Below are 57,671 nucleotides of genomic sequence, written 5' to 3'. Positions count from 1 at the left end.
GGATGCTGTCCAGGCCGCGCTGGAGCCGGGAACTCACCTTCTTCGTGATCCGGACGGCCGTGCCGTCGAACTGTGCGTCACGGCGTGAAGCACCATCGACCTGCGGGCCGGAGACCCTGGCGCTGCCGTTGCGCCGGAGCCGGCCGTCCAGGAACACAGCAGGTTCGCCCCGGGCATCCACGCCCTGGTCAGGTTGGCCTGCGCCTCACCACGGTCACCGACCCGGGCCGATGCCGGGGTCAGACGAAGCGGCGGACGAAGTCCAGGGAGGTCTGGGCGACCTCCCGCCAGCCGTTGTCGATGGTGATCGCGTGTCCGCGGCCGGGAATCTCCACGAACTCGGTGACCCCCTTGTTGTCCTTCTGCTGGCGGTAGACGGCCGACGAGATCGCCTTCGGCACCGTGTGGTCGCGCTCGCCGCTGATGATCAGCAGGGGGCCGCGGTCGGGGTTGTCGGTGTCGACCTTCGCCTCCGTCCACGGGTTGATGTTGGCGGCCGCCGCCTGGAACAGCGGCGCGCCCGGGGCGGGGACGGCGTAGGTCTCGTACAGCTCCTTCGCCTCCTCCTCGCTGACGGCGTTCGCGAAGGCGTAGTGGAACTGCTCGAAGGTGAGTGGCACCGCGCGGTGCCGGTTGGCGGGATTGCCGAGCACCGGTGCGGCAGCGCGCAGCGCCGAGATCGGCAGCGGCAGCACTCCCCGGAACGGGGCGGGAGAGATCGCCACGGAGGCGGCGGCGAGGCCGCGCCCGGCGATGATGTTCGTGAGGAGCCCGCCGAAGGAGTGCCCGATCACGGCCGGCTTCTTCGTCAGTGCACTGATCGCCGCCGCGAAGTGATCGGCGACCTGGCCGATGGTCTTGTTGGCGAACACCTCCGGATGCGCCTTGGCCTCCTCGACCGTCTCCGGGTCGTCCGGCCAGCCGGGGAGCACCGGCGCGTAGCCCTCCTCGAGGAACAGGGCGGCCCAGCGGTCCCAGCTGCTCGGGAGCAGCCACAGCCCGTGGATGAACACCACGGGCGTGCGGCCCGAGGAGTTCGCCCGCTCGATCTGCGCGACCGTGGACTCGGGGAGGACGGGCTCGGACTGGGGCTCGGACTGGGCCTGGGACATGCTTCTCCTTCGTCGGTGGTGCGGCGGTCCACCCGGCCGCGTCGCCCGGCTGCGGCGGGGCGCGGTCGGTCGGTCCGGCGGTCGTTGAGAAGCAAGCATGGCCTGGCCGCGGGTGGACGGTCACGGGGTCGGGTCCTGCTGGCGTTCACGATGTCCGGGTTCCCCCGGTCGGTCCGTCGATTCGGTCAGGTTCACCCCGCCGAGCTCCTTGGTGAAGCCGAAGGGTCGTTTGCGTTTCATCAAAGATTCACGGCCTGCTGACCGGGGCGCGGTCAGCAGGTCAGGAACCCCTCTTTCGATGGGCCGGCCCGTCGGAGCACCTCCGGCGGGACCCGGGCGGAAGCACAGCGGGGCCCCCGGGTCATGACGGACGGGAAAGGACTGCGGCACAGGTGAGACGAAAGCAGACGAGGGTTCGGTCCTGGGGGAGACGGGTCGCCGCGGTGATCGCGGCCGTCGCCTGCGCCTCCGCCGTGAGTGGCGTCCTGGTCGTCGGCGGGGCATCGCCGGCGACCGCGGTCGACGCCGTGGACGATCCGGTCGTGCTCTCCGAGGACTTCTCCGGCGGCACCATCCCGGCTGGCTGGAACGTGGTCAACGGGAACTGGCGGGTTCAGGACGGCCGGCTGCTCGGTACGGGGGGCAGCATCGTCCGGATCACGTTCGGTGAGCATCTGGAGAACTACCGGTTCGACGCGACGGTGCGCTTCGAGGCGGTGGACAACACCAGCCGCTGGCAGGCGCTCGCGCTCGACATCCCCGCCAACGGCTCCGTGCCGTGGCAGCAGGCGGCGATGCGCAGCGCCACGACCGCGGCCAACGGGCTGGAGTTCGCCCAGCGCACCGCGGCAAACGGGTGGTACGTGCCGAGCACGCACGCCGCGCCCACCGCCGCGGGCACCGGCACCGACGTCCGCGTCTCGGTCGTCGTGCAGGGCACCCACGGCGAGTGGTGGTACAACGGCGTCAAGGTCTTCGAGAGCGACGGCCTGCTGCGCAGCGCGAACGGCGTGCAGGGCTTCGTCGTCGACGGGGCGACCGTCTCCTACGACAACGTCCGGCTCACCGAGATCGACCCGCTGCCGCCGGCCCCCTGCATCCCGAGCGGCGCCACCGGGCCGGGGCAGACCGGGGCCGTCGTCGCGCACCGGGGTGACTCGGCCGCGTACCCGGAGAACACGATGCCGGCGCTGCAGTCCGCGTTCGCGAAGGGTGCGGACCACCTCGAGACCGACATCGACTGGTCGGCGGACGGCGTGCCCTTCCTCATGCACGACGACACCGTCGACCGGACCACCGACGGCACCGGGAGCAACCACAGCCTGACGATCGCCCAGATCAGGCAGCTCGACGCCGGGTCGTGGAAGGGTGCCCAGTTCGCCGGTACCCCCGTGCCGACGCTGGAGGAGCTGCTGGCCTGGATGCAGGACAGCGGCGCGAAGCTGCTCCTGGAGTACAAGGGCACCTGGTCGGAGGAGTACACGCGGACCACCCGCGACCTCATCGAGCGGTACGGGGTGCGCGACCAGGTCATCGCGCAGAGCTTCAGCACGACCACCGTCGACCGGCTGCACGAGGTGTACCCCGAGCTGCCGACGATGATCCTCGGCGGCTTCCCCGCCGACCCGGTGGCCTTCACCCGGGCCCACCACGCGATCGGCCTCAACCCCGACGCCTGGCCGAGCGCGGCGGCGCTGCACGCGATGCGGGCCGCCGGGCTGAGGACGTTCGTCTGGACGGAGAACTCCGCCACCGCCTGGGCGGGCCTGACCGCGCTCGGCGTCGACGGGATCATCACCGACCTGCCCGGAGAACTCGTGGCCTGGCAGGACACCTACAGCGCCACGAACAACCCCGAGATCGACTGGTGCGACGAGGCGCGGGCCGCGCCCGCCCGGGGTGTTCTCAGCTCCGACGAGGGCTGGGACACCGGCCTGAGTGACGGCGTCTTCAACGTCACGATGGACCTGTGGTGGGGCGAGAACGCCACGTCCTTCGAGCTGTACCGGGACGGCCGGCGCATCGCCACGGTCCCGCTGACCTGGGCCACCCCGGGCGCACAGACGGCGGTGGTGCCGGTCGGCGGCCTGGCCAACGGCATCTACACCTTCACCGGCGTGCTGCGGAACTCCGCCGGGCGCGCCGACACCGCCCCGCTCACCGTCACCGTGCGCGACGCCGCCCCGGCGAAGCCCGTGCTCTCCCAGGACAACTGGGACCGCGACGGCTCCTACCGCGTCACGGCCAACCTGTGGTGGGGCGTCAACGCCACCGGCTACCGGTTCTCCGAGAACGGCACCCAGGTCGCCGAGGGCACCCTGACCGCGGCGAGCCCCGCCGCCCAGAGCACCACGCTGGACGTCACCGGCAAAGCCGCCGGCACGTACCGGTACACGGTCGACTTCACCAACGCGGTGGGCACCACCTCGAGCGACGAGATCACGGTCGAGGTCCGATAGGGGACTGCCAGCCCTGCGCGCTCTCCGTTCCCGCCTGGGGCTCGAACCATGGTTCGAGCCCCAGGCAGCCCACGCGCCGAGGTTCGCCGTCGTGCCCTCGCGGACGGTCCCGTTTCGATGCTTTCCAGGGCCGGGTAGAGCGTGCCGACCGTTCGGGCCGGGAGCGCGCGCAGGGCCGGAGGGGTCACACCGGTCAGCGACCGGACATGGTTGATCATGTGTGCCTGGGCGGTGTAGCCAGTGCTGTGCGCGATAGCGGCCCAGTCCGGGCGGGCGGCCGTCGCCGCGGCAAGGACTCGCTCCAGCCGGAGGGCGCGCCGATACCGCACTGGGCTTACTCCCACCTCTTCCACCCGTTGTCGGGCAACCTGACATACGGCACGGACCCCGCCGGCAGCCGGAGCCTCCGTACGTGGTCCACGTACGGTCTGAGCGGGCGGGGCGGCGAGACGAACGCGAACCGGCCCGGGTTGGCCGATTTCTCCAATATCTCCACGGGCGTCAGCCTTCACGATGATCAGGTGAACCACGATGATCAGGTGAGCAGAGCAACGGAACACCACAGTGGACAGACCGGCGCCGCACCGGCCGCAGCCGCCGAACGGATCTTCTCTGCGTTGGGCGCGGGAGACCACGGGCCCCTCCTCGACGCGCTCGCTCCCGATGTCGCCTGGACCGGTCACCGGTGCCCACGCGTGGTCCCGTACCTACACGGGTCGCCCGGAGGTCGTGCAGGACCTGTTGCTGAAGATCCTCTCCAGGATCGCGCAGCCGTTCCGGCCCGTGGTACGAGGCATGGTCGTGGTGGGCGACGTCGTGATTGTCGAGCTCGACGCCCAGGCGACCTCGGTGGACAGCCGGCCCTATCCGCAGAACTACTGCTGGATTCTCACGATGCCCGGCGGCTCGATTGTCCCGGTCCGGGAGTATCTGGATTCGGCGCTCGCGCTGCGTGTGCTCGGCGGTCCGTGACCGGCTGTTGCTGGCGCGGGTGAGCCCGAGGTTGATCAGCAGGCGGAGGCTGGGGTGGCGGCGCGGTGGTGGAACCAGGTGTCGTTGCGGGCCACGCCGCGGCAGGGGACCCGGCGGTTGCCGTGGGTTACCAGCCAGACGATTCCGCGCAGCAAGATTTTCAGCGGTCTCCTGGCCGAGTCACCCAGGGGGTCTATCGATTTAGGTAAGGCGAAGCTAAAGTTTCCCTGGTCTGGATCGGGCGCACACGTATCGAGCGTGTAGGCCGGCGTCCGGCTGTGTGTGGGCGTATCGATCGTTATGTGACGAAGGGCACACCGTCGTTCGGATGGCGTTCGACCTTAATTTAAGGTAAGCCTTACTTTATGTTCAGATCTCGCTGTCTGTGGAGAATGGTCCTTGTGCCAGTCGCGGCCGTTCTGGTGGCCGGCGGCGCCACGGCCTGTGGTTCCGATTCCGACTCGGGCAGCACCGGCCCGCTGGCCGCCACGGGCGACTCCTCGACCCTGTCGGCCCCGGTCACGGTCGAGCACACATACGGCACCACCACGATCGAGTCGATCCCGAAACGGATCGTCACCCTCGATCTGCAGTGGACCGACGTGCTGCTCGCCATGGGCGTCGAGCCGGTCGGGTACACGGTCGACCCGAGCATGCCGGCGACCGGCGTCCCCTGGGAGGAGGTGTCCGCGAGCGCCGAGAAGATCGAGGCGACCGACGGGCTGCCCATCGAGAAAATTCTTGCGCTGGAGCCCGATCTCATCGTCGCGGCCTACGCGGTCAACAGCGAGGAGACCTACCGGCTGCTGTCGGCCAGCGTGCCGGTCATCGCCGGCCCGCCCGGCGGCCAGGTGCCGGCCTGGCAGGACCTCACCCGTACCGCCGGAAAGTTCCTCAACCAGACAGAGAAGGCGAAGGAGGTCATTGCCGAGGCCGAGGCACCGGTGACCGCGCTGGCAGCCGAGCTTCCCGAGCTGAGGGGCAAGACGTTCGCCCTGGCGCAGTACATCGTCGGCGACTCGCTATACATCGTCGGCGACCCGAACGACGGTTCCAGCAAGTTCTTCCAGGCGTTCGGCATGGAGCTCTACCCACCCGTGATCGAGGAGAGCCAGAGGGCCGGGCAGGTGCGGGTCAAGGTGAGCGTCGAGCGTGCGGATCTGCTGCGCGCGGACCTGCTGGGCTTCCTCGTCAACGGCGGCGACGAGAGCGCGCTGGCCGACATCCCGGGCTTCGACCAGCTCCCGGGAGCTGTGGCGACCCTCGACTACGCGACGATCGTCGGCCTCAACACCCCGTCGCCGCTGTCGATCCAGTACTCGCTGGACAAGTTCAGGCCGTACCTCACCGAGGCCGCGGGCAAGGCCTGATCCATGATCCCGACCGTCTCGCCGCCGGCGACGGTGTCGCCGGCCGAGAGCGGCCAGCCACCCGGTCCGTCGGTTGCGGCCCACGCGACGAACGTGGTGCCGGCGGCCTCACGGCGCCGGGGGCTTGCCCTCGGGCTGGTCGGGCTCGTCGTTGTTCTGCTGGCCGTGTCGCTGCTCGCGATCGGGGTCGGCGCGCGACCGGTCGGGCTCGGCGATGTCCTCGAGGCGCTGCGTCACCATCAGCCGGGCAACAGCGACCACCAGGTGGTGATCAATCGGATCCCCCGACTGCTCGTCGGGCTGCTGGTCGGCGTGGCGCTCGGGCTGGCCGGCACGATCATGCAGGCGGTCACCCGCAACCCGTTGGCCGACCCGGGGCTGCTCGGCGTCAACGCCGGAGCGGCGTTCGCGATCGTGTGCGCGATCAGCTTCGCTGGAATCACCACGGCGTTCGGCTACATCTGGTTCGGCTTCGCCGGCGCGCTCGCCGTCGCGGTGCTCGTCTACGCCATCGGCTCGGCCGGTGGCGGCGGCGCGACACCGATCAAGATTGCGCTCGCCGGCGCGGCGGTGCAGGCCGCGATGCAGTCGGTGACGACCGCCGTGCTGCTGACCGACGCCGAGACGTTCGACCAGTACCGGTTCTGGACCGTCGGTTCGCTCGCCGGCCGGCGCGCGGAGCTGGTCGCCCAGCTGGCTCCGTTCATCGCCGCCGCGGCGCTGCCGGCCCTCTTCGTCGGGCGGCTGCTCAACACCCTCGTGCTCGATGACGATGTCGCCCGCGGGCTTGGGCAGCGGGTGGGCCTGACACAGGCGGGAGTCAGCGGCCTGGCTGTCATGCTGTGCGCCGCCGCGACCTCGCTCGCCGGGCCGATCGGGTTCATCGGCCTGCTCGCGCCGCACCTGGCCCGGCCCATCACCGGCCCGGACCACCGCTGGATCCTGCCGTATGCCGCGTTGATCGGCGCGACCCTGGTGCTTGCCTCCGACGTGGTCGGACGGGTGGTCGCGCGGCCCGGGGAGGTCCAGGTCGGCGTGGCGCTGGCGTTCCTCGGCGCGCCGTTCCTCATCGCGATCGTCCGCCGGCAGCGGATGGCCCAGACATGACCTCGGCGCTCTCACGGACGTCCCCGCCGGTCTCGTCCGCCACCGACGCCGCGCCCGTCGTGGCGCGGTCGCCGGCGGAACTGGCCGCCGAGCGGGTGACCGCCGAGCGGGTGGCCGCGGCGCGGGTGGCGGTGGCGCGGGCGCGGCGCCTGCGTGACGCGCGCCAGGCCGCCGTCCTGTTCACGCTGGCCGGGCTGTGCTTCGTCGTGCTGTGTGTCTCGGTGTCACTCGGTGAGGTCAACATCCCGATCACCGACGTCGTCCGGATCCTGTTCGGCGTCGACGAAGGCACCAACGGCTTCATCGTGACCAACCTCCGGCTGCCGCGGGTGCTCACCGGCCTGCTGGCCGGGGCCGCGTTCGGGATGGCGGGCGCCATCTACCAGGCCCTGCTGCGCAACCCGCTCGCCAGTCCCGACCTGATCGGGATCAGCAGCGGGGCGAGCGCGGCCGCCGTCATCGCGATCGTCGGGTTCGGGCTCGGCGGCTATCCGCTGTCGGCCGTGGCCTTCGCCGGCGCGCTGGCGACCGCTGTCGCGATGTACCTGCTGGCCTGGCGACAGGGGGTCGCCGGCTACCGCCTGGTGCTGGTGGGCATCGCGTTGGGAGCGATGCTCTCCAGCGTCGTCTCGTACGTCATGACGCTCTCCGACGTCTACCAGGCCCGCGATGCCCTGGCCTGGCTCACGGGAAGCCTCAACGCCAGGTCGTGGGACACGGTCCGCCCGCTCGGCCTGGCGCTGGCTGTGCTGGCCCCGCTCGCGCTGCTCGCGACCCGGTGGCTGGCCGTGCTGCGGGCCGGGGACGACGTGGCGCGGGCGCTCGGCGTCCAGGTCGAGCGCTCCCGCCTCGCCCTGCTGGTGATCGGGGTCGCGCTGGTCGCGGTGGCCACGGCGGCCGTCGGGCCGGTCGCGTTCGTGGCGTTCACCGCCGGGCCGATCGCCCGCCGCCTCGTCGTCGACGGCGAGGCGGCGGTGCTCCCGGCGGCGTTCGTGGGCGCCCTGATGATGACGCTGTCGGATCTGATCGGCCAGCACGCGGTCCCCTCGGTGGACTTCCCCGTGGGCGTCGTGACCGCGGTCGTCGGCGCGCCGTACCTGCTGTGGCTGCTCGCCGCCTCGAACCGCGCCGGCCCCGGCGGCTGATCGGGCCGCTGGACGGTGGCAGAAACGCCGACGACAGAAACGCCGACGACAGGAAGCAGGGAGTGACGATGACGACCGGGGAGATCGCGGCCACGGTGGCGGAGCCCCGACTGCGCGGCCAGGCGGTGACGCTCAAGTACGGCAACCGCGAGATCGTCAAGGACCTGACGGTCGACATCCCGACCGGGCGGATCACCGTGATCGTCGGCGCGAACGCCTGCGGGAAGTCGACGCTGCTGCGCGGCCTGGCCCGGCTGCTCGCCCCGGCGTCGGGGACGGTGTGCCTGGACGGCAAGGACATCCATTCGCTGCCGACAAGGGCCGTCGCCGTGAAGCTCGGCATCCTGCCCCAGTCGCCGACGGCGCCGGACGGCCTCCGGGTCGTCGACCTCGTCGCGCGTGGCCGTTACCCGCACCAGGGCTGGCTGCGCCAGCTCGGCCCGGGCGACGACGAGGCCGTGGCGCGGGCGCTTACGGTGACGGACACGGTGGAGCTGGCCTCCCGGCCCGTCGATGAGCTGTCCGGCGGGCAGCGCCAACGGGTCTGGATCGCGATGACCCTCGCGCAGGGGACCGACCTGCTGCTGCTCGACGAGCCGACGACCTTCCTCGACGTCAGCCACCAGGTCGACGTGCTCGACCTGCTCACCGACCTGAACCGGCGCGAGGGCAAGACGATCGTCATCGTCCTGCACGACCTCAACCTGGCCTGCCGCTACGCCGACCACCTGATCGCCATGAAGTCCGGCTCGATCGTCGCCGCCGGCGACGCCTCGACCGTCGTGACCGAGGACCTGGTGACGACGGTCTTCGGGATGCCGTCCCGCGTCGTCCCCGACCCCGTGTCCGGCACCCCGATGGTCGTCCCCATCGGCCGCTACCACGCGGGCGCCGACGCCGAGCCTGCCGACGCCGAGCCCGCGTAACACGGACGTGGCCGGCGGCGCGCAGGACGTGCGGACGTGCGGACGCGCCCGTTCGTCCAGTCGTCCCGGATGCGGTCCGGTGCCGTCAGGTGATGTTTGCCGAGAACGCCCGATACCCCTCGATATCCGGCTTCATCGCCGCCGCGACGAGTTCCCAGAGGATCTCGTCAGTGCCGCCGCCGACGCGGGCGAGCTTCATGTCACGCCACCAGCGGCCGAGCGGCGTCTCGTCGGTGAGGAACGCCGAGCCGCCGAAGATGTGCATGCATTCACCGACGACCTCCTCGCCGAGGCGGGCCGCCGACACCTTCATCGCCGCCGCCGCGCGGAGATCCAGCTGCCCGCCGACGGCGATCCCGGTCAGCGCGTATCGGAGCATGTCCACCCGCGCCTGCAGGTCGGCGACCCGCAGCCGCAACGCCTGGTGGTCGAACAGTGTCTTGCCGAACTGGGTGCGCTCCTGCATCCTGGCCAGCGTGATGCCCAGCAACTGATGACAGGATGCGGCGACCTGCCCGGCGATGGAGAGACGCTCGTGGGCCAGCCCCCAGCTCACCGCGGCCAGGCCGGTCCCGGCCCGGGCGATCAGATGATCGGCCGGCACGCGGGTGTCGATCTCCACGGCCGAGGTCTCGAGCGGCCCGGCGCTCACCGTGGCGTACGCCGGCATGATGGTGACCTGGCCGGTGGGTACCAGTACGAGGGCGACGCTGCCGTGCCGGCTCGACGGATCATGGTTCACGCTGCGGGCCACGACCAGGATGTAGTCGGCGAGTGGTGACAGCGAAACGAACTTCTTCCGGCCCTTCACCCGCAACCCGTCATCCTCGGTGCAGACCTCCGTCCTGGCGATCTGCAGATCGGAACCACCGGAGGACTCGGATGCGGCAAGGCAGAGCACGGCTTCACCGTGGATCGCCCGTTCCGCCACCGACTTCAGCAGGTCGGATCGGCCGAAGCGGCGCAGGATCGAGATCGCCGAGTCGTGCAGGCTGACACCGACGCCGATCCCCGCCGATCCCAGCCGGCCGAGTGCGAAGGCCAGCTCGTTGAGCTTGGCAATATCAGGAGTGGCGCGATCACCCCACTTCTCGGCGAAGACTCCCGCGCTCCCCATTCGCCGCAGCAACGGGCGTGGGAACCGCCGGGTCGCCTCCGCCTCAGCGACCCATGCTCCCACCTGGTCGTCGAACACGGATTTCAGCAGGCCCCGGTAGCCTTCTATTGACATGTCAGCGGTCATTCCAGTGTCCCGACTCGAGGAGTTTCCCGGTCTCCAGTCGGCGCAGCTTGCCGGACGTGGTCAGCGGCAGTGCACCGGGTTTCACGAACACCACGTCGGCTGGAACGATGTTGCACTCCGAGGCCACCGTGGAGATCACCTCGCGGCGGGCGGACTCGGGGTCGCGGCCGCGGAACTCGGCGACTATCACCAGCCCGGATCGGGCTGACGCCCCGTCACGGGCCACTGCCGCGACCCGGCCACTGCGGACTCCGTCGACGGTCGCCGCGCACTGCTCGATCTCCACCGGAAACAGGTTGCGACCGGCGACGATGACGATCTCCTTGGCCCGGCCGCAGATCACCGGACGGCCGTCGACAAGGTAGCCGAGGTCGCCGGTGGCAAACCATTCGCCGTCTCCGAGCGGCGCGTGCCCCAGATAGCCCGTCATCATCGACGTACCGCGGATCTCGATGTGTCCCACCGCCCGGCCGTCGATCCGGGGAACGCCGACACCGTCTGCCTCGACGATGCGGACCTGCATTCCGTCCAGTGGTCTGCCGAGAATCGCGTACCGACGGCGGACGGACTGACCAGTGTCCTCGGGTGAGGTGACGGTCACCTCGTCATAGCGTGCGCCCTCACCGGCCGCGGGCATGCTGACCGCGCAGGTCGACTCGGCCATGCCGTAGGCCGGCGCGGCCGCGCGTCGGTCCATACCGAACCTGGCCGCCACGTCGAGGAAGGCATCGAACGCGTCCGCGTCAATCGGTTCGCCACCGCTGATCGCAAACCGCAGGTGCGACAGATCGGCGTCCGTTATCCGGCTCCCGTACCTGCCCACGATGTTGTAGGCGAAGTTGGGCGCCACGGTGATGGTGGCCCGGGATTCGGTGAGCCACTGCAACCACCTGAACGGTGCTCCCACGAAGGCGGAGTTGGGTGCTACCCACAGGGGAACACCGGTGGCCATGCCGACGAGCACGACGATGAGTCCCATGTCGTGGTAAAGCGGCAGCCAGGACATTTCGACGTCACGGTTGAGGCGGATGTCGAGGCGTCTGACCAGCTCCGTGATGTTGCTGTGGACGGCCGCGACCGACAGGACCGCCGTCTTGGGCTCGCCGGTCGAGCCGGCAGTGCCCTGCAGGATGGCCGGTGTGTCGGGGCCGACCCGGCGCCCGACGAAACCGGTGATGTCGGCGTTTCGCCCGTACTGCGCGACCTGCGCGATCCGCAGCGGCCCGTCGACCTTCGCCAGCAGCTCGAGCTGCTCGTCGGATCCGAGAACGGTGCCCACACCGATGCCGCGAAACCGCGCGTAGGTGTTTTCGGCCCAGCGCTGTTCGTCGGCACCTCGGATCGGACCGGGGAGAATGGACACCGCGGTGCCGGCCAGCCAGGCGCCCTGAATGGCCGCGATCAGATCCACGGTCGGTTCGCCGATCAGGCCGACGGCGCTCGGTTCTCGGTTGTCGCTCTCGGTGAGGATCTGTGCGGCGATCTGTTTGGCACGGGTGTGGACTTCCTGCCACGGTCGGGTGTCCCATGCGCCGGACGCCGTTTTGAGTACCGACAACGTCCCGTTTCCGGAGTGCATCGCCCGGCTGATCACGGTGGCCAGAACACTCGGTCCGGCGGTCTCGTCGAGCTTCCCGTGCTCCTGCGCCACGCTCAGCTGTGCCATGTCAAGCGCGCTTCGCGAGGACGGCGTCCTCCAGGTCGGCGACTGTTTCGCAGCTCATCATCTCCTCTTCGGACAACGCCACGCCGAACGTGTCCTCGATCGCCACCATCCCCACGGCGAAGGCGACTGAGTCGAGGCCGACCTCGTTGACCAGGTGCGAGTTCCGGGTGATGCGTGTGGTGTCAACCTGCAGGTCGACCCGCAGGATCTGCTCCATCTCCGGAATCATCTGATCGGACATTCCCGACCTCCTCGTCGTTCATCGCGGATTTGTCCTCGAGCACAAGATGCTGGTAGGCCCTGCCGGCTCATTGCGATGACGGAAGCGATACCCGTTCGGCGTTTGTTCGCTACAGCGCACCGCCACGGAGTTGATCATTTATTCGTGGGTGTGGCGTGCCCGCATCGCGGCTTCCGCCGTGTCGAATGATTGCCGGGGCGGCTTTCCCCGACGTCTGGCTGGTGTAGGTCCATCGGCCTGCCGCTGTCGGCAGGTGCGCGGTAGAGCCACTCTCGCGTCTCGAAGGTTAGGTTATCCTAACTTCCCTGGAAGGGCTAGTTCAAATTTTTTGATGACGAGGAACTTCGCGTTTTTCGATCGTGATCGGAGCGATGGTTCGCATGGCCTGCGCCGATGCATGCCGAGTGATTTCGGTCACGGTCGGAAGGGCGTATTACGGCGCCGTGGCGCCACGGCCGAGGAGCGGGCGTCGTCTCACCCCGCTGCGGCAGTAAGGCGCCATCCCCGTGCACGGTCTCGCTGTCGGCAGAACTGCGCGTAGCGACCTTCGCGCCCGATGAGCTCGTTGTGGGTGCCGCGGTCGACAATCTGACCGTCCTCGACGACCAGGATCTGGTCGGCGTGCGCGACGGTGGACAGTTTGTGCGCGACGACCACCACGGTCTTGCCCTCGGTCAGTTCTCGAAGCCCACGGACCACGACCGCCTCGTTGTGGGGGTCCAGCGAACTGGTGGCCTCGTCGAGCAGCACGATCGGGGCGTTCTTGAGCAGTGCCCGGGCGATCGAGATCCGTTGCCGTTCGCCACCCGACACGTTCGCCCCGCGCTCGCCGACCACGGTTGACCAGCCGTCGGGCAGCCGCTCGACGATCTCATCCACCGCCGCGATCCGCGCGGCCTCGCGGACCTCGGCGTCGGTGGCATCAGGCCGGCCGATCCGGATGTTCTCCTCGATCGTCTGGTTGAAGAGGTAGACGTCCTGGAACACCGGCGAGATCTGCGCCATGAGGGTCTCCAGCGACATGTCGCGCACATCCTGACCGCCGATCCGGATGACGCCGGTGTCGACGTCGTAGAACCGGGCGACCAGGCGGAGCATCGTCGTCTTGCCCGAGCCACTGGGCCCCACGATGGCGGTCGTCGTGCCGGCTGGAACGACGAGGGACTGGTTGCGGATCACCCGGGTACCCGCCTGGTAGCAGAACCCGACGTTGTCGAAGGTGATCGAGTTGTCCGCGGGCCGCACGTCGCTCTCCGGGTCGTGGAGTTCCTCGGCTTCCAGCAGACCGTGCACGCGATCCACCGCGGCGGCGGACGTCCGGACGGCGGTCCCGACCTGGCCGAGCTGGGTCAGCGGATCGATGAAACGCGCAGTCACCACGATGAGCGCGATCGCCGACGCCGCGGAGATCTCACCCGACGTGGCCCTGGAAACCACCAGGTAGACCAGAGCGAGGAAGACCAGCTGCACGACCAGGGTGAAGGCGGCGAGCCCCGGAATGGCCGCCGCGGTCAGCGCCTTCGCGGCGCGTTGCTGCTTGACCAGGGCGGTGTCCAGAGCGCGGGTGCCGTTGCCGACCCCACCGAACGCGCGAAGTGCCGGCTGGGCCACGGCGAACTCCAGCACGCGTGCGTTGGCCTCGGCCGCTGACTGATGCATCCGGTCGTCCACGCTGCGATAGGAGCGCCCGGCGAGAATGTTGACCAGGGCCATCACCGGCAGCCCGAGGAACATGGCCACACTGAGGCGCCAGTCGACGAACAGCAGGCCAACCGCGATGCCCAGGGGGACCGCGATGCCGGCAATCAGGATGGCCAGCAGCCGGGCGAAGACGCCGAGGACCTCGCGGACCTCGCCCACCACGACCCGCGCGACGGAGGCCGAGTCGCGACCGGCGAACCAGCCCAGCGGAAGCGTGCTCAGGTGATCGCCGAGGCGGATGGAGACACCGCGCAGCATGCCGACACCGATGCGCAGGCCCAGCATGGACTGCAGGTAGGAACCAACCGCGGCGACGGCGACCGTACCCGCCATCACTGCCAGCCAGATCGACGCGGCGGCCCAGTCGCGGCCCAGGAACGCCTCGAGCAGCGGGACCAGCACCACGTACGCCGCGGCCTGCGCGATGCTGTAGACGCCGATCGCGCCCAGATGCGCTGGCAGTGGTTGGCGGGCGTCGGCAGGAACCAGAGCAATGGCCTTTCTGATCATCTCAGACCAGCTCCTCGCGCGTGCCTGGCTCAGCGAGCATCGCCATCGCCTCTTCGTTTGTCTGCCACAACCGCTGGTACAGCCCGCCGGACTGCCGCAGTGTCGGGTGGTCACCGCGTTCGACGATGCGCCCGTCGGACAGGACCAGGATCTGGTCGACCTCGGTGATGGTGTGCAGCCGGTGGGCGATCACCAGCACCGTGCGGTCGGCGATCAGTGAGGCGAGGGCGTCCTGGACGGCCGCCTCGGCCTCCGGGTCGGCGTAGGCGGTGGCCTCGTCCAGCACGAGCACCCGGCTGTCGGCGAGCAGCGTGCGGGCGACGGACAGGCGTTGTGCCTCGCCACCGGAGAGGATCGCGTCGACCCCGATCTCCGAGTCGTACCCGCGGGGGAGGGCCGTGATGCGGTCATGGATCTGTGCGGTGCGGGCCGCGTCCTCGAGCTCGGCCGGCGTGGCCGAAGGCCGTGCCAGCCGAAGGTTGTCGGCCACCGTGCCGCGGATGAGGTGCACCTCCTGGAGGACGAACCCGACAGTGCGGTAAAGCTCCTCCAGGGACCACGCACGGATGTCGCGCCCGTCGATCAGGATCGCGCCGTCGGTCACGTCGTAGAACCGGGCGAGCAGGCGCGCCATGGTGGACTTGCCCGACCCGCTCGGACCGACCAGGGCGGTCACGGTACCCGGGGCGAGCTCGACGTCCACATTGCGCAGAACCGGCTGGCCCTCGTGATATCCGAAGCCGACGTCGCGGAACTGGACATGTCCGCGACCGGGCGCTGCCGCTTCGCGCCCATCCTCATCACGTTTCGCCGGCGTGGCGAGTTCGGGCAGGCTCTGCAGCGCGCGTAGTCGGCCTGCCGCGGAGGACCCTTCACGCAGCGCCTGGGCGCCATACGCCAACCCGATCAGGCTTGCGCCGAGCCCGATGCCGACGAGCAGGAACGGAACCAGATCCGTCGGCTCGACCCAGCCGATGGCGCCCATCCCGACCGCTGCGGCCGTGACCACGAGTGCCACGAACACGGGCGCCAGCAGGATTTCCGCCATGGACTGGGTGCGGGTCATCGGCAGCTTCCAGGCGTTCAGCGCATCGGCATACTGGCCGACGGCATCCTGGAAGCCCTTGTGCGCCTTGCGGGTCTGGCCGAACGCACGGACCACCGAGATGCCGTCGACGAACTCGACCGTGGTGCTCTCCACGACTTGTTCACCGCGGCTGAACAGGCCCAGCCGCGCATTATGGGCCGGACTCGTCAGGGTACTGAGCGTGAACAGGTAGCCGATCACCGGGACCAGGAGGACCAGAGTCAGTCGCCAGTCGACGACGAACAGGTAGACGATAGTGACCAGGGGAGTCACCGTCGCGTTCACATACTCCAGGCGTGAATGGGCGACGAGATAGTGGAGCGCCTCGACGTCGTCGGACAGCAGCCGCTTGACCTGCACGGAACTGCGTTCGGTGAACCACCCCAGGGGCACCCGGGAAAGCTTGGCGGCCAGCTGCCGGCGCAGCGACAGCTGGAAGCCCGCATCGATCTGGTGAGCCCAGACCAGCCCGGTCACCTGCAACAGCCCGCGGAGCGCCAGGACGAGAAAGGCCGCGACGACCAGGCCGGTCACCGTGCCGGTGTCCACCGGCACCCGCAGGAGCCGCCGACACACCTCGACGATCAGGAGGAAAGACACCACCCCGCAGACCGCTGCCACGGCGACCAGCAGCCCGGCGAGGGAGATCGAACGGTTGACCGGCGCCAGCAGCTGCCTGGCCGCCGTTTTGTCCCGTCGAGCCTGCTGTTTGAGGGCCACCCGGTCCGGTGGCGGGGCCGCGGACGGCGGCGACAGCGCCCATCCGCCGGAGGGCGCCTCCAGCTGGGGTGGTGCCTCCAGTCGGGCCGGCGCCTCCAGCTGGGGCGACGCTCCCACCTGGGCAGAGGCAGCGCTCGGCCGAGCCTCTGCTGTGACCTCGGCGCTTCGGGAATTCTGCGCCATCACCAGCTTCCACCCTCCCGTCTGTCGGCCAGTGTCCTGGCCGTGTCAGATATCGCCTCGCCGTGGATCCCCGCGGGGCGGGGCGGTCGCGTCACGTCAGCTGGGCGACTGTGCTGTCGGGAGACGTCGACGATCCGAGGTTAGGTTAACCTAATCGCTATGAGCAGAGGCTTCAATGGTCTGGTCCTCAAGGCATTCGGTGGTAGCGACTACCGGCTCACGGTGACGGCCAGCCGGCAGATAACCGACTCCTACCTCCGGCTGAGCTTCACCGGTGGCGCGCTGCTCGCTGATCACCCGATCCATCCCACGCAGTGGATCCGCCTGTGGGTTCCAGACGGCGCGGGGGCCCTGCAGCAGCGCGGTTATACGCTGGTCCGTCCGGACGCCGACAACGGCACCTTCGACATCGAGTTCGCGATCCACGGGGGACCCGCGTCCCGATGGGCGCAGCAGGCCCAGCCCGGAACCGAGATCGAGGCGACCGTGATGGGCTCGAAGTTCAGACTCCCCGATCCGCTCCCGGCGGAGTTCGTCATCTTCGGTGACACCGCGTCGCTGCCCGCGATCAACTCCCTGCTCGGCGCGATCGGCGACACACCGACGCGAGTCTGGCTGGAGTGGCAACGCGCGTCCGACAAGGACATTCCGGTGCATGCGAGCGACACGGCAACGGTCACCTGGCTCGAACGGATCAACGACGGTCAGCTCCTGCGCGAGGCGGCCGAACAGATCGCCTGTCCGCCCGGGGCTTTCGCCTGGATCGGCTGCGATGGCCTGACCACACGATCGATCACGCAGACGATCCGAGGCCAGCACGGCCTGCCGAAGCAGTCAATCAAGGCGCAGGCGTACTGGAAGTAGCACCGGCGGCGTTGGACCGGAACCAGGTTCACCCCACGCAACGGGAGGGGGCCTGCGCGTCTGGCGCGCACCGGCCCCCGCCGTCCACCCGCTACCCGAGTCGGTCGCGCAGCTGCTTCTTGTCGATCTTGCCGATCGCGGTCAGTGGCAGCGCCTCGACGACGGCCAGCCGGTCCGGCAGCTTGAACCGGGCCACCCCGCGTTCGGCGAGGTAGGCCCGCAGCGTGACCAGCGCCAGCTCCGCTCCCGGCTCGAGCACGACGACGGCGCAGATGCTCTCACCGAGGGTCTCGTCCGCGAGCCCGACCAGCGCGGCCTGGTTGATCATCGGGTGGCTGACCAGCTGGTCCTCGAGCTCACTGGTAGCGATGGATTCGCCGGCCCGGTTGATCACGTCTTTCACCCGGCCCTCGACGACCAGGTGCCCGCTGGGCAGCCGGCGCACCAGGTCACCGCTGCGGTAGTAGCCGTCGGGCGAGAACGCGGTCGCGTTGTGCGCGGCCGCCCGGTAGTAGCCCCGGATCGTGTACGGCCCTCGGGTCAGTAACTCGCCGACCTCGCCGACCTCGCCGACCTCGCCGACCTCGCCGTCCGCGACGTCGGCCCCGTCGGCGTCGACGATCCGCACCTCGTCGGCGGGCGACATCGGCCGGCCCTGGGTTGTGACGACCAGCTCGTCCGGATCGTCGAGCCGGGTGTAGTTGAGCAGGCCCTCCGCCATGCCGAAGACCTGCTGCAGCCCGCAGCCGAGCATGGGCGTGATCCGGCGGGCCGGCTCCTCGTCGAGCCTGGCGCCGCCCACCTGTAGCAGGCGCAGGCTCGAGATGTCCGCCTTCTCCCACCCGGCCGCCTCGACCCACAGGCGCGCCAGCGACGGCACGAGCGCCGTCACCGTCACCCGGTGACGCTCGATCAGCCCGAACGCGACCTCGGGGCTGGGTACCGGCGCCATGACGACAGCGCCGCCGACCCCGAGCGTCCCGAGGATCCCGGGGCAGGCCAGCGGGAAGTTGTGCGCCGCCGGCAGGGACGCGAGGTAGACGTCGGCGGCCGTCAGGCCGCAGACCTCGGCGCTCGCGCGCGCGTTGTAGGCGTAGTCCTGGTGCGTCCGCGGGATCAGCTTGGGCTTGCCCGTGGTGCCGCCGGAGATCAGCATCAGCGCGACGTCGGACGCGGTCGCGACGGCCGTCGGCACCTCCTGACCGGCGGCGCGGGCGGCCAGATCCGCGAGCGCGGTGAACGAGCCCGGCTCGCCGGCGACGAGGACATGGCACAGCGGCCCGATCTCCGCCAGCAGCTCACCCGCCAGCGGGCGGTAGTCATGGCCCTCGTGCACGTCGGGGATGACGTAGGCGACCGCGTCGGACAGCCGGGCGAAGTGCTCGATCTCGGGCCGCCGGTGCGCGGGCAGGGCCAGTACGCCGAGAGCCCCGAGCCGCAGCAGCGCGAACAGCGTGGTCACGAACTCGACCCGGTTCGGCAGGTGCACGACGACCCGGTCGCCGGCGCTGATCCCGAGCTCGCGCAGGCCGGCGGCGAGGTTGTCGGCCTCGGTGTCGAGCTCGGCGTAGGTGAGCCGGCGGGACCCGTCAAGGAGGGCCGTCGACGTGCCGTGGGTCGCGGCCCACTCCCGCAGCAGCTCGCCGAGGGTCTCGTCCCGCCAGTAGCCCGCGTCGCGGTGGCGGTGGCGAGTGGCCGCGAGCCGGGCTTCGACCTCGGCCTCGGTCAGGCCACGCAGGTCGTGCGTGACGAGGCGGCGCCACCCGGAGGTCGCCTCGATGACCTGCCGCCCGTCGTCGGTGACCCGCACCCGCAGCATGTCGTGGTGGGCGGTCAGCCGTTCGATCGCGGCGCCCAGCCGCTCCGGGTCGACGTCGGTGCCGTCGAACTCGGTGTAGAGGTGGGCCGCCACGCCCGACAACGGCTGGCCGGGGGTGCGGCCGACCCAGTAGGCGTGCTGCATGAGGGCGAGAGGGAAGGAGTCGTCCTCGTCGCCGCGGGCGTTCTCGCCGACGGCCTCGGGGAGGTCGTCGGCCGCGGGCGGCCGGGAGGACATGGCGGTGGCCCCGTCGGCCGGCGCGTGTCCGGTGGCCGGGGCCTCATCGCCCGCGTCCCCAGGCCGGCGGCTGGCGAGCAGCTTGTACCAGCCGTCGACGGTCGGGTTCTCGGTCAGCTCGGCGAAGGAGATCTCGATCCCCGACCGGCGCCAGCGACCGACCGTCTTCATGACGGCGATCGACTCCAGGCCGAGCTCGAAGAGGTTCGCCTCGTCGCCAACGGACGCCGGGTCGGCGTGCAAAATCTCCGCGACCGACCGACGGACCTCCTCGATGTCGATCGCCCCGGGCCACGCCGCGGCGGGCGACGGCGACGGCGCGGCCGGGACCAGGAACCGGCTCACGCTGCGTAGCTTCTCCCTGGTCTCCTCGAGCTCGCGCTCCGGCTCCGACTGGGCGACGATCCCCGCGCCCGCGCGCAGCCAGGCACGCCCGTTCTCCTGGAAGACGGTCCGCAGGACGAGCGCGGCGTCGAGGCCGCAGCTCTCGTCGGCGACGAGCACGGCGCCGCTGTAGATCCCGCGAGGTTCGGACTCGTAGCGGCCCAGCGACGTGCAGGCAGCGGCCTTCGGGATCCCGGAGGCCGTGATGGACGGAAACGCCGCGCCCAGCGCGTCCCAGCAGTCCCGGCCGACCGCGAGCGGCCGCTGACCCGGGAGGCCAGGTGCTGGACGCTGCCGCGCTCGAGCACGCTCATGAACTCGTCGACAGCCACGGAGCCGGGCCGGCAGACCGTGAGCAGCTCCTGCTGGCAGGTCTGCACGGAGACCGCGTGCTCGTAGATCTCCTTCGGGTCGTCGAGCAGAACCTGGCGCAGCTCGCGGTCGCGGGCGGGCTCCCCGGTCAGCGCCCGGGTGCCGGCGAGCGGTTGGACGGAGACGATGCCATCCGCGGAGACCTCGACGACGGTTTCGGGGCTGAAGCCCGCGGCCCGCCGGCCGGCCAGGTCGAACAGGAAGGGACGGGCGGGATTGTTGCCGCGCCGGCCGGCCACATAGGTCGCAGTCGGCGGTGCTGGCGGAGGCCCGCGCGTCCAGCTCGCCGGCGTGGGCCAGGGCCGCACGGCCGGAGATGGCCGTCCCCAGGCCGGGCAGCTCGGCCAGGCCGGCGGTTCGCACGACGGCCACGCCCGCCGAGAGCCGGATCTCCCGCGCGGGAATGACGAGGTGCAGCACCGGCCGGAGTCAGCCGGCCGGCCTGGCGCTCCTTCGCCGGTAGGTGCGGAGGGCGAGCGCCCCGCAGACGACGACCAGCGCCACCGACCAGGCGACCGCTTCCAGCACCGGCCACGCGGTCGGTCCCCCGTGCGCGAGCGCCCGCATCGCCTCGATGACCACCGAGAACGGGTTCACCCGGGCGACCGGCTGTACCCAGCCCGGCAGGTCGGCGCTCGGCACCAGGCCCGTCGACAGGAACATGCCCAGGAGCATGATCGGGTTCAGCGTCGCGTTGACGGTCTCCACGTCCGGCGCGTGGACCGCCACGAGCAGCGCGAGGAAGCCGAGCCCGAGGCCGAACAGGAGCGGCAGCAGCAGAAACCCGACCGCCCCCCACGGGGCGGCCGTGAACCGGAAACCGAGGGGCAGTCCGACGACGACGACCACGGCGACCGTGACGGCGCTGCGTGCCGTGTCCGCGACCAGCCGGCCGGCGAGCGCGGCCAGCGTCGGGACGGGCATCGTCCGGATCCGGGCGTCGAAACCGCTCCGCAGGTCGGACGCGGTCGCGGCGGCAGTCATGGGCGCGGCGAACGCGATGCCGACGAGGATGAACAACGGCAGACCGATGTCCACGAAGTCGCCGTACCCGCCTGTGGGGTAGACGATCTTCGCGAAGCTCGCCGTCATCAGCAGCATCAACAGCAGCGGGAAGATGACCGACAGGACGACCGTCACCGGGTCGCGCATCGTCAGCCGCAGCGCGCGGCCGGACATCACCAGCGTGTCGCCCACCAGAGCGGGCCGGACCGAGGCGCTCATGAGGACCTCCCGACGGCCCTGGTCGCTCCCAGCGCGCCGAGCAGGAGCAGCCCGGCGAGCCACGCCCCCGCGATGAGCAGCGGCCGCGCGAGAGCCGCGTCCTGCGTGGTCAGCGCCCGCAGCGCGTCGGCGACCTGGCTGACCGGTTGCTGCTCCACGACCGGGCGCAGCCACGACGGGAACGACGCGGCCGGTGTGAAGGCGCTGGACAGCAGCAGGAACGGGAAGTAGATCAGGTTCGTCGCCACCGTCACGGTCTCGACCCGGCGCAGTGCGAACCCCAGCGCGATGTGGCAGGAGACCAGTGCGGCGGCGAACGCCAGCATCACGACGGGGAAGCCGAGGGCCTGCCAGGGGCCGCCGTGAAACCGGAAGCCGAGCGCGGTGCCGATCGCCAGCAGCACCCCGAGCGAGAGCACCGACCGTGCCAGCTCGGCCGCGAGCAGCCCGAACGCCGGCGCGGACCGGCTGACCGCCATCGTCCGCAGCCGGTGCAGCGTGCCGCCGACGACGTCCTCGGCCGCGAGGATGGCGCTCGAGATCGCGCTGAAGAACACCGCCTGGATGACGGCCGCGGGCAGCAGGTAGTTGATGTAGTCGATGCCGGCGCGGGCCATCACCCGGCCGAAGACGGTGAAGAACAGCAGCACGAAGATCAGTGGCAGCACGATCGCGCTGATGATCGACGCGGGTCGCCGGGTCATCAGGCGCAGGTGCCGCCCGGCGAGCATCGCCGCGTCGGCGGCCACCGCGGGCCGCGCGCTCTGGGCGGCGCCGTGGGGGGTCGCGTCCGCCAGCGCCGCCGTCATGAGCCGACCTCGGCGGTCGGCCGGTCGAGCGGCGCCACCCCGTCGGCGGCCTCGGCCGGGTGCCCGGTCAGGGCCAGGAAGACGTCGTCCAGGGTCGGCCGGCGCAGCCCGATGTCGTCGATCGTCGCCACGAGCAGCCCCTCCGTGCGCGCGGCGTCGAGAGCCCGCACCGCGGCGACCAGCGTCTCCGGCCCGGCCGCGGGCAGGCTCACCCCGTCGGGCAGGACGCTGACGACGCCGAGTGGCGCGAGTGTCCTGGCCACCGCGGGCGCCTCAGCGGGGTCGGCGAGGGCGACGTGGCAGACCGTGCCGCCGACGCGGCGCTTGAGCTCCTCGGAGGTGCCCTCCGCGACGACCCGGCCCCGGTCGATGATCGTGACCCGGTCCGCAAGCGCGTCCGCCTCCTCGAGGTACTGGGTCGTGAGCAGGATCGTGATCCCGCTCATGCGCAGCGCGCGGACTGCCTCCCAGAGGGCGAGGCGGCTGCGCGGGTCGAGCCCCGTCGTGGGCTCGTCGAGGAAGAGCACCGACGGCTCACGGGTGATCGACGCGGCCAGATCCAGCCGGCGCTTCGTCCCGCCGGACAGCGTCGCGGTGCGCTGGCCGGCCGCCTCGGTGAGCGCGAAGCGCTCCAGCAGCTCGTCCGCGCGGCGCCGGGCCTCGGCCCGGCCGAGCTTCATCAGTCGGCCGAACAGCACCAGGTTCTCGCGCGCGGTCAGCCCGCCGTCGAGGGCGGCGAACTGGCCGGTCACCCCGATCGCGGCGCGGACGAGCGCGGGCTGCCGGGCGACGTCGTGGCCCGCGACCGTCGCGTGTCCCGAGTCCGGGCGCGTCACGGTGGTCAGCACGTTGATGGCCGTTGTCTTGCCGGCCCCGTTGGGGCCGAGCAGCCCGACGATCGTGCCGGACTCGGCCTGCAGGGACAGACCGTCGAGCGCCCGCTTGGCGCCGAAGGTCTTCACAAGTCCGTCGGCCTCGACGGCCGCGGTCACGCCGTGGCCCCCTGGCGTGGCGTCGGGTGGCAGGTCGCCATCGGTCGTCCTTCCTCGTGGCGGGTTCGTGGTGGGGTGCGGTCGGCCGAAGTCGTCGCCGACCGCGCGGGGGGCTGGTCGGTCGGTGATGCCTTTGTTGCTCCGCCTGGCGCGCTGTGGTGAGATGATCGAGTTATTAGAGGTAAGCCTAACTTAAGGCAATGGGGCCTCGCCTTCCATAACTGAGGCCGAGCCGGGCGGAACGCGAGGAGCGGGATGTCGATCCATCTGGAAGGTCGGGGCACGCGGTCACGGCCATGGCCTGGGCCGCGACGTTCGCGGGGGCTGGCGTGACCGAGCAGCTGGTCGGCGGGAGCCAGGTGGCGCTTCGGAACCAGGACGGCCTTGACGACGAGCTCGCGCTGGTGGAGTTGCTCGCACGGGCGCGGTCCGCGGGCGAGTCCACGGACGGCTGGGACCAGGAACGCGTCGACCAGATCGTGCGCGCCGTGGGTCGGGCGCTCTACGACGAGGAGCTCGTCCGGGCGCTGAACGCCCGGGTGGTCACCGGGACCCGGATGGGCACCGTGGAGGATCTGACGGCGCTGCACCGGCTGCGCGTGCTGGGAACCATGCGTGACCTGCACGGACAACGCACGGTCGGCCTGATCGCGCGGGATGACGAGCGCCGCCTCGAGACATGGGCCAAGCCGCTCGGCGTCGTGGCCCTGGTCACGCCGGCGACCGCGCCCTGCACGGCGTTGGCGACCGGCGTGCTGTCCCTGCTCAAGACCTGCAACAGCGTCATCGTCAGCCCGCACCCCGCGACGGTCGAGCCGCTGGCCCGCCTCGTCGAGGCTGTCAGGAACGCGCTGCGCGAGGTCGACGCCGACGAGGATCTCGTACAACTGCTCGCCGGCGCCGACCGGGAGACCAGCCGGGAGCTCATGGGCGCGGCCGACTTCGTGGTGGCGACCGGGGGAGCCGGGACGGTCGCCCGCGTCTACGCCAGCGGCACGCCCGCCGTCTCCTCCGGGCCCGGCAACGCGACGGTGGTCGTCGACGAGCTCGCCGACCTGGATCGGGCCGCCGAGCTGATCAACAGGGGTGCCAGCTACAACAACGGGACGTCCTGCTCGTCCGAGAGCAACGTGCTCGTCGACGCGCGGCGGCTTGGCGCCTTCCGGGAGCGGCTGGGCGCCAACGGCGCGCTGCTGCTGTCGGACGAGGAGGCGGCGCGGCTGGAGCGTGGGCTGTGGCCGGACGGCCGGCTCGAACGCCTGCTGGTCGGGCGCAGTGCCGTCGAGATCGCGCGGGCGTGCGACATCGACGTCCCTGCGGGCCAGGCGGTCATGACGCTCGTCGCCACGAAAGCGCAGGCCCAGCCCGGCCGCCCGCTGTTCACCGAGAAGCTCTCGCCCGTGCTGACGCTCGCGCCGTACGGCACGTTCGACGACGCCGTGCGGGAGGTCGAGGAGATCCTCGCGCAGAGCGGCCGCGGTCACAGCTGCGGCCTGCACACCGGCCACGGGCCGGTCTCCGCGGCCAGGGTCGACCGGCTGGCGCGCGTCGCCGACGTCTGCCGGGTTCTGGTCAACCAGTCGACCATGGGCAACGCAGGCAGCTTCGAGAACGGCATGGAGTTCACGTCGGTCGTGTCGACCGGGACCTGGGGCGGCTGCGGCGTCTCGGAGAACGTGACCTGGCGCCACCTGTTCAACCGCACCACCGTGGCCCATCTCCGTCCGGCCCGGGTACCCACCCCCGCCGAGCTGTTCGACGACCCGGCCTTGGCCTGACGCGGGCAGGCCCGTCCGGTCCCGTCCGGGGGAGGCCGGACGGGCCTGCCGCTTTGCGCGGCCTACCGGAGCCGGGCGGACCCGGCCAGCGACGCGACCGCGTCCAGCAGGTGCTGGCCGAGGCTGTCGAGGTCGGACACGGACAGCACGTTGCCGTTCCCGCGCAGCGTCGTCACCAGCGTCGCTGGTGAGTCCGGGCCCTCGACCGAGCCGACCGCGCAGATGACCTCGAGGTCGTAGCGCAGCGGCAGGTCCGGCTCGGGATCGGCCGGCAGCAGCTCGTGCAGCGCCCGGTCGCTCACCGGCGCCCAGCCGTCGCCCGCTGCCGGCGCCTGGTCGAAGCGGCCGAGGTAGTTGAACTCGATCGGTGGCACCGCCGCGCCGAGCAGCCGCGGGTCCTCGCGGATGCTCTGGGCGAGGCCGAAGTCGAAGCCCTGGTTCGGCACCTCGGCCAGCCGCCGCGCGGTCGCCGCCGCCGCCTCCCACAGGGCCTCGCCCTCTCTGGAGCCGCCGGCCTCGGCCGGCGCCGGTATCCGGAACGGGAACACGCTGGTGAACCAGCCCACCGTCGTCGACGTGTCGACGTCGTGGGCCTCGGCTCCGGTGGCTCCCGCGGCGGCAAGGTGGTCGAACCGGCCGTGGGACTCCAGGTCGACCACCACCTCCCGCAGCGCCGGGCGCCAGCGGCGCACCGCCTGGCCCAGTGCGGCGAGCAGCAACTCGCGCAACCCGACCTCACGGCTGACTGCGCCGACCAGCGCCGCGGTCGTCTTCGGTGAAGCCGCGACCGTCACGACCACCAGGCTCGCCGCGCGGTCGATGGCCGGATCGGTGGGCCGCTCGCCCAGCGGCCGGTCGGCCCCGGCGAGCTCAGCGATCCAGTACGGTACCTGGCCCGCGACCTCGTCGGTCTGGGCGCGCCTGCGCGCCAGCTCGCTGTAGCGCCGGTAGCTGGTCAGCTCGCCGGTCGCCTCGCTCGGCTGCGTGAGCGCCCTGAGCATGATCGCCCAGGACACGGCGTCCACGGCCAGGTGGTGCACCGACAGCGCGAGGAGGTTCGCGTCGGGCAGGTACAGCGCCGCGAGCATCCGGCCGGCGCGGGGGTCGACGCGGTCGATCGTGGCGCGCGCCGCGGCGGCGAGCACCGCCGCCGCGGCGCCGGGCACGACCCGAAGAATCTCGGCGGCCCTGACCGCTCCGGCGGGGCGGGTGAGCACCGCGTCGCCGCCGGGCGCGAGCGTGGCGCGCAGCATCGGATGGCGGTCGAGCAGCCTCCGCAGGGCCGCCTCGACGCCCGCAGCGCCGAGGCCCGGCGGCACCGCCACCAACTGCGTCTGGGTGAACCGGCGCAGCGAGCCCGCCTCGAGCAGCCACCGCGCGATCGGCAGCGGCGGGACCGTTCCCAGCCCCTCGTCCGCGAGCCGGTTGGGCCCGCCCGCGCCGGCCAGCTTCGCGGCATGCGCGTCCGCGGCCTCGGCGAGGTCGCGGATGCTGCGGCTGACCGCCACCAGGCGCGCTGTGAGGGTGACGTCGGCGGCGCGGGCCCTGGTCACCAGGGCGATCGTCGAGATGCTGTCGAGCCCCAGGTCCGCCAGGTCGGTGTCCACACCGGCGGGCGCCGCGCCGAGGAGTTCGGCGGCGATCGTCCAGAGGGCGCGCTCGGTCGCGGTCTGCGGCGGCGCCCCGGCCGTCTCTCCGGCGGCGGCCGCGCCACCGCTGGCGAGTGCCTCGAGCGCGCGGGCGTCCACCTTGCCGTTCCCCGTGATCGGCAGGGTCTCGAGGAGCACGAACCGGGCCGGCACCAGGTGCGCCGGCAGCCGGTCCGCCAGGTAGGCGCGCAGCGATGCCGCGGTCGGGACGACGGCGACCGCGTCGCCGCTCAGGCCGGGTCCAGCCGGCACGACGAAGGCGACGAGAGCGTGGCCCGCGCCGCGCGCCACCGCCCGCACCACCGCGGTCCGCACCCCGGGCATCCCGCGTACGGCCGCCTCGATCTCCGCCGGCTCGATCCGGTAGCCCCGGATCTTGATCTGGTCGTCGTCGCGGCCGAGGTATTCGATCGTTCCCGCCGCCGCGCGGCGCACGATGTCGCCCGTGCGGTACATCCGCTCGCCGGGCTGGAACGGGTCCGCGACGAACCGGCTGGCGGTGTGCTCCGGCTGGCCCAGGTAGCCGCGGGTGAGCTGGTCGCCGCCCAGGTAGAGTTCGCCGACCACGCCCGGCGGGACGAGCCGCAGCCGCGAGTCCAGGACGTAGGCCCGCATGCCGGCCACCGGGTGGCCGATGCTCGGCTCGGAGATGTCGGCCAGCGCCGCCGACGCGGCGTCGACGGTCGTCTCGGTCGGCCCGTAGAAGTTGTGGACGGACGTCGTCGGCAGCGCGCGCAGCCGATCCCACACGTCCTGGCCGACCGCCTCGCCGCCGAGGCCGAGCACTGCGAGCGGGCAGTGTGCCCCGTCGGGCGTGGCCTCGAGCAGGCCGGCCTGGGCGAGATGGCCGAACATGGAGGGCGACGTCTCGATCATGTCGAGGCCGAACTCCCGGATCCCGGCCACGAGACGGGCCGGGGCGCGCTGCTCGTCGGCGTCGAAGACGTGGATCGCGTTGCCGGACAGCAGGGCCATCGTCGGCTGCCAGGACGCGTCGAAGCTCATCGACCAGGCGTGCCCAACGCGCAGCGGCCGGCCGAGGCGGCGGATCGCCGGGTCGTAGATCCGGGCGCGATGGTCGGCGAGCAGGGCGGTGATGCCGCGGTGCGTTCCGATCACGCCCCGGGGCTCGCCCGTCGACCCGGACGTGAAGATCGTGTACAGCGCCTGGCCGGGCAGCGGCGTCACCGCCGGCCGGTTGGTCGGCCGCTCGGCGAGGCCAGCGGCCATGGCCGGGTCGTCCAGGTTCAGCACGGGTACCGCGCAGCCGGGCAGCGCGTCGGCGGTGGCGATCGTGAGCACGGCCGAGGTCCGCTCGACCAGGGTGGCCAGCCGGGCCTCGGGCACGGGCCACTCGACGGGAACCGACGTGGCGCCGGCCAGCGCCACCGCCAGCAGGGCGACGACGTGGCGCGGGCCGCGGGGCAGCGCGAGGACGACCGCGTCCTCGCGGCCGACGCCACGCGCGACCAGCTCGTGGGCGAGCCGGGCTGTGGCGGCGCCGAGCTCGCCGTAGCCGAGTCGGCCGGGTTCGGCGCCGGCGAGCACGTGCCCGCCTTCGAGAGCCGCAGGACCGGCGGACCAGCTCATGGCCAGCGCCGCCGGCGTGTCCTCGACATGCCGCCAGAACAGGTCGGCGACGGTCGGTGGGTCCACGCTCGCCGCGGCGACCGGCGCCGGTTGTCCGGGCGGGGCCGCAGGGGTGAGCAGGGCGGCGCGCTCGCCGGGCAGCAGGATGTCAAGCGTGTCCGGATCCGTGTCGGCGTGGCCGGGCAGGTCGCGCAGCACCTGGAGCAGCCGGGTGCCGAGCTGGGTGGGCTCGATCGTGGGCAGCAGGTCGGCGCGGTGCTCCAGCACGACGCACAGCCGGCCCTCGTTGACATAGGGCACCAGCGTCAGCGGGTAGTGGGTGAGGCTGTCCAGCCGCAGCGGCGTGAACACCACCCCGTCCGGCGTCCGGACCACGTCCGCCATGGACCCGCGTGGGGCGTTCTGGAACACCATCAGCGTGTCGAACAGCTCGGGGTGGCCGGAGAGCCGTTGCAGGGTGGCGAGCCCGACCCCGCCATGCCCCCGCATGGCGACCACGCGGCGCTGCAGGTCGACGCAGCCCTGCGCGACGGTGCGCGCGGCATCGAGGCGCACCCGGACCGGCACCGTGTTGATGAACAGGCCGACCATGTCCTCGACGCCGGTGACCTGTTCGGGACGGCCGGCGACGGTCGCCCCGAACACCACGTCGCGCCGGTCGGTGAGCCGACCGAGCAGCACCGCCCACGCGTACTGGGTGAGCGTGTTGACGGTGAGACCGCGCTCGCGGGCCCAGCCGGTCAGCCGGGCGCTGTCGGCGGGGTCCAGGCCGACCTCCACCGAGACCGCGAGCGTCGCGGCGGTGCCGCGCCGGCCGGGGGCCAGGATCGACGGCTCGGCGAGGTCTGCGAGGTAGTCGCGCCACGCGGACCGCGCCAGCGCCGGGTCCTGGCGGCCGAGCCAGGCGACGTAGTCGCGGTACGGCCGGACCGGCGGCAGGTGGTCGGTCCGGCCGTCGCCGAGGTAACCACCGACCAGGTCGCGCAGCATCGTGGGCACCGACCAGCCGTCGACGACGATGTGGTGCACCGTCCCGATCAGGCGGTGGTGGCCCGGCTCGGTCCGCGCGAGGGCGAACCGCATCGCGGGCCCGTTCGCCAGGTCGAACGGGACGCGGCGTTCCCGGTCGGCGAGCGCGTCGAGTTCGGTGCGCGCGCAGTCGACCTCCCGCCACGCCGGCGCGGCGTGGTCGGGGACGATCTGGACCGGGTGCGGTACGCCCTGGTCCCAGAACGACACCCGCAGGTTCGGGTGCCGGTCGAGCAGGGCGACCGTGGCGCGCCGCAGCCGGTCGACGTCGAGCGGGCCGCCGATGTCGGCGACGAACTGGATCGTGTACGGGTCGACGGCGCCCGGCTCCCGTGCCTGCGCGAGCGCGTAGAGCCCGGTCTGCAGCGGGGTCAGGGTAAGAACGTCGATGATCCGGCGGCCCGGTGCGTCGGTGGTGCTCATCGGGCTCCCCAGGTGCGCTCCAGGGCGGCCAGGTCGGCCGCGGCCAGGCCGGACGCGCTCATCGGAGCGGTTTCGGGGGCGGACCAGGCGTCGTCCGCGTTGGCGGCTTCGCCGGTGCCGGCCCCGGCGCCGTCGGCCGCGTCGATGGCCGCGGCCACCTCGGCGACCGTCTCGTGCTCGAAGAGCAGCCTGGGCTCGAGAGCCAGTCCCACCTCCCGCGCCTTGGCCGCGACCTGGATCGAGACGATGCTGTCGCCGCCCAGGGCGAAGAACCGGTCTGAGCGCCCCACCTGGGGCACGTCCAGCACCTCGGCGAGGATCGCGGCGAGCGCGCGTTCGGTGTCGGTGAGCAGCTCATCGGCGACCGCGGTGGTCGCCAGGTCCGGTGCCGGCAGCTCCGGTCGGTTGATCTTTCCTGACCTGGTCAGCGGGATCTCGGTGAGGACGACGACCGCCGCGGGCACCGCGTAGTTCGGCAGCCGTTCGCCGACCTGCGCGCGGACCAGCTCGGCGAACGCCCGGTCATCCGGCTCGCCGTCGTCGCAGGCGCCGCGTACGACGTAACCGACGATGGCATCCACGCCGTGCAACGGGTGCAGACGCGCAGCGACGGCCGAGACCCCAGGAGCCGCGCGCAGGGCGGCCTCCACCTCGCCCAGCTCGATCCGGAAGCCGCGGATCTTGACCTGGTGGTCCGCGCGGCCGACGAAGCGCAGCCGTCCGTCCGCGTCCCACCAGCCCCGGTCACCGGTCAGGTAGAGCCGCCCGCCCGGCTCGGTGGCGAACGGGTCCGCGACGAACCGGCTGGCGGTCAGGCCGGGCCGGCGCCAGTACCCGCGGGCGAGCTGCGCGCCGGACACACAGACCTCCCCCGCGGTGCCCGGCGGCACCGGGCGCAGCAGCTCGTCGAGGACGAGGATCCGCACGCCGGGGACCGGACGCCCGGCAGCGAGCCGGCCCGGCGAGACGGTCGCGCGCACCATCGCCCCGGCCGTCTCGGTCGCCCCGTAGGAGTTGACCAGGTGGCTGTCGGGCGCCGCGGCGCCCAGCCGGTCCAGCAGCGGGTCGAGCAGCGGCTCGCCGCTGCACACCCAGCGCCGCACCCCGCGCACGGCGTCGGGCTCGGTGTCGACGAGCACGCTGACGGCGCTCGCCACCATCGTCACCTGGCCGACCGGGTGCGCCCGCGCCAGCGTGGCCAGCGCGGACAGGTCGCGGGCCTGCTCGTCGTCGGCGATCAGCATCTCGGCGCCCGCCGCGACGGCGGCGAGCAGCTCCAGCGGGCCGTCGAGGAAGCTCAGCTGGCCCTGCAGGAGCCGCACGTCCGGCTGGTCGACCGGGTACAGCGACGGCTGCCAGCCGAGCCGGTTGGCCATCGCCCGCTGGGTGCCGACGACGCCTTTGGGTACGCCGGTCGACCCGGACGTGAACAGCAGGTAGGCGGCGTGCTCGCCGCGCAGGTCGAGTGCGCCCGGCGACTCGGTCGCGGCGATCGCGGCCTGGGTGGCCGGGTCGTCGAGCAGCACCCGGGGGGTGCCGTTCGCCGCCGGCAGCAGGCCGGCGACGGACTCGGTGGTGAGCACGCAGACGGCCCGCGCGTCGTCGAGCATGAAGCCGAGCCGGTCGGCCGGCAGCCGCAGGTCGAGCGGCAGGAACGCCGCCCCGGCCTTCATCACGGCGACCAGCGCCACCGGCAGGTCGAGCGTGCGGGGCAGGGCCATCCCGACGAAGGTGTCGGGCCCCGCGCCGAGCGCGCGCAGGTGGGCGGCGAGCCGGTCGGCGCGTTCGTGCAGCGCCGCGTGGTCCATCGTCGCGTCGCCGCAGCGCATCAGTCGGTCGGTGGGCGCGTCGCGCCGGGCCCGCTCGAGCAGTTCGGCCACCGTCTCGGGGAACGACTCCGTGGCCACGTCGGGCCGCGCGTCGGGCCGGCTCCATCGGTCCACGACAGCGGCCCGCTCGTCGGCGGACAGCATGTCGAGGGCGGGCAGCGGGCTGTCCGGAGCCGTCGCGAGCGCGTCGAGCACGCGCAGCAGCCGGTCGACCATGGTCTGCACGGTGGCCCGGTCGTACAGCTCGGTCCGGTAGTTGATGCCGCCGCCGAAGCCGAAGCCGTCGCCGTCGCCGTCGGCGTCGGCGTCGGCGTAGAAGTCGAATGTCAGGTCGAACTTCGCCGTGGTCTCGGCGGGCGCTTCGGTCGCCAGCGTCGTGCCGCGCTCATCCAGTGTCACGTTGGCGAGCCCCGACTCGCGCAGGTGCACCAGCACCTGGAAGAGCGGGTGGCGGGCCGTGGTGCGGGTGGGGCTGAGCGCGTCCACCAGCCGTTCGAACGGCAGGTCCTGGTGAGCGAGCGCCTCGAGCGCGACCGCCCGGGCCCGCCGCAGCAGCTCACGTCCCGTCGGCACGCCCGACAGGTCGTTGCGCAGCACCAGAGTGTTCACGAACATGCCGACGGTCTGCCCGACCTCCGGCCGGGTCCGGCCCGCGACCGGCGTGCCCAGCGGGATGTCGGTGCCGGCGCCGAGAGCGTGCAGCGTGATCGCCACGGCGGTCTGCAGCAGCATGAACTCGGTCGCGTCGGTCTCGCGCGCAAGCCGGGCGAGCCGCTGGCGCAGCGCCGGCGCGACCTGCAGCGTGACCGTGTCGCCCTGGTCGGACTGGACGCGGGGCCGGGGCCGGTCGCGGCCGACGGCGGTGTCCTCGGGCAGCTCGGCGAGGGTCCGGCGCCAGAACGCGACCTGCTCGGCCTCGATGCTGGGCGCGTCCGCGTCCGCGTCCGCGTCCGCGGCCCGGGCGGCGAACAGCTCGCGCTGCCACAGGGCGTAGTCGGCGTACTGGACCGGCAGCGGCTCCCACTTCGGGGCGGTGCCGCCGAGCCGGGCGCGGTAGGCGGTGACCAGATCCTGGAACAGGACCGGCGCCGACCACTCGTCGGCCGCGATGTGGTGGACGACCACGCTCAGCCAGTGCAGCCGTGGCCCGGCCCGCAGCACGGTCGCTCGTAGTGGGGGGGCGGCCGCCAGGTCGAAGAGGTGCCCGGCGAGGCCGTCCAGCCGGTCACGCACGGCCCGCTCCGGGTTCCGTTCCCCGCTGAGGTCGACCAGGGGCAGGTCGACGTCGGCCGGTGGGCGGATCTCCTGGTAGGGCACGCCATCGACGTCCGGGTAGACGGTGCGCAGGATCTGATGCCGCGTGGTCACGTCGCGCAGCGCCGCCGCGAGGGCGACGAGGTCGAGGTCGCCGTCGATGCGGGCGGTGAACGGGATGTTGTAGGTGCTGCGCGGCCCGTCCACCCGGTAGCCGACCCACTGGCGCGTCTGTGCGTAGGACAGCGGCAGGCGCTCGGGCCGGTCCGGGCGGGCGACGATCGGCGGCAGCTCGGGGCGGCCCCGGGTGGTGCCGGCCAGGTGAGCGTCAACCAGAGCGGCCAGCCCCGCCGGAGTGGGCGCCTCGAACGCGTCGGCGAGCCGCAGCCGCACGCCCGTGCGGGCCTCGATCGCGGACAGCAACGAGGTTGCCAGCAGGGAGTGCCCGCCAAGTTCGAAGAATCCGGCATCCGCGCTCACGTGGTCACGCCCGAGCGTCTCGGCGAACGCCGCGCACATCAGCCGCTCCGTCACCGTCGACGGGTCGCGGTCGGAGGTGCGCGCGGCCAGGTCCGGCGCGGGCAGGGCGGCCCGGTCGGCCTTCCCGTTCGCGGTCATGGGGATCTCGTCGAGGCGGACGAACGCGGTCGGCACCATGTGCACGGGCAGCGCGTCGGCGAGGTGGCGGCGCAGCTCCTTCTCGAGGCCGCGGGCGCCCGCCCACTCCCGCGCCTCGGCGGTGGGCACCACGTACGCGACCAGGATGGTTCCGAGCCGGTCGATCTCGGTGGCGACGACGAGGGACTGGCGCACCCCCGGGTGGCGGGCGAGCACGGCCTGGATCTCGCCCAGCTCGACCCGGAACCCGCGGATCTTCACCTGCTCGTCGGCACGGCCGACGAACTCCAGCTCGCCGTCCGCGTTCCAGCGGCCCAGGTCGCCGCTGCGGTACAGGCGGCCGCCGCCCGGCCGGACCGGGTCGGCGACGAACCGCGACGCGGTCAGGGCGGGCCGGCCCAGGTAGCCGCGGGCCAGCTGGCCGCCGCCGATGTAGATCTCTCCGACCACGCCGGGCGGCGCGAGCCGCAGGCGCTCGTCGAGGACGTAGACCTGGGTGCCGGACTTGGGCGTGCCGATCGGCACGGTGCGGATGCCCTGCGGGGTGTCGACGACGTAGCGGGTCGCGGCGAGGGTCGTCTCGGTGGGCCCGTAGAAGTTGTGCAGACTCGCGTCGAACGTGCGCCGGAAGCGGTCGGCGAGCTCGCCCGGCAGGGCCTCGCCGCCGATCGGCACCAGGCGCAGCGTCTTCCAGTCCCCGGTGCCCGGCAGGCTCAGGAACAGGTCGAGCAGCGACGGGACGAAGTGCATCCAGCTGATCCGCTCCTCGTTGAGGAGCGCGGTCAGGTAGGCCAGGTCCTGCAGCCCGCCGGGGCGGGGGATGACCAGCCGGCCGCCGACGCACAGCGGGCCGAACAGCTCGCCGACCGACACATCGAAGCTGGGTGACGCCACCTGCAGCATCGCGTCGTCGGCGCCGACCTCGTACTCGCTGGCGAGCCACGACAGGTGGGCGCAGATGGCGGCGTGCGAGACCGGGACGCCCTTGGGCGCCCCGGTCGAGCCCGAGGTGTAGATGACGTAGGCGATGTCGTCCGGGTGCAACGGGCGGACCCGGTCGGCGTCGGTGGGCTCGGTGACGGGCAGGGTCGGGTCGTCGAGGTCCAGCGGTCCGTCGAGCACGAGCCGCGGCTTCGCGTCGGCGAGCATGTACTCGATCCGGTCCGCGGGGTACTCCGGGTCGACGGGTAGGTAGGCGGCGCCGCTGGCGACCACACCGAGCGTCGCGACCACCAGGTCCAGGCCGCGCGGGCAGCGCAGCGCCACGAGGTCCTCGGGGCCGATCTTCTGCCGGATGAGCTGGTGCGCGAGCCGGTGGGCGCGGCCGGTCAGCTCGGCGTAGGTGAGGGTCCCGTCCGCCGTGGTGACCGCCGGGGCGTCCGGGGTGCGCCGGGCCTGCCGGGCGATGAGCTCCGGCAGCGTGCTGGCCCTGAGCGGGACGGGGCGGCCGGTCGACCAGCCCAGCAGCTCGGCCTGGCGCTGCTCGTTGAGCACCGGGAGGTCGCCGACGGGGATGTCGGGCCGGCGCACGGCGGCGCCGAGCAGGACGACGAGCTGCTCGAGCAGGTCGCCGGCCATCCGGTCGGGCAGGACGTCGAGCTGGTAGGTGGCCTCGAGCAGCCAGGCCCCGTCGGCGGTCGGCTGTGCCATCACATCGAAGGGCACCTGCGCGACCGCGCCGTGCAGGTCGTCGATTCGCGTCGAACCCAGGCCGGGCACGGTGAGCCCCGTCCAGGCGCCGGAGCGCATGCCGAACGCCACGCGCGCGATCCGGTGCAGGCCACCGACCCGTTCGGCGAGGGCGTCGGCGACGATGCGCTCCAGGCCGACGCCCTGGTGCGCGAAGGCGCCGGCGCACAAGTCCCTGGTCTGCTCGGCCAGGGCGCCGAACGTGTCGTCGGCGCTCACCCGGACCCGCAGCGGGAGCGTGTTGCCGAAGTACCCGAGCGCGCCCGCGGCGTCCCGGCCGCCCGGCCGGTCGACGACGGGCGTGGCGATGGCGAGGTCGCGAGTCCCGGTCACGCGGTACAGGAGGGCCGCGTACGCGGCGGTCAGCACGGCGAAGGGGCTCGTCCGCAGCGAGCGCGCGAGCGCGCGGGCCTGGGCCGCGACGTCGGCGGGCACGGCCAGCTGTCGGTGCCCGCTCGCGCCCGGGACGGCGAGCTCGCCCGCGGTCGTCGTGCCGGTCTCGCCAGGCAGCTCGAAGGGCTCGATCGAGCCCGTGAGCACCTCGCGCCAGTAGGCCAGGTCCGCGGCCTCGGTCTCGGCCTCGGCCTCGGGTTGGGCTGACGGGCCGAGGACCTGCAGGTCGAGGTATTGCGCGGGCGGAACCGGGTTCTCCGCGCCGTCGCGGTACGCCTGGGAGAGGTCGGCGAAGAACGGCTCCCAGCATTCGTCGTCCCAGGCGATATGCTGCGCGACGAGCACCAGGACGTGCTCCGCCTCGCCCGTGCGCAGGAGGGTCAGCCGCAGCGGCGCGTCGGTGGTCAGGTCGAACGGGCGGGCGAACTCGGCCGTGGCCAGCGCCCGTACCCGCTCGTCCCGAGCGTCCGCCGCCAGCGAGCGCAGGTCGTCGGTCGCGAGCCCCATCGCCGGTTCCTCGTGGACGACCTGGTAGGGCGTGCCGTCGGTGTCCGCGTGGTACGTGGTGCGCAGGATCTCGTGCCGGCGCGCGACGGCGGTGACGGCCCGGGCCAGCCGGTCCGGGTCCAGGCCGCCGACCAGCCGGATGGCCACGCCGACGCTCAGGTCGACGCGGCTGGCGTCGACCTGGTGCAGGAACCACATGCGTCGTTGGCCCGATGACAGCGGGTAGCGCGTGTCGCCGCCGCGCCGGGGCGCCGGTGGGGCGGCCGTCGCCGCGTGGGCCAGGCCGCGCGCGAGGAGCTTCTGTCGCAGCAGGGCGCGCCTGCGGTCGGTGTCGTCCATGCCTTCTCGGCCTCCCGAGTCCGCGAAGTCCATAGGTCAGGTGTCGTTGTCAGCCGGCGGGCGCGGACGCCTCGAGGGGCTGGTAGGCGGGCGGTGGGTCGTTCCGGTCGCGCGGCCAGGCGTAGAGCGCGATCTGGCGGGTGGGCATGTGGTGCATGCCGAGCCGCTGGCATTTGACCTGCTCGCAGACGATCCGGGCAGGGGTGTTGCGGTGGTCGGGCTCGAACATGACCCGGCGGCACCGCGGTTCTGCCTGGAACACGCTCTCGACGAGGGCGTCCAGCCCGTCGGCGATCCCGCTGGGTGGCATGGCCGAGCGGGCCACGACCGCGGCGTGCAGGCCGAGGTCCCAGGGGTCGCCGTCGTAGAAGGTGGAGATGGTGTCGCGGGAGGCCCGGTACAGCTCCAGGTAGCCGACAACGGTGCCCTCGTAGCTCAGGATCAGCGGGCGGGAGAAGCCGCTGTCCAGCTGCGCCTGGATGTAGCTGCGCCAACGCTCGGTCGGCCACGCGGAGTTCCAGGTGTGGATGAGCAGGTCGCTGTTCATCCACTCCGAGACCATCTCGGCGTCGGCGTCGGCGTCGACGGTCCGAAGCCCGAACGGCTTCGGCATCTCGGGCAGCGGCGGGGCCGGGACCGCGAGAACCGCCGCGGACAGGCCGGTGACTCGCAGCCGTGGCAGGAGGATGTCCTCGTCGGGCCGGGTGGTGGCGGCCGGCTCGGTGGGGGCGCTTTGCGTAGGCATGGCAGAACTCCACGTTGAGTCGGGGCTTGGCTGGCCGCGGTCGGTGTCGGGGGCCGGGGGAGAAACGGTGGCTGGTGCGGCACCGGCCGCTGACGGGCAGCGATGGGCGCGTCCGGCGAGGCCGGACGGCTCCCAGCGCGGACCCCCCGTCCTCGCGGCGGGTAGATCAGTGAGCCTCTTTCCTCATCGTTCCCGGCCGGTGACGACGTCCCGTTGGCCAGGTGAGCGGGGAGTGCCTATCGCGTCTCCTGCCGCGGGTGGTCGGGCACGAGCGTGGCGAAGGAGGAGAAGTCGAGCCCGCCGTTGCCAGACCGGATGTTCTCGGCGAGCAGGTCACGGGCCCGCAGGGCTGACAGTGGCGGCGCACCGACCCGGTTGCCGTGTGCCCAGGCCAGGTCGATGTCCTTGTGCATCAGCACTGTCGTGAAGTCGGGCCGCCAGTCGTTCGAGGCCGGGCTGTGCGGCGCGACCCCGGGCACCGGGAAGCGGGAGCGCGCGATGAAGCTGTCGCCGGTGGAACGGCTGAGCGCGTCGTACAGGGCCGCGGGGTCCACCCCGGACCGCTCGGCGACCTGGGCGCACTCGGCCAGCGCGAGCAGCTGGGCGCACACCAGCACCTGGTTGCACAGCTTGACGACCTGGCCGGCGCCGACCTCGCCGGCGAGGGCGACGTAGCTGGCGTAGGCGCCGATGACAGGCCGGGCGGCATCGAAGACGCTCTTGTCGCCGCCCACCATGACCGCGAGCGTGCCTGCCTCGGCTCCCTGCGGGCCGCCCGAGACCGGTGCGTCGAGGTAGTTGCCGCCTGCCTCGGCCACCAGCCTGCCGAGGTCCGCCTCGGTCTCGGGGCCGACTGTCGAGTGGTCGACGATCGTGCGGCCGCGCACGACCGGCAGGCACTGCGTGACGACCGAGCGGACCGCCTCATCGTCAGGCAGGCACAGAAAAGTGATCTCCGATCGCGCCACGACGTCGGCGGCGGACGGCATGGGCTCGGCGCCGAGGGCCGCGAGCTCGCCGACGGGCCCGGCTGACCGGGACACGCACGCGAGCTGGTGCCCGCCGGCCAGCAGTCGTCTGGCCATGGGGCGTCCCATCGTGCCGAGCCCGATGAACCCAGTCCTCATTGCACCCCCTACTCCTCCAGAGGTGCTTTAGGTTAGCCTAACCAAACTAAAAAGGCCACCTTTGGGCGGGTTGTGTAGCCGTCCGGCGCCGCAACGCCGACCTCGGGGGAGAAGAGCCAACTTCGACGGCCAGCCGGCCGTAGTCGAGTGGCGCCTGCTCGTCCGCGACGAGAGCGGCCTGCTGGCTGTCGCCGGGATCTGCGAGTCCCTGCCGCGCGATGTGCGTGGCGAGGCGTTCCTCGAGGTTCCCGGGCCCGGCGATGTCCAGGAGATCAACGCTCCGGCCGGGGTGCGGCTGAACTGGCCTGGCCGCAAGGGCCCGCGGGATCGGCCGAGGGGGCTTGCGCAGGCCGCGATCACCGCGTCGGACGAGCACGGGGACCGGGCATGCGCGTTCATCGTCGACGAGTCGGCGATGAACGCCGACGTCCGCCAGTTCCTGATGGCGGAGCGCGCCCTGCGTGAGGAGGGCCTCTCCTGCTACGGGTGCTGGCGCCACCGGTACGGGACGAACCACGCGGTGTCCTCCCCGCCGACCTAGTTTTTTGGGAAGGTTAACTTAAGTCGTGGGTGGGACGGAAGCATTCCTTCCGAGTGGTCCGGATCGGGTGGGGTGGACGGACACGCGGTCAGGGCGCGGTCAGTAGTGACCGGGACGCTCCGGGTGCGGGGCTTCGCCGTCGTCGCGCGCACTCCGGCCATCGGCGTGGCTGTGGGCGAGGCCGGCCCCGGCCCCGGCCCAAGGCCCGGGTAGCGACCGGCTGGACAGCCGCTGGTCGATGCCGCCGCTCCAGTCATCGTCGGGCCGCGACATGTCGACCGGATGGACTGCCGGCCGCTTCGGCTGTCTTCCGGCCGGCATTCCCCGCCCTGTGTGGCCCGGGCCGGTCTTTCCGTCCGGCGCCAGTGGCGACCGAACCAGGTTTGTCCGGGCCCGTTCGCCGGACACATTCTCCAGACCTTCTCCAGTGCGCCCGTGACACGCTGTCCGTCGCTTCGGCTCGGGCTGTGTCGAACCGTCGTTTCGAGGCGAAGGCATGCATCTGTCCGTCGTCCGGATTCGAAAGGGGGAAACTTCCCGTTTCGCCGCGGCGCGCATCACTCCGGTTCCGGCTCGCCGGCCGCGTTCTGCGGCGGATCGGCCGCCGATCCCGGTCGAAGTGACAAGCGTCTGAAGTCGAGTCCCATCGGCAGGGGAACGAGCAGGTGGTCGGGCCCGGGTCGGCGTCCGGTGGTCGTGGGTTGGTCGTGGGCACGGCCAGCCGCCGGGTGAAGAAGAGGTAGCCTGACTGGTCCGAACCCGGGCGATCGCGGCAAACCGGACTCGACAATCCGTGTTCTGACCGACGGGGCCGGGCTGCCACCGGAAAGCCGAGAGAGCCCTCGCTCCGGTCGGCGGCTATTGCCGGCTGGCTCTGCGTCACGAACGCAACGGCCACAACATCCTCGGGTTCCCCGCCTCGCGGCCGCGATCACCCACTGGCAGAACTTCCGCACGCGACGTGAGACACGTTCTTAGGTTGACCTGACGTGGTCGGCCCGCTATATTCCGTATATTCGTCCGTTAGTTCGTATATACGGAGGCGATTCATGGCAACCCCCCCTTACGCTTACGCTTACGTTCGCGCTCTGCGCGAAGCGGCGTGCTGGCTGCCGTGCTGGCTGTCGTCCTTGTCGTTACGGGACACATCGCGGCAACGCCGGCATCGGCCGCCGAGGACGTCCCGGTCACCACGACCACCGGGCTGCTCCCCGACGGCATGGACTGGCGGATCACCATGCCGGACCGCGGGTGGAACGGCACGCTGCTTCTGGACCTGGACTTCGTCACCGGAGGAGTCGGCAGCAGCTACACCACGCTGTACAACCGCGGCTACGCCGCGGCCGGTGTCCGGCGGATCCCCTTCGACCAGGGCGGCCGCGATTCGCGGGTGTCGGCAGCGCAGCTCATCCAGGTCATCGACGTCTTCACGCAACGCTACGGCAAGCCGCAGTACGTGATCTCCACCGGCGGATCGACCGGCGGCGTGGTCGCGGGATACATCGCGGAACGCTATCCCGACCGGATCGACGGCGCCGTGGCGAACTGCACCACACCCGGATACATCCCGTACCTCACGCCCAGGCTGAGTTCCCTGTTCGCGGCGAAAATCTTCTTCGACATCAACCTGCCGATCGTCCAGCACCCCGGGACGAACTTCCAGGCTGACGCCAACAGCTGGCGGGCCGCCATCGACGCGGCGCAGGCCACCCCCGAAGGCAGGGCGCGCATCGCACTGGCGCTGACCCTGGGCCAGATGAACACCTGGACCAGCACCGCCCTGCCCCCGCCGGACATCACCAACCTCGACCAGGTGCAGGCGTACATGTACGACACGCTGCGCAACATGTACTCCTTCGACGTGAACACACGCCGTAACCAGGAGCAGCAGGTCGGTGGGCAGCCCTTCAACTGGACCACCGGGTTCGACTACAGGAAGATCTGCTACCAGCAGACCCTTCCCGAGCAGCAGGCGGCGGTGCGCAAGTTCTACCAGCAGGCCGGGCTGAACCTGGACGCCGACCTGGGGACGGTCAACAACGCGCCCCGGATCGCAGCCGACCCGGCCGCCGTCGAGGAGATCAGCCTTCACGGGGACTACACGACAAAGCCGAAGCGGCCCTTCCTGATGAACAACCTGATCGGTGACCCGCTGATACAGCCGGCCGCGAACTTCGGGTATGTCCAGGAAGCAACGAAGCACGGCAAGGGGAACCTCGTAAGGCTGATCCACGTCAACGGTGCCGGCCACTGCTCATTCCGGGCCAACGAGTCCGTGGCGGCCATCGAAACCATGAACGAGCGCGTGCGCACCGGCGTCTGGCCGAGCACGGCGCCCGCCGACCTGAACCGTCGCGCCACCGACATCAACCCGGCTCTCGTGCCGCGCTTCATCGAGTACCAGAACCCTGACTTCGCAGGCGGGTTCTGGGCGAACGACAAGTACAAGGTGCCGAGGAAGTAATCGCCAGAGAAGCTCCAGGGCCTCTCTGTCACGGCGAGACGGGGCTGTTTCTGAGTCTGGAGCTGTGACCCTGAGGGTGTTCCCGGAGATCATCTCCGGATGAGTGCGACAGCCCAGCAGGTGCCGGATCCGGAGGCTCCCGCCGGGCCCCAGTGCCACTTCCGCTGGTTGGATCAAGTGTGGCCTGGGGTTTCAGGGGGTTGGCGAGTCTGGTCGTGGCTGGAGTGTTGTGGCGGACGCCGCGCTGGCCGGGTTTCCTGACGGGGTAATGCCCCGTGGCCAGTGCGGCGGACGGCTCGGGGCGGACCCTCGCGGTCACGAACCAGATAGTCAACGCTGTTGACGGAGCCGGCCCAGGTTTATGATCTTGATCCTTGTGTCGATGACCCGCATGGCAGTGGTCCAGGCTCACACTGGGTAGGGCCCGGTGCGCCGGTGATTCGCATCGGCGACGAGGACCTGGAGGCGCCCGATGACCGCGGCTCGCAGCACCACCGAGTCCGAGCTCGCCACCGCGGCGGACGAGGCGGTGGAGCTTGCCCGCCGCTGGGTGGCCGAGGCCGCGGCGGAACCGGTTGATGCTGCCGCGGCGCGGCTGGCGGGGGTGCTGCGGGAGCCGGGGGGCCTGGCGTTCACGGTCGGGTTCGTCGACGGGGTGATCCGGCCCGAGGACAGGCGGGTCGCGGCGCGGAACCTGGCGCGGCTGGCGCCGTCCGCGCCCGGGTTTCTGCCCTGGCATCTGCGGGCGGCGGTCCGTGCTGGTGGGGTGGCGGGGCCGGTGGCGCCGTGGCTGGTGATTCCGGTGGCGCGCCGCGCGCTGCGCGGCATGGTGGGGCATCTGGTCGTCGACGCCACCGAGCGGCGGCTGGGGCCGGCGATCGCGGCGGCGCGCGGGCCGGGCGTGCGGCTGAACATGAACCTGCTGGGCGAGGCGGTGCTCGGCGAGCGGGAGGCGGCGCGGCGGCTGGCCGGCACGAGGGCGCTCGTCGAGCGGGCGGACGTCGACCATGTGTCGATCAAGGTGTCGGCGAGTACGGCTCCGCATGCTCCCTGGGCTTTCGAGGAGACGGTCACCCAGGTGGTGGAGGCGCTGCGGCCGTTGTACGCGCAGGCGGCGGCGACCCGTCCGGCCACGTTCATCAACCTGGACATGGAGGAGTACCGGGATCTGGACCTGACGATCGCGGTCTTCACCGCGCTGCTCGATCGGCCGGAGCTGCACCGGTTGGAGGCCGGGGTCGTCCTGCAGGCCTACCTGCCCGACGCGCTGGGGGCTCTGGTGCGGCTGGGGGAGTGGAGCGCGGCCCGGGTCGCGGCCGGCGGTGCGCCGATCACGGTGCGGATCGTCAAGGGCGCGAACCTGCCGATGGAGCGGGTCGAGGCGTCGCTGCGCGGCTGGCCGGCGGCGCCGTACGGCTCCAAGGAGGAGACCGACGCCAACTACAAACGGCTGCTGGAGTACGCGCTGCGGCCGGAGCGGGTGAACGCCGTCCGCATCGGCGTCGCCGGGCACAACCTGTTCGATCTCGCGTTCGCCTGGGTGCTGGCCGGGCGGCGCGGGGTCCGGCACGGGCTGCGGTTCGAGATGCTGCGCGGGATGGCGCAGGCGCAGGCCCGGGTGGTGGCGCGCGAGGTGGGCGGGCTGCTCCTGTACACCCCGGTCGTGCGGCCGGCGGAGTTCGACGTCGCCATCGCCTACCTGGTCCGGCGGCTGGAGGAGGGGGCCAGCCAGGAGAACTTCATGTCGGCGGTCTTCGACCTGGCCGGCGACGGTCTGCTGTTCGCGCGGGAGGAGCGGCGGTTCCGCGCCTCCCTGGCGCGGCTCGAGGCCGAGCTGGCCGTATCGCCGGCTGCGCGCCGTACGCAGAACCGGCAGCTCCAGTCCGTGGGGTCGGCCGCGGACATCTCTGGAGTGGGGTTCCGGCCTGGAGGGGGGTTCCGGAACGCGCCGGACACCGATCCGTCGCTGGCGGCGAACCGGGCGTGGGCGCGGCGCATCCTGCTGCGGGCGGGGACGTCCACTCTCGGTGCCGACCTCGTCGAGCGGGCCGCCGTGCGGACGCGGGCCGCGCTCGACGAGGTGCTCGCCGGTGCGGTGGCGGCCGGTCCTGATTGGGCGGCGCTCGGTGGGGCGGGACGCGCGCAGGTGCTGCTGCGGGCGGCCGACCAGCTGGAACGCTGCCGCGGCGAGCTGGTCGAGGTGATGGTCGCCGAGGCGGGCAAGACGCTCGACCAGGCCGATCCGGAGGTGTCGGAGGCCGTCGACTTCGCCCGCTACTACGCGGCGCGCGCCGAGGAGCTGGACGACGTCGACGGGGCGGTGTTCAGGCCGGTGCGGCTCACCGTGGTGACGCCGCCGTGGAACTTCCCGGTGGCGATCCCCGCCGGTTCCACGCTGGCGGCGCTGGCCGCCGGTTCGTCGGTGATCCTCAAGCCGGCGGGCCCGGCTCGCCGGTGCGGCGCGGTGCTGGCACGGGCGCTGTGGGCCGCCGGGGTGCCCCGCGACGTCCTGCGGTTCGTTGACGTCGACGAGGGGGAGCTCGGGAAGGCGCTGGTCAGCGACCCGCGGGTCGACCGGCTGCTGCTGACCGGGGCGTTCGAGACCGCGGAGCTGTTCCGCTCGTGGCGTCCGGACCTGGCGCTGCTGGCCGAGACCAGCGGCAAGAACGCGATCGTGGTCACCCCGAGTGCGGATGTCGACCTGGCCGTCCGTGACGTCGTCGCCTCCGCGTTCGGGCACGCCGGGCAGAAGTGCTCGGCCGCCTCGCTGCTCATCCTGGTCGGCTCGGCGGCACGGTCGCGCCGGCTGCGTGACCAGCTCGTCGACGCGGTGGGCTCGCTGGTTGTCGGGCCGGCGCACGAGGCGGCGTCGCAGGTCGGCCCGCTGATCGAGCCGGCGTCCGGGAAGCTGCTGGCCGCGCTGACGACGCTCGGGCCTGGCGAGCGCTGGCTGGTGCGGCCCCGCCGGCTGGACGCGGACGGCCGGCTGTGGTCGCCGGGGGTGCGTGACGGTGTGGCCCGCGGCTCGGAGTTCCACCGGACGGAGTACTTCGGCCCGGTGCTGGGGATCATGACGGCGGCGGATCTCGCCGAGGCCGTGGAGATCCAGAACGACGTGGATTTCGGCCTGACCGCGGGACTGCACTCCCGCGACGCCGACGAGCTGGCCTACTGGCTGCGGCACGTCGAGGCCGGCAACCTGTACGTGAACCGGGGCATCACCGGGGCGATCGTCGGGCGGCAGCCCTTCGGCGGGTGGAAGCGGTCGGCGGTCGGGCCGGGCAGCAAGGCCGGCGGCCCCACCTACCTGTACGCCCTGGGCGACTGGACCAGCCGGCCGAGCACCGCCGCTGCCGCCGCTGCCGCCGCCGATCCGGGCCTCGCCGGCCTCGCCGGCCCGGCCCGTCGGCTGCTGGCCGCGGCCCGGGAGGTCGGCTCGCCCGGCGCGGTCGGCGACGTCGGGGGCCCGGCCGACGCGCTGGCGGGGCTGGAGCGGGCGCTGGGCAGCGATGCCGTGGCCTGGGCGGGCAGCTACTGCGTGCCGCGGGAGGTGGGCGGGCTCACGGCGGAGCGCAACGTGCTGCGGTACCACCCGGTGCCGGTCGAGGTCCGGCTTGCGGCGGACGGCGACGTCCTCGCTCTGGTGCGGGTGGTGGCCGCGGGACTGCGGGCCGGTTCGGCCGTGCGGGTGTCCACCGCGGAGCGCCTGCCGGAGCCGCTGCGGGCCGCGTTCACCGAGCTGGGGGTGACCTGGCGCGAGCAGAGCGGCGCGGACTGGCTGGCCGGGGTCGGCCGGGCGGCGGCCCGGCGCCGGGAGCTGCGGCTGCGGCTGGTCGGCGGGAACGCCGGCGCTGTGTCGGCGGTGTCCGCTGTGGAGTCGGTGACCCGCGGCCGGCCGGAGATCGTCGTCCACGGCGGCCCGGTGACGGAGAGCGGATGCCTGGAGCTGCTGCCGTTCCTGCGGGAGCAGTCCGTCAGCCTGACCGCGCACCGTTTCGGCACCCCGGACGTCCTCGTGGACGGTCTGGTCCCACTTGTCGCCGCGTCAGCGGAAAGTAGTTAGGCTGACCTTACCGACTTTCGCCTGCGTCGCTGGCCCGCGCGGCGCCCTGACGGCTGTCCTGGCCCGCCGGGCAGGCCCGGGTCCGCTCGCGGCGGTGCTCCGGCCTGCCTGCCAGCAGCGCGAACTGTGGCGCGGCGGGCCGGAGGGCGGCGACAGTGGATGGCCGGGGCGGGGAGGCGGACGAGCTGTGCCACACGCGTCCATGTCCGCCGCCCGGGCACGGGACGGGCAGGGCATACCTTGATACGACACGAAGTAGTAGACGCGAAGCGGAGTATCGGTGACTGATTCGGTGATCATCTACACGCAGACCGACGAGGCGCCCGCCCTGGCGACGTACTCGTTCCTGCCGGTGGTGCAGGCGTATGCGTCGACGGCCGGGGTCGGCGTCGTGAGTCGGGACATCTCCCTGGCCGGGCGGATCATCGCCAGCTTCCCGGAGCACCTCGACCCGTCCCAGCGCATCGATGACGCGCTCGCCGAGCTCGGTGCCCTGGCGAAGACGCCCGAGGCGAACATCATCAAGCTGCCGAACATCTCGGCGTCGATCCCGCAGCTGCGGGCGGCCGTCGTGGAGCTGCAGCAGCAGGGCTACGCCCTGCCGGACTACCCGGACGACCCGAAGACCGACGAGGAGCGGGAGATCCGCGCCCGGTACGACCGGATCAAGGGCAGCGCGGTCAACCCGGTGCTGCGCGAGGGCAACTCCGACCGCCGCGCCCCCGCCTCGGTCAAGGGCTACGCCCAGTCGCACCCGCACCGCATGGGCGCCTGGTCCGCCGACTCGAAGACGAACGTCACGACCATGGACGCCGACGACTTCCGCAGCACCGAGAAGTCCGCGGTGATCGCCGCCGACGGCACGCTGCGCATCGAGCTGGCCGGTGACGACGGCACCACCACGGTGCTGCGCGAGTCCGTGCCGGTGCTCGCCGGCGAGGTCGTCGACGCCTCCGTCATGCGGGTGGGCCCGCTGCGCGAGTTCCTCACCGCGCAGGTCGCCCGGGCGAAGGCCGAGGGCGTGCTGTTCTCCGTGCACCTGAAGGCCACGATGATGAAGGTCTCCGACCCGATCGTCTTCGGCCACGTCGTACGCGCCTTCTTCCCCGAGACGTTCGCCCGGCACGGCGCCACCCTCGCCGCCGCCGGCCTGACGCCGAACGAGGGTCTCGGCGGCATCCTCAAGGGCCTGGAGGCCCTGCCCGAGGGCCCGGAGATCAAGGCCTCCTTCGAGGCCGAGCTGGCCGGTGGCCCGGCCCTGGCCATGGTCGACTCCGACCGCGGCATCACCAACCTGCACGTGCCCAGCGACGTCATCGTCGACGCCTCCATGCCGGCGATGATCCGCACCTCCGGCCACATGTGGGGCCCGGACGGCGCCGAGGGCGACACCCTCGCCGTCCTGCCGGACAGCAGCTACGCCGGCATCTACCAGGCCGTCATCGACGACTGCCGCGCGCACGGCGCCTACGACCCGGCCACCATGGGCTCGGTGCCCAACGTCGGCCTGATGGCGCAGAAGGCCGAGGAGTACGGCAGCCACGACAAGACCTTCGAGATCGCGACCACCGGCACGGTGCGTCTCGTCGACGCCGCGGGCACCGTCGTCCTGGAGCAGGCGGTGAGCGCCGGCGACATCTTCCGTGCCTGCCAGACGAAGGACGCCCCCATCCGCGACTGGGTGAAGCTCGCCGTCACCCGCGCCCGCGCCACCGGGGACCCGGCGGTGTTCTGGCTGGACGAGACCCGCGCGCACGACGCCCAGCTCATCACGAAGATCCGGGCCTACCTGCCCGAGCACGACACCGCCGGCCTGACCATCGAGATCAAGGCGCCGGTCGACGCGATCACCTTCTCGCTGGAGCGCATCCGCCGCGGCGAGAACACCATCTCGGTGACCGGCAACGTGCTGCGTGACTACCTGACCGACCTGTTCCCGATCCTGGAGCTGGGTACCAGCGCCAAGATGCTCTCGGTCGTGCCGCTGATGAACGGCGGTGGCCTGTTCGAGACCGGCGCCGGCGGCTCCGCGCCGAAGCACGTCCAGCAGCTGGTCAAGGAGAACTACCTGCGCTGGGACAGCCTCGGCGAGTTCCTGGCGCTGGCCGTCAGCTTCGAGCACCTCGCGCAGACCACCGGCAACGCCCGCGCGCAGGTCCTGGCCGACACCCTCGACCGGGCCACCGCGACCTTCCTCAACGAGGACAAGTCGCCGACCCGCCGCGTCGGCGGGATCGACAACCGGGGGAGCCACTTCTACCTGTCGCTGTACTGGGCCCAGGAGCTGGCGGCGCAGACCGCCGACCCGGCGCTCGCGCAGGCGTTCAGCGCGCTCGCGGAGACGCTGAGCTCGCAGGAGAAGACCATCGTGGACGAGCTGCTCGCGGTGCAGGGCTCGCCCGCCGACATCGGCGGCTACTACCAGCCCGACCCGGTGAAGGCCACCACGGTGATGCGTCCGTCGAAGACCTTCAACGACGCCATCGCCACCCTCGTCTGACCAGCTGGGCGGGACATCCAGGGAAAGGGCCCCGGATCAGCGGGGCCCTTTCCCTGCAGCCGCCGGCCGGTAGCCGGCAGCCGGCGGTCACGCGACGTCCTGCGGCCGCCGGTCGGTAGCCGGCGGCCTGCGCGGCCGGGTGCCCTGCGGGCGGCGGCCAGTGCCCTGCGGGCGGCGGTCAGCGGTCGGCGGCCAGCGCGTCGGCGAGGGACTCGTGGCGGTGGTGCAGCCCCGGCTCGTTGCGGCCGAAGACGATGTCCGCCCGCGCGCCGGAGGCCATGCTCTCCTGCACCCGGGCGGCGAGAGCGTAGTCCTCGTCGCGCACGGCGTCGTGCGCGTAGTCGAAGATCGTCCGCGCCGTCTCGGCGGTCGCCTCGTCACTGCAGTCCATGGACGACGCGTTCTGGTGCACGGTCACCGAATGGCCGGGACGGTCACCCGGATACACCCGGAAGATCTCGCCGTTCGCGACGGTCACCGACAGCACGATGTTCGGGAACAACGCGTAGATGAGTACGAAGTTGTTCAGCGGCACCCAGTCTTCCTCGGGCTGGTTCGCGAGGTCGGTGATGTGCTTCATCGGGAAGATCAACCGGTGGTGCGGTCCGTAGGAGTCGAACAGCGCGCAGTTGCTCTTCGTGATCTGGGCGAAAGTGTCCTTGTGCACCGTGGCGAAGTGATAGCTCTCCGCGAAGGTGTCGAGGGCGAGCTTCCAGTTGACCGGTGCGTCCAGCACCTTCTCGCCGACCGGCGCCCAGTTCCCGATGCCCCAGGAGGCGAGCTCCGGGCCGAGCGGCCCCAGGTGGGTGTCGATGTCCAGCGGGCCGGCCTGCGGGTCCAGCCCCACCCACAGGAAGCCGGAGTGCTCGGCGGCGGGCAGCTCGGTGAGGCGGGCCCGGCCGTTCAGCGTCGCCGGGAAACCCTCCCGACCAGGACCGCCGACGAACTCGCCGCGCGCGTCATACGTCCAGGCATGCCACGGGCAGACGAAGCGCTCCGCGGTGCCGCAGCCGGAGGCGACCTGGGCCTGCCGGTGGACGCAGATGTTCTGGAAGGCGCGAACGATCCCGTCCTCACCGCGGGTCAGGAGCACGGGGACGTCCATGACCGTCTTTGTGCTGTAGCTCCCGGCGGTCGGCAGCTCGGAGCTGTAGCCGACCAGCTGGGGTGAGCGCCGGACGAGTTCGCGCTCTCTTTCGAACTGCTCCTGGCCGGTATAGGCCGTGGCCGGCACACCACCCTCCGCCGGCGTCATGTCGGTGGTTTTGTCGGTAGCTATTTTCAGCGCCCGTCGCGTGAGATCGACGAGCTCGTGGCGGTCGATGTGAGCCCTCCTAATTGGATGCGTCGGCATCCCGCGCGCCCGGGGCGGCGGGATGGGATCAGATAGACCGAATTGTATGTGGCTACCACCAACGGGCATTACCCGGGCTAAGTCACCATGGCGACACCGAAGGCCGGGCGCTCCACAGCGTCACGGACTTGTCTGATGGGAGTGGTGATCAAAGGTGTGGTAAGGCGGGCCTGTGTGGGCTTCCCGGCGGTCTGCCAGAGGTGACTGTCCCGTTGTGCCGGGACCTGTGGCACGGTCCGTCGTCCCGCGGGGGTCAGTCCGCTCGCCGACAGCGGGCCGCGGTCGGTGTGGCGCTGGTCACGTGCACTGCGGGGGGCGGGCGCCGGCCGGCCCGGGCGCCCGGGCCGGCCGGCGCCAGGGCGGTGGACAACGCCGGGCGCCGCCCGCCGGGGCGTCGCGGCCCTGTTGTCGGGGGATTAGCGAGAACGCGTGACGCCAGTCACGGAAACGCTTTCGGTGATCGGCGTCACGATTTCCCGTGGTTGCGCACGACTGCTTTCCAGCAATGTGTCCCACGGCATAGACGTGGCTTACATCTGGCGCGTCCAGCCCTCGCGAATGCGGCCGACGTCACGCTCAGGAACGGGACTGCTGCGCCTTTCTGGGTCATTATTGATGGTGACGGCGGAAATTCGGCCGTTCTGTGGACACGTCGCCAGGAGGCAGCCGTGAACCTTCACCTCTCCGACCGCTCCGGTCTGTACCGGAAGCTCGCCGCCCGCCGCGCCGTCCGCCGCGAGCGGTACCTGTTCAACGAGATCCTCCAGTCCGGAGACGTCTCGCCGACGCTGCGGCAGGAAATCCAGGCCATCTACACCCGGCACACCGCTTCGCTCCCGGCGTCGACGCCGGACGTCCCGCGCCAGGCGCGCGGCACCGACGCGGACGCCGGCCACTCCGACCGTTCCCACCACACCAGCCGCGGCTGAGCGCTCTCGTCGCGGCCGAGCGCGCCGCCCCCGCGTACGGGGCACCCGCGCCGCCGCGAAGCGACTGTCGTCTCAGTACCGGATGTTCAACGCCGCGCGCAGGAACGTGATCTTCTCGTCCCGCTCGCGGCCCACCCCGGTGGCCGCCACCGGGCCGCGATGCCGGCGGCGACCGCCCGGTGCACTGGTGCACCGGCCGGGCGCGGCCCCCGGCATCGCGCCCGACTGGCGGCCCAGCTGGACGGGCACGCCCGCGGCGCGCAGCGCGTCCGCGTAGGCGACGCCCTGGTCCTGCAGGCGGTCGCCCTCCACCACCGCCACATACGCCGGCGGGAGCCCGCGCAGATCGGTGGCCCGGCCCGGCGCGGCGTAGGCCGGCACCTCGTCGGTTCCGACGACCTCCGCGCCCAGGTAGGCGTCCCAGCGGGCCGCGAGGTCCGGGCGGTGACTGCCACGTGCCCCATGGGCCGGTTCCGGTGTCCGCAGGGCGGCGGTGTGCCGGTCGTCCAGCTCCGGGCGGTCCAGGCACTGGCAGCACAGCGCGGGCCCGCCGCGGTCGCGGCTGAGCAGGGCCAGCGCGGCGGCCAGACCCGCCCCGTTGTGCACCCCGTGCACGGCGATCCGTGCCGGGTCGACGCCGAGCCGGTCAGCCCGGCCGACCATCCACAGCAGAGCGGCGTAGCCGTCCTCGAGGGCGGCCGGATACGGATTCTCGGGGGCCAGCCGGTAGTCGACCGCGATGACGACGGCGCCAAGGCTCCGGCTGAGTTCGATGTTCGCCCGATGATCGGTGCCGAGCGCGCCGGCGACGAAACCGCCGCCGCGCAGGTGCAGGACGGCCGGCGCGGGGCGCGCGCCGATCAGCGGCGTGTAGATGCGCACGGCCACGTCCGGGGCGTCCGGCGGGCCGGGGACGCTGGTGTCCATGATGTTGACACCGGTCAGGTCGATCTCCCTGGTCGCGGCCAGGATCAGTTCGGTGGCGCGCGCACGGCTCGCCGTGATGTCGTCGAGGACGGCGTTCGGTGTGATCTCGACCAGCGTCGCGAGCTCGGCGTCGAAGCGGTAGGGCATCGCGTCCTCCAGCGCATGTGGCGGGCACCTGCGGTCTGAGATCGCCCCGGCGCGTTCCCAACCACTGCCATGGTCGCCCCACCTCCCGGCCGCGGCACTGTGAAACCCGCCGATCTGCCGGATCGGCATTCCGGGCCCCCTCGGGGGAGGAACATGCGCGGTGGCACCCCTGCTGCCGCGCGTAACAGCCGCGGCGCACGGTTCGGGCCGGCGCGTTGGCCCGGCCTCGACCTCCCCGGCCTCGACCTCCCCGGCCCCGGGCCCGGGCGCTGGCCTCAATCCGGTTCGGTTCGGTTCGGCCTCGGGTCGGTTCGGGGCGCGGGCGTGCGCTCAGTCCTGGGTGCCGACGTGCTGGCGGAACATCGGGTGCACGGCGAACGCCGGCATGCCCCGGGTCGAGCTGTACGGCACCTGGGCGTTCCCGTCGTCCCACTCGGCGGACGTCGGGCTGTACTCGCGCAGGAAGCCCACGTTCCACAGCACCTCGAGCAGCTGGTCGGGATCCCGGCCCGAGGTCCACCGGGTGGCCTCCCGGCTGATCCGCACCGAACCGGTGGCGAGGTCCAGCAGAAGCAGTTCCAGGTCCTCCCGGGTCCACGTCGCCCGCCGCCCACGGAACGCCTCGAACACGCTCAACAGGCCCGGGTACTGGAACCGGTACTCGGCCGCGATGTCACGGGTCCGCTCACCGGAGTAGGTGGCCTCCACGGCCGTGATGTCGCGGCGGGAGATCCGCAGCCCGCTGCGGCCGTTGACCTGCTGCGCGTGGTCGAGCGCGTGGCTGCAGTACTGGATGATCTCCCGCGGCCGGCGCAGCGAGCGGTCGACGATGAAACGGAACGACCAGCGCGGAGCATGGAACGCCGCGGCCCAGCACTGGTCGTCGCTCGCCGCGGTCAGCCCGGGGACGGTGTGGCGGATGCGGCAGGCGATCAGCCGCCACAGCTGCGGCTCGTCCCAGCGGACCACCTCGATGAGGTCGCGGAACTTCTGCGCGTCGTCGTACAGGGCGGGAATGTTGTCGTAGAGCTCCTGGCGCAGCGACATGTAGACCCGCAGGCGCGGGGAGAGGTCGTTCAGTGTCATACAGGCCTGGAAAAGGCCGGCGACGAAGGCCTGCGCGTCCTCGCTCGCGTCCCACCCCCGGTCGAGCTCGTCGACGAGGACGGTCACCCCGGCGCGCGCGCACAGCCGGCCCAGTGGGACGAACAGGTGGTCCAGCTCCTCCAGCCGGTAAAGTTTCTGCAGCTCCCGCGCCCGGATTCCGCCTTCGACCCGCCCGACCTTCACCGACTCGATGCGCCGCAGATAGGACACGAACGCATCGAACGGCGTCACGCTGCCACCGTGGTGGTTGTCGCGAAGGTAGGCGTAGATCTGGCTCTCGGCGCCGCGCCTGATCCGGCCGTGCCGCTTCGTCAGCTCCTTCATGATGAGCACGAGCAGCAGGTACTTCCAGGCCACCGCGTACGCGCCCAGCTTGGCCCAGGCGCCCTCCGACTCGCGGATCATGGCCCCGCTGAGAAACTCGTAGGAGTAGTCCTCCGGGGAGAGCTCGATCACCGACTCGCCGCGGTCGCGATTGCGGTGGGCCATCGTCTTGAGAATGGCGCTTTTCCCCGCGCCGCGGTTCGCGACCAGGATCGTCTTCGTTCCCGCGTTCATGTTGCGATACGCGGCGGATTCGATGAAATACGCGTCCAGCCCACGCCGGACGTCGCGTTCGGCCGCCGGCGCACCGAAGTTGAGACGACTCAGATCGGGCACGCTGCCTCCGGATGTTCCCCGTCGGGTTGCGTGAACCGAGTCTAACGAGCGCGGAGTATTCTGGCTGGCGCTTTCGGAAACCCGGGATAAACATTCGTCCGGCCACTCGGCCGTGTCCCTTGCGCCATGCCCCGCGCGGGGCATGGCGCAAGGGCTAGCGGGCAGCTCCGCTGCCGACCGGCCGTGACACCGCGCTGTGGCCGTGGCCGTGGCGGCCACCGCGGTCACCGCGTCCGCCGGCCCCGGCTCGACCGCCGCGTCCGCCCTGCCCGCCACCCGGGCCGGGCCTGCTCAGCCAGGCATGGACGGTCTCGGCGGTCGACCGCGCGTACTCGTTCATCATCGACTGGTGATCGCCCGCCGTGGTCACGAGGTCGAACTCCAGCTCCCAGGCGTCGGCACCGCCGGCAACCGGGGATACCGCGCCCGGGGAACCCTCGAGGTTCGCGGGGCTCGAGATGCTCGCCGGGACCGGGACCGGGACCGGGACCGGGACGGGGACCGGGGGCGCCGCGGGCCGGGTCGCCGGCCCCGGCTCGGCGTCGCGCCGGGGCATGCGCTCGGCCGCGCGGACCATGACGATCGGCGTCCGGACCGTGCCCGGGCGCCATCCCTCGAACAGGTCCAGGTAGGCGCCCTGCGCAGTCACCTGCGCCTCCGTCATGAGCGCGAAGGCCTGGTCGTTCACGGCGATGCCGCGCAGCTCCTCGGCGACGTCGGCCTCGGGGATCCGGTCGCCGGGCAGCCACGTGTCGAGCAGGACGATCGCGGCCGGGGCCAGGCCACGTGCCTCCAGGCGGGCCGCCACGGCGTGCGCGAGCCATCCACCGGACGAGTACCCGGCCAGCGCGACCGGGGTGTCCGGGAGATGGCGGGCGATCGTGTCGGCATGCAGGTCGACCACCAGGTCGGCGGTGGCGGGCAGCAGCTCACCGTCACCGAAGCCCGGGTGGGCCAGCGCGTGCACCGCCCGCCGGCCGTGCAGGTGCAGCGCGATCCGGGCGAAGGTGTGCGGCCCGGAGGGCGCGACCATCGACGGCAGGCAGACCAGCACCGGCTGCGCCGGGCCGGCGGCGAGTGTGACCGGTACCGGTCGGCCGGGGAGATCGTCGGGGGTGGTGAACGTCGGCCGCAGCCTGGCTGCGGCGCGCAGCACCCCGACCCCCGCCGCGAACCTGCCGTCCGCGCAGGCCTGCCGATAGAGCCCGCGGACTCCGACCTGCTCCCCGCGGTCCTGTGGCCCGCTCTCACGGGTGGTGGCGACACGGGGCTGGGCCGCGAGCAGCGCGGCGAGGTGGTCGCCGAGATCGGCGACGGTGGGGTGTTCGAACATGGCCGTGGTGGCCACCCGCAGCCCCGTCGCGGCGGCGAGACGGCGACTGAGCTGGACGGAGGCGACCGAGTCGAGGCCGAGCTCCAGAAAGCGCCGGCCGGTCTCGACCGCCTGGGCGTCGTCATGGCCGAGGATGTCGGCGGCCGCCGCCTGCACGAGGTCACGCAGCGCCCGGCCGCGCTCCGCGGCCGGCAGCCGTCCGAAGTCGCCCGCTCCCGTACCTGTTCCCGGTCCTGTTCCTGCTCCCGGCCGCGACGCGGGCTCCAGGCCCGGACCGGGGGCCGGATCCGGCGCCGCCACCCCGGACTCGGCCGCGATCTCGTCGAGGAGATGCGACGTCCGGGCGGCGGTGAACGCGGGGAGGAACAGATCCCAGGCGACGTCCGCGACCGTCACGATCTTCGTCGGCGCGCCGCCGTCAGGGCCGCTCCCGGCCCGCAGCGCCTGAGCCAGGGCGGCCACAGCCTGGTCGGAGGGGATCGGGAGCAGGCCCCGCCGCAGCAGGTAGTCGCGTCGGGCCGGCTCCGCGCCCATCCCCGCGTCGGCCCACGGGCCGTAGGCGACGGAGACGGTGGGCAGGCCGGCGGCCAGTCGCGCGTCGGCCAGGGCGTCAAGGTGGGCGTTCGCCGCGGCGTAGGCGGCCTGGCCCGCGCTGCCCCAGGTGGCCGAGATCGAGGACAGGAGCACCAGCGGAATCTCGGGGGCGAGCCGGTGGAGCCGCTCGGCGGCGGCGGCCTTCGGCGCGACGACGGCGGCGATCCGCGCCAGGTCGAGCTCGTGCAGGTCGGCGGTCGGCCCGCTGACACCGGCCGCGTGGACGATGGCGCCCAACGGGGCGTCCCGGTCGCCGATGAGTTCGTCGACAAGGGCGGCGAGCTGCTCGCCGTCGGTGGTGTCGCAGCGCCGGACCATGATCTCCGTGCCGTGCGCGGCCAGCGCGTCGCGCAGGGCGGCGGCCTCCGGGGCGTCGGGTCCGCGGCGGCTGGCCAGCACGAGGCGGCCGCTCCCGGTTCGGGCGAGGTCCCGGGCGATGCGGGCGCCGAGCGCACCGGTACCCCCGGTGATCAGCACGGTCGTACCGGCGGCGGCCAGCGGCAGCTCCGCTGGCGGCCCCGCGGCCCGGCTGGCGTCGGCGCCGGCGCCGGCACCGATGTCACGGCCGGGTGCCGGGCCCTCCCGGACAAGGCGGGGTACCAGCAGGGCGGACGTCCGCACGGCGAACTGGTCCTCGCCGCCAGGGGTGGCCAGCGCGGAGCCGAGCCAGGCGAGCGCACCGTCGTCCAGGTCGGCCGGCACATCCACGAGGCCGCCCCAGCCGTCGGGACGCTCGAGAGCCAGCGACCGCCCCAGCCCCCACACGAGCGCCGCGGACGGATCCCGGACCGGGTCGCCGGGGCCGGTCCCGACGGCGCCGCGGGTCAGGACCCACAGCGGTACCTGCAGTCCCAGGTCGTGGTGCGCCTGCGCCAGCGCGCAGGTGAGCGCGAAACCGGTGGTGAGCGCCGGCTGCCCCGGATGCGGGGTCGGGTCCAGCGCGAGCAGCGAGAGGATCCCCCCGACGCCGGTGGACGGGGCGAGCGCGCGGAGCCGGTGGGCGAGGCGGCGCCGGTCGGCGTCCGCGTCCGCCTCCGCCGGCCCCAGCACGACCTCGACCGCGGTACCGCCGAGACGCTCGACCATCCAGCCGATGCGGGAGACCTCGGCGGCACTCACCCCGGCCGGGGGCAGGAGCAGGAGCCACCGGCCGGACAGCGGTGCCGCCACGCCGGGCGTTCCGGCGAGCGGCGCCGCCGCCGAGGCGGGCAGCGCCCGCCAGAGCGTGCGGTACCGCGACAGACCCGGCCGGGACGTCTCCGCTCCCGCTGCGGTGTTCGCGGATGTCGGGACCGCGGCTGCGCCGGCGGCGGTGGCGCCGGCTCCGGCCGTGGCTCCGGCCGTGGCTCCGGCTGTGGCTCCGGCCGGCGGAGACACGGGGCCCTGCGCAGGGCCCATCCAGTGGCGCTGCCGCTGGAACGGGTAGCCCGGCAGGTCGCAGTGGGCCGGCCGGCGGGCCCCCACACCCGCACTCGACAGGGGACCGGGAACCGCCGGATGGTTGATCTCGGACCAGACCACCGGGATGCCGTGGGTGTGCAGCGCGGCGAGCGCGGTGTGCAGCGCGGCTGGCTCGGTCAGCCGGTTCGCCGCCGTGGCCGCCACCAGGGGCACCCGCACCTCCGCCGGCTCGCGGCGGGCTGACGGTCCGCCGGGGTGCCGTTCGGCGGTGTCGGCCAGGATGCCGTCGAGGTGCGCGGTGAGCGTCGGCCGTGGGCCGACCTCCAGGTAGGCGGCCGGATGTTCCCGCCTGCTGCGGGCGACGGCGTCGCCGAAGCGGACCGTCTCCCGGATGTGGCGGACCCAGTAGGCCGGGTCCGTGTGCCAGAGGGGCCCCGGGTGGCGGAGCGTCTCCGGGAGGGAGGGCGTCTCGGCCGGGTCGCCGGTGAGCCGGCCGGTCAGCGCGGAGACGATCGGGACCGTCGGCGGATGGTAGGTGAGCCCCGCGGCGACGGCGGTGAAGGCGTCCAGGACGGGGTCCATGTGGGCGGAGTGGAACGCGTGACGCACGGCGAGCCGGCGGGTGGGCCGGCCGCGGCCGGCCCAGTAGGCCACCAGTTCCGTGACGGCGTCGGGGTCGCCGGCGACGACGACGGACGCTGTGCTGTTCACCGCCGCGATGTCCGCGGGGCGTGCCAGTCCGGCGAGGGACGCGTGGACCTCGTCCTCGGTGGCGCCGAGCGCGGCCATGGCGCCGCCGCGGCAGCTCTGCATCAGCCGCCCGCGGGCCGCGACCAGCGCCGCGGCGTCGGGCAGCGTCCAGACCCCGGCGATGTGCGCGGCGGTCAGCTCCCCGACGGAGTGGCCGAGCAGCAGCTGCGGGACGACGCCGGCCGTGCCGAGCAGCCGGGTCAGCGCTGTCTGGTAGGCGAACAGGGCGCACTGGGTGTAGAGGGTCTCGTCGAGGAGCGCGGCGTGCCGGGTGCCAGCGGCGGCGAACATGACATCGCGCAGCGGCTCGTCGAGGTGGGTGTCGAACGCGGCACAGGCGGCGTCCAGCGCCCGCGCGAAGGCGGGGTGGGCGGCGTGCAGGTCACGCCCCATGCCGGGCAGTTGGCTGCCCTGGCCGGTGAAGACGAGGGCGACCCGGCCGCCGGGGCGTGCGGGCGGGGCGGTGCCCTGGACGAGACCAGGCGCCGTCCGGCCCGCGGCGAGCGCCGTCAGCGCCCGGACCAGGCGGGACGTCCGCTGCGCCGGTGGGCCGTCGAGGACGGCCGCGGCCCGGGTGGGCAGCTGGGCGCGGGCGGCGAGGGTGTAAGCGATGTCGTCACCGCGCAGCTCGGGATGGCGGCCGAGGTGCGCGGCGAGACGTCCCGCATGGGCGCGCAGTGCCGCCTCACCGCGGGCGGAGAGGACCACCGTCACCGGCGCCGGCTCGGAGCCCTCGCCGGAGCCCTGCGTGTCGGCGGCGGGGGTGTTCGAGCTGGGGGTGTTCGAGC

General features: G+C 72.4%; 32 protein-coding genes and 3 pseudogenes (1 of these 35 running past the window's edge). 15 read left to right on the top strand and 20 right to left on the bottom strand.

Translation table 11 applies throughout. The annotated features are described in order from the left end of the window. Positions 1–88: the 3' end of a VOC family protein gene (locus tag AB1460_RS15575; RefSeq protein WP_368962035.1), read on the top strand. The gene continues 221 nt to the left of window position 1, outside the view; 88 of the gene's 309 nt are visible here — the last part of the coding sequence; its start codon lies beyond the left edge, outside the window; it ends in the stop codon at positions 86–88. A gap of 151 nt (positions 89–239) precedes the next feature. Here the strand turns inward: AB1460_RS15575 and AB1460_RS15570 are convergent, their stop codons facing one another. Next, the gene (locus AB1460_RS15570; protein ID WP_368962034.1) at positions 240–1,112 is read right to left on the bottom strand and encodes an alpha/beta hydrolase; all 873 of its coding nucleotides are present in this window, start codon (positions 1,110–1,112) and stop codon (positions 240–242) included. A gap of 392 nt (positions 1,113–1,504) precedes the next feature. On the opposite strand from AB1460_RS15570, the gene AB1460_RS15565 reads away from it, so the two are divergent. Further along, positions 1,505–3,571 (top strand): glycerophosphodiester phosphodiesterase family protein, encoded by a 2,067-nt coding sequence (locus tag AB1460_RS15565; protein WP_368962032.1) that lies wholly within the window; start codon positions 1,505–1,507, stop codon positions 3,569–3,571. A gap of 179 nt (positions 3,572–3,750) precedes the next feature. Here the strand turns inward: AB1460_RS15565 and AB1460_RS15560 are convergent. Further along, positions 3,751–3,924 (bottom strand): annotated as a pseudogene (locus AB1460_RS15560) (helix-turn-helix domain-containing protein); the annotation flags it as partial. Between the two features lie 310 nt (positions 3,925–4,234). Between AB1460_RS15560 and AB1460_RS15555 the strand changes: the two are divergent. The 5 genes from AB1460_RS15555 to AB1460_RS15535 all read left to right on the top strand — a co-directional run bounded on the left by AB1460_RS15555 (position 4,235) and on the right by AB1460_RS15535 (position 9,091). Beyond that, the gene (locus AB1460_RS15555; protein ID WP_368962031.1) at positions 4,235–4,543 is read left to right on the top strand and encodes a hypothetical protein; all 309 of its coding nucleotides are present in this window, start codon (positions 4,235–4,237) and stop codon (positions 4,541–4,543) included. 401 nt (positions 4,544–4,944) lie between these two features. Further along, positions 4,945–5,913 carry an ABC transporter substrate-binding protein gene (locus AB1460_RS15550; RefSeq protein WP_368962029.1) on the top strand — a complete coding sequence of 323 codons (969 nt, stop codon included), beginning with the start codon at positions 4,945–4,947 and terminating at the stop codon, positions 5,911–5,913. Between the two features lie 3 nt (positions 5,914–5,916). Continuing rightward, positions 5,917–7,020, top strand: coding sequence for a FecCD family ABC transporter permease (locus tag AB1460_RS15545; protein ID WP_368962027.1), 1,104 nt, complete (start codon positions 5,917–5,919; stop codon positions 7,018–7,020). Next, positions 7,017–8,165, top strand: coding sequence for a FecCD family ABC transporter permease (locus AB1460_RS15540; protein WP_368962026.1), 1,149 nt, complete (start codon positions 7,017–7,019; stop codon positions 8,163–8,165). Before AB1460_RS15545 ends, AB1460_RS15540 begins: the two co-directional genes overlap by 4 nt. A 68-nt stretch (positions 8,166–8,233) precedes the next feature. Continuing rightward, entirely contained in the window at positions 8,234–9,091 is an 858-nt protein-coding gene (locus tag AB1460_RS15535; RefSeq protein WP_368962025.1) for an ABC transporter ATP-binding protein, read from the top strand. Positions 9,092–9,176: 85 nt separating this feature from the next. On the opposite strand, the gene AB1460_RS15530 is transcribed toward AB1460_RS15535, so the two are convergent. The 5 genes from AB1460_RS15530 to AB1460_RS15510 form a co-directional block, all read right to left on the bottom strand. Next, positions 9,177–10,322 (bottom strand): acyl-CoA dehydrogenase family protein, encoded by a 1,146-nt coding sequence (locus AB1460_RS15530; protein WP_420497280.1) that lies wholly within the window; start codon positions 10,320–10,322, stop codon positions 9,177–9,179. 1 nt (position 10,323) lies between these two features. Continuing rightward, the gene (gene mbtM / locus AB1460_RS15525) at positions 10,324–12,000 is read right to left on the bottom strand and encodes a long-chain-fatty acid--ACP ligase MbtM (protein WP_368962022.1); all 1,677 of its coding nucleotides are present in this window, start codon (positions 11,998–12,000) and stop codon (positions 10,324–10,326) included. Between the two features lies 1 nt (position 12,001). After that, on the bottom strand, positions 12,002–12,241 hold the full coding sequence (locus AB1460_RS15520; protein ID WP_368962021.1) for an acyl carrier protein: 240 nt from the start codon (positions 12,239–12,241) through the stop codon (positions 12,002–12,004). Between the two features lie 474 nt (positions 12,242–12,715). Continuing rightward, the gene (locus AB1460_RS15515) at positions 12,716–14,452 is read right to left on the bottom strand and encodes an ABC transporter ATP-binding protein (protein WP_368962020.1); all 1,737 of its coding nucleotides are present in this window, start codon (positions 14,450–14,452) and stop codon (positions 12,716–12,718) included. A gap of 1 nt (position 14,453) precedes the next feature. Further along, positions 14,454–16,376 carry an ABC transporter ATP-binding protein gene (locus AB1460_RS15510; RefSeq protein WP_368962018.1) on the bottom strand — a complete coding sequence of 641 codons (1,923 nt, stop codon included), beginning with the start codon at positions 16,374–16,376 and terminating at the stop codon, positions 14,454–14,456. 225 nt (positions 16,377–16,601) lie between these two features. Between AB1460_RS15510 and AB1460_RS15505 the strand changes: the two genes are divergently transcribed. Then, positions 16,602–17,306: a siderophore-interacting protein gene (locus AB1460_RS15505; RefSeq protein WP_368962016.1), complete on the top strand. Its 705-nt coding sequence runs from the start codon at positions 16,602–16,604 to the stop codon at positions 17,304–17,306. Positions 17,307–17,397: 91 nt separating this feature from the next. Here AB1460_RS15505 and AB1460_RS15500 read toward each other — a convergent pair whose 3' ends face one another. From AB1460_RS15500 to AB1460_RS15480, 5 genes and pseudogenes are all read right to left on the bottom strand, one after another. After that, entirely contained in the window at positions 17,398–19,044 is a 1,647-nt protein-coding gene (locus AB1460_RS15500; RefSeq protein WP_420497281.1) for a (2,3-dihydroxybenzoyl)adenylate synthase, read from the bottom strand. A 411-nt stretch (positions 19,045–19,455) separates the two neighbouring features. Continuing rightward, a pseudogene (locus AB1460_RS15495) lies at positions 19,456–20,357 on the bottom strand (salicylate synthase); the annotation flags it as partial. 190 nt (positions 20,358–20,547) lie between these two features. Continuing rightward, the gene (locus tag AB1460_RS15490; RefSeq protein ID WP_368962014.1) at positions 20,548–21,342 is read right to left on the bottom strand and encodes an ABC transporter permease; all 795 of its coding nucleotides are present in this window, start codon (positions 21,340–21,342) and stop codon (positions 20,548–20,550) included. After that, positions 21,339–22,151 carry an ABC transporter permease gene (locus AB1460_RS15485; RefSeq protein WP_368962012.1) on the bottom strand — a complete coding sequence of 271 codons (813 nt, stop codon included), beginning with the start codon at positions 22,149–22,151 and terminating at the stop codon, positions 21,339–21,341. Before AB1460_RS15485 ends, AB1460_RS15490 begins: the two co-directional genes overlap by 4 nt. Then, a complete protein-coding gene (locus AB1460_RS15480) occupies positions 22,148–23,143 on the bottom strand; it encodes an ATP-binding cassette domain-containing protein (protein WP_368962011.1) in 996 nt (331 codons plus the stop codon). Before AB1460_RS15480 ends, AB1460_RS15485 begins: the two co-directional genes overlap by 4 nt. Before the next feature lie 329 nt (positions 23,144–23,472). On the opposite strand from AB1460_RS15480, the gene AB1460_RS15475 reads away from it, so the two are divergent. Then, on the top strand, positions 23,473–24,921 hold the full coding sequence (locus AB1460_RS15475) for an aldehyde dehydrogenase family protein (protein ID WP_368962009.1): 1,449 nt from the start codon (positions 23,473–23,475) through the stop codon (positions 24,919–24,921). A 62-nt stretch (positions 24,922–24,983) separates the two neighbouring features. On the opposite strand, the gene AB1460_RS15470 is transcribed toward AB1460_RS15475, so the two are convergent. From AB1460_RS15470 to AB1460_RS15455, 4 genes are all read right to left on the bottom strand, one after another. Continuing rightward, positions 24,984–29,612 (bottom strand): amino acid adenylation domain-containing protein, encoded by a 4,629-nt coding sequence (locus AB1460_RS15470; RefSeq protein WP_368962008.1) that lies wholly within the window; start codon positions 29,610–29,612, stop codon positions 24,984–24,986. After that, positions 29,609–36,241 (bottom strand): amino acid adenylation domain-containing protein, encoded by a 6,633-nt coding sequence (locus AB1460_RS15465; protein WP_368962006.1) that lies wholly within the window; start codon positions 36,239–36,241, stop codon positions 29,609–29,611. The genes AB1460_RS15470 and AB1460_RS15465 overlap by 4 nt, the downstream gene beginning before the upstream one ends. A gap of 49 nt (positions 36,242–36,290) precedes the next feature. Further along, a complete protein-coding gene (locus AB1460_RS15460) occupies positions 36,291–36,986 on the bottom strand; it encodes a GNAT family N-acetyltransferase (protein WP_368962005.1) in 696 nt (231 codons plus the stop codon). Between the two features lie 236 nt (positions 36,987–37,222). Continuing rightward, on the bottom strand, positions 37,223–38,113 hold the full coding sequence (locus AB1460_RS15455; RefSeq protein ID WP_368962004.1) for an NAD(P)-dependent oxidoreductase: 891 nt from the start codon (positions 38,111–38,113) through the stop codon (positions 37,223–37,225). Between the two features lie 61 nt (positions 38,114–38,174). Between AB1460_RS15455 and AB1460_RS15450 the strand changes: the two genes are divergently transcribed. The 5 genes and pseudogenes from AB1460_RS15450 to AB1460_RS15430 all read left to right on the top strand — a co-directional run bounded on the left by AB1460_RS15450 (position 38,175) and on the right by AB1460_RS15430 (position 47,681). Further along, positions 38,175–38,654: a siderophore-interacting protein gene (locus AB1460_RS15450; protein ID WP_368962003.1), complete on the top strand. Its 480-nt coding sequence runs from the start codon at positions 38,175–38,177 to the stop codon at positions 38,652–38,654. 704 nt (positions 38,655–39,358) lie between these two features. After that, positions 39,359–39,476, top strand: a pseudogene (locus tag AB1460_RS15445) (IS5/IS1182 family transposase); the annotation flags it as partial. A 280-nt stretch (positions 39,477–39,756) separates the two neighbouring features. Continuing rightward, entirely contained in the window at positions 39,757–41,118 is a 1,362-nt protein-coding gene (locus AB1460_RS15440; RefSeq protein WP_368962002.1) for a DUF6351 family protein, read from the top strand. A 472-nt stretch (positions 41,119–41,590) separates the two neighbouring features. Next, positions 41,591–45,181 carry a proline dehydrogenase family protein gene (locus AB1460_RS15435; RefSeq protein ID WP_368962000.1) on the top strand — a complete coding sequence of 1,197 codons (3,591 nt, stop codon included), beginning with the start codon at positions 41,591–41,593 and terminating at the stop codon, positions 45,179–45,181. A 280-nt stretch (positions 45,182–45,461) separates the two neighbouring features. Further along, the gene (locus AB1460_RS15430) at positions 45,462–47,681 is read left to right on the top strand and encodes an NADP-dependent isocitrate dehydrogenase (protein WP_368961999.1); all 2,220 of its coding nucleotides are present in this window, start codon (positions 45,462–45,464) and stop codon (positions 47,679–47,681) included. A gap of 178 nt (positions 47,682–47,859) precedes the next feature. On the opposite strand, the gene AB1460_RS15425 is transcribed toward AB1460_RS15430, so the two are convergent. Beyond that, positions 47,860–48,936, bottom strand: coding sequence for an aromatic ring-hydroxylating oxygenase subunit alpha (locus AB1460_RS15425; protein WP_420497279.1), 1,077 nt, complete (start codon positions 48,934–48,936; stop codon positions 47,860–47,862). Between the two features lie 767 nt (positions 48,937–49,703). Here AB1460_RS15425 and AB1460_RS15420 point away from each other — a divergent pair. Next, a complete protein-coding gene (locus AB1460_RS15420) occupies positions 49,704–49,964 on the top strand; it encodes a hypothetical protein (RefSeq protein ID WP_368961997.1) in 261 nt (86 codons plus the stop codon). Between the two features lie 72 nt (positions 49,965–50,036). Here the strand turns inward: AB1460_RS15420 and AB1460_RS15415 are convergent, their stop codons facing one another. The 3 genes from AB1460_RS15415 to AB1460_RS15405 form a co-directional block, all read right to left on the bottom strand. Then, entirely contained in the window at positions 50,037–51,038 is a 1,002-nt protein-coding gene (locus AB1460_RS15415; protein WP_368961995.1) for an alpha/beta hydrolase, read from the bottom strand. A gap of 330 nt (positions 51,039–51,368) precedes the next feature. Beyond that, positions 51,369–52,805, bottom strand: coding sequence for a P-loop ATPase, Sll1717 family (locus AB1460_RS15410; protein ID WP_368961993.1), 1,437 nt, complete (start codon positions 52,803–52,805; stop codon positions 51,369–51,371). Between the two features lie 154 nt (positions 52,806–52,959). Continuing rightward, the coding region (locus AB1460_RS15405; protein WP_368961992.1) for an SDR family NAD(P)-dependent oxidoreductase at positions 52,960–57,671 on the bottom strand (4,712 nt) is incomplete at its 5' end.

This window comes from Parafrankia sp. FMc2, assembly GCF_041008525.1.
Classification (GTDB): Bacteria; Actinomycetota; Actinomycetes; order Frankiales; family Frankiaceae; genus Parafrankia.
The sequence above is the reverse complement of the archived record's forward strand: the minus strand, read 5'-3'. Positions and strand labels throughout refer to the sequence as shown.

Coding starts and splice junctions, on each gene's coding strand:
- AB1460_RS15460 (WP_368962005.1), bottom strand. CDS start 36,986: ATGCCTACGCAAAGCGCCCCCACCGAGCCGGCCGCCACCACCCGGCCC.
- AB1460_RS15570 (WP_368962034.1), bottom strand. CDS start 1,112: ATGTCCCAGGCCCAGTCCGAGCCCCAGTCCGAGCCCGTCCTCCCCGAG.
- AB1460_RS15425 (WP_420497279.1), bottom strand. CDS start 48,936: ATGACGCCGGCGGAGGGTGGTGTGCCGGCCACGGCCTATACCGGCCAG.
- AB1460_RS15520 (WP_368962021.1), bottom strand. CDS start 12,241: ATGTCCGATCAGATGATTCCGGAGATGGAGCAGATCCTGCGGGTCGAC.
- AB1460_RS15505 (WP_368962016.1), top strand. CDS start 16,602: ATGAGCAGAGGCTTCAATGGTCTGGTCCTCAAGGCATTCGGTGGTAGC.
- AB1460_RS15555 (WP_368962031.1), top strand. CDS start 4,235: ATGTCGCCTGGACCGGTCACCGGTGCCCACGCGTGGTCCCGTACCTAC.
- mbtM (WP_368962022.1), bottom strand. CDS start 12,000: ATGGCACAGCTGAGCGTGGCGCAGGAGCACGGGAAGCTCGACGAGACC.
- AB1460_RS15540 (WP_368962026.1), top strand. CDS start 7,017: ATGACCTCGGCGCTCTCACGGACGTCCCCGCCGGTCTCGTCCGCCACC.
- AB1460_RS15545 (WP_368962027.1), top strand. CDS start 5,917: ATGATCCCGACCGTCTCGCCGCCGGCGACGGTGTCGCCGGCCGAGAGC.
- AB1460_RS15435 (WP_368962000.1), top strand. CDS start 41,591: ATGACCGCGGCTCGCAGCACCACCGAGTCCGAGCTCGCCACCGCGGCG.
- AB1460_RS15535 (WP_368962025.1), top strand. CDS start 8,234: ATGACGACCGGGGAGATCGCGGCCACGGTGGCGGAGCCCCGACTGCGC.
- AB1460_RS15415 (WP_368961995.1), bottom strand. CDS start 51,038: ATGCCCTACCGCTTCGACGCCGAGCTCGCGACGCTGGTCGAGATCACA.
- AB1460_RS15515 (WP_368962020.1), bottom strand. CDS start 14,452: ATGATCAGAAAGGCCATTGCTCTGGTTCCTGCCGACGCCCGCCAACCA.
- AB1460_RS15485 (WP_368962012.1), bottom strand. CDS start 22,151: ATGACGGCGGCGCTGGCGGACGCGACCCCCCACGGCGCCGCCCAGAGC.
- AB1460_RS15470 (WP_368962008.1), bottom strand. CDS start 29,612: ATGAGCACCACCGACGCACCGGGCCGCCGGATCATCGACGTTCTTACC.
- AB1460_RS15455 (WP_368962004.1), bottom strand. CDS start 38,113: ATGAGGACTGGGTTCATCGGGCTCGGCACGATGGGACGCCCCATGGCC.
- AB1460_RS15530 (WP_420497280.1), bottom strand. CDS start 10,322: ATGTCAATAGAAGGCTACCGGGGCCTGCTGAAATCCGTGTTCGACGAC.
- AB1460_RS15465 (WP_368962006.1), bottom strand. CDS start 36,241: ATGGACGACACCGACCGCAGGCGCGCCCTGCTGCGACAGAAGCTCCTC.
- AB1460_RS15490 (WP_368962014.1), bottom strand. CDS start 21,342: ATGAGCGCCTCGGTCCGGCCCGCTCTGGTGGGCGACACGCTGGTGATG.